This window comes from Caenimonas soli, assembly GCF_013155545.1.
GTDB lineage: Bacteria > Pseudomonadota > Gammaproteobacteria > Burkholderiales > Burkholderiaceae_C > Ramlibacter > Ramlibacter soli.
Window position 1 is genome coordinate 108668 of the sequence record NZ_JABJVV010000009.1, and the last position, 55890, is coordinate 164557.

Annotated in this window: 55 protein-coding genes, 1 tRNA gene and 2 riboswitches (2 of these 58 only partly in view); of the genes, 19 read left to right on the plus strand and 37 right to left on the minus strand. The window is 66.0% G+C overall.

Going from position 1 to position 55890, the window contains the following annotated elements:
* Positions 1-27 carry the 3' end of a hypothetical protein gene (locus HNE04_RS15485; RefSeq protein ID WP_172220757.1) on the plus strand. Its footprint begins 471 nt before the window's first position, so the window shows 27 of its 498 coding nt (coding positions 472-498); its start codon lies off the left edge, out of view; the stop codon is at positions 25-27.
* Between the two features lie 10 nt (positions 28-37).
* Here the strand turns inward: HNE04_RS15485 and HNE04_RS15490 are convergent, their stop codons facing one another.
* Positions 38-1156, minus strand: a complete 1119-nt coding sequence (locus HNE04_RS15490) for a helix-turn-helix transcriptional regulator (RefSeq protein WP_172220760.1) — start codon at positions 1154-1156, stop codon at positions 38-40.
* Between the two features lie 154 nt (positions 1157-1310).
* On the opposite strand from HNE04_RS15490, the gene HNE04_RS15495 reads away from it, so the two are divergent.
* Entirely contained in the window at positions 1311-2984 is a 1674-nt protein-coding gene (locus tag HNE04_RS15495) for a hypothetical protein (protein ID WP_172220763.1), read from the plus strand.
* 63 nt (positions 2985-3047) lie between these two features.
* Here HNE04_RS15495 and HNE04_RS15500 read toward each other — a convergent pair whose 3' ends face one another.
* From HNE04_RS15500 to HNE04_RS15540, 9 genes are all read right to left on the minus strand, one after another.
* Positions 3048-3254, minus strand: coding sequence for a dodecin (locus HNE04_RS15500; protein ID WP_172220766.1), 207 nt, complete (start codon positions 3252-3254; stop codon positions 3048-3050).
* Positions 3247-4545, minus strand: coding sequence for a D-amino acid dehydrogenase (locus tag HNE04_RS15505; protein ID WP_172220769.1), 1299 nt, complete (start codon positions 4543-4545; stop codon positions 3247-3249). Before HNE04_RS15505 ends, HNE04_RS15500 begins: the two co-directional genes overlap by 8 nt.
* A 57-nt stretch (positions 4546-4602) precedes the next feature.
* Positions 4603-4706: riboswitch (glycine riboswitch) on the minus strand.
* A riboswitch (glycine riboswitch) is annotated at positions 4707-4807 on the minus strand.
* A 67-nt stretch (positions 4808-4874) separates the two neighbouring features.
* Positions 4875-5867 carry a Bug family tripartite tricarboxylate transporter substrate binding protein gene (locus HNE04_RS15510; protein ID WP_172220772.1) on the minus strand — a complete coding sequence of 331 codons (993 nt, stop codon included), beginning with the start codon at positions 5865-5867 and terminating at the stop codon, positions 4875-4877.
* Positions 5864-7078, minus strand: coding sequence for a M20 aminoacylase family protein (locus HNE04_RS15515; protein WP_172220775.1), 1215 nt, complete (start codon positions 7076-7078; stop codon positions 5864-5866). Before HNE04_RS15515 ends, HNE04_RS15510 begins: the two co-directional genes overlap by 4 nt.
* A gap of 66 nt (positions 7079-7144) precedes the next feature.
* Positions 7145-7450, minus strand: coding sequence for a hypothetical protein (locus HNE04_RS15520; protein WP_172220778.1), 306 nt, complete (start codon positions 7448-7450; stop codon positions 7145-7147).
* 34 nt (positions 7451-7484) lie between these two features.
* Positions 7485-7910, minus strand: coding sequence for a hypothetical protein (locus HNE04_RS15525; protein ID WP_172220781.1), 426 nt, complete (start codon positions 7908-7910; stop codon positions 7485-7487).
* Positions 7911-7919: 9 nt separating this feature from the next.
* Entirely contained in the window at positions 7920-8189 is a 270-nt protein-coding gene (locus HNE04_RS15530) for a DUF3606 domain-containing protein (protein WP_328700344.1), read from the minus strand.
* A gap of 31 nt (positions 8190-8220) precedes the next feature.
* A complete protein-coding gene (locus HNE04_RS28550; RefSeq protein WP_407926605.1) occupies positions 8221-8481 on the minus strand; it encodes a DUF3606 domain-containing protein in 261 nt (86 codons plus the stop codon).
* Between the two features lie 354 nt (positions 8482-8835).
* Positions 8836-11496: an AMP-binding protein gene (locus HNE04_RS15540; RefSeq protein ID WP_172220790.1), complete on the minus strand. Its 2661-nt coding sequence runs from the start codon at positions 11494-11496 to the stop codon at positions 8836-8838.
* Positions 11497-11639: 143 nt separating this feature from the next.
* On the opposite strand from HNE04_RS15540, the gene HNE04_RS15545 reads away from it, so the two are divergent.
* The 5 genes from HNE04_RS15545 to HNE04_RS15565 are packed head-to-tail and all read left to right on the plus strand — an operon-like array spanning position 11640 to position 15810.
* Positions 11640-12632, plus strand: coding sequence for an ABC transporter ATP-binding protein (locus HNE04_RS15545; RefSeq protein ID WP_328700345.1), 993 nt, complete (start codon positions 11640-11642; stop codon positions 12630-12632).
* On the plus strand, positions 12629-13417 hold the full coding sequence (locus HNE04_RS15550) for an ABC transporter permease (protein WP_172220793.1): 789 nt from the start codon (positions 12629-12631) through the stop codon (positions 13415-13417). Before HNE04_RS15545 ends, HNE04_RS15550 begins: the two co-directional genes overlap by 4 nt.
* 32 nt (positions 13418-13449) lie before the next feature.
* On the plus strand, positions 13450-14421 hold the full coding sequence (locus HNE04_RS15555; RefSeq protein ID WP_172220796.1) for an ABC transporter substrate-binding protein: 972 nt from the start codon (positions 13450-13452) through the stop codon (positions 14419-14421).
* Positions 14422-14457: 36 nt separating this feature from the next.
* The gene (locus HNE04_RS15560) at positions 14458-15222 is read left to right on the plus strand and encodes an ABC transporter permease (RefSeq protein ID WP_172220799.1); all 765 of its coding nucleotides are present in this window, start codon (positions 14458-14460) and stop codon (positions 15220-15222) included.
* A 9-nt stretch (positions 15223-15231) separates the two neighbouring features.
* Positions 15232-15810, plus strand: coding sequence for an alkaline phosphatase family protein (locus HNE04_RS15565; protein WP_172220803.1), 579 nt, complete (start codon positions 15232-15234; stop codon positions 15808-15810).
* A gap of 393 nt (positions 15811-16203) precedes the next feature.
* Here the strand turns inward: HNE04_RS15565 and HNE04_RS15570 are convergent.
* The 5 genes from HNE04_RS15570 to HNE04_RS15590 form a co-directional block, all read right to left on the minus strand.
* Positions 16204-16294, minus strand: a tRNA-Ser gene (locus tag HNE04_RS15570).
* 41 nt (positions 16295-16335) lie between these two features.
* Complete coding sequence (gene serS, locus HNE04_RS15575) at positions 16336-17649, minus strand: serine--tRNA ligase (protein ID WP_172220806.1); 1314 nt, start codon at positions 17647-17649, stop codon at positions 16336-16338.
* Positions 17650-17728: 79 nt separating this feature from the next.
* Entirely contained in the window at positions 17729-18667 is a 939-nt protein-coding gene (locus tag HNE04_RS15580) for a threonine/serine dehydratase (RefSeq protein ID WP_328700346.1), read from the minus strand.
* A gap of 8 nt (positions 18668-18675) precedes the next feature.
* Entirely contained in the window at positions 18676-19611 is a 936-nt protein-coding gene (gene ispH / locus HNE04_RS15585) for a 4-hydroxy-3-methylbut-2-enyl diphosphate reductase (protein WP_172220812.1), read from the minus strand.
* Complete coding sequence (locus HNE04_RS15590; protein ID WP_172220815.1) at positions 19608-20084, minus strand: FKBP-type peptidyl-prolyl cis-trans isomerase; 477 nt, start codon at positions 20082-20084, stop codon at positions 19608-19610. The genes ispH and HNE04_RS15590 overlap by 4 nt, the downstream gene beginning before the upstream one ends.
* Before the next feature lie 327 nt (positions 20085-20411).
* On the opposite strand from HNE04_RS15590, the gene radC reads away from it, so the two are divergent.
* Together radC and HNE04_RS15600 are read left to right on the plus strand one after the other, a co-directional pair.
* Positions 20412-21098 carry a RadC family protein gene (radC, locus tag HNE04_RS15595; protein ID WP_172220817.1) on the plus strand — a complete coding sequence of 229 codons (687 nt, stop codon included), beginning with the start codon at positions 20412-20414 and terminating at the stop codon, positions 21096-21098.
* 8 nt (positions 21099-21106) lie between these two features.
* Positions 21107-21754, plus strand: coding sequence for a Smr/MutS family protein (locus HNE04_RS15600; RefSeq protein ID WP_172220820.1), 648 nt, complete (start codon positions 21107-21109; stop codon positions 21752-21754).
* Here HNE04_RS15600 and HNE04_RS15605 read toward each other — a convergent pair.
* The 21 genes from HNE04_RS15605 to apbC form a co-directional block, all read right to left on the minus strand.
* Positions 21729-22490, minus strand: coding sequence for an SDR family oxidoreductase (locus HNE04_RS15605; RefSeq protein WP_172220823.1), 762 nt, complete (start codon positions 22488-22490; stop codon positions 21729-21731). The two genes, HNE04_RS15600 and HNE04_RS15605, sit on opposite strands and share 26 nt — an antisense overlap.
* Positions 22487-22945 (minus strand): carboxymuconolactone decarboxylase family protein, encoded by a 459-nt coding sequence (locus HNE04_RS15610; RefSeq protein WP_172220826.1) that lies wholly within the window; start codon positions 22943-22945, stop codon positions 22487-22489. Before HNE04_RS15610 ends, HNE04_RS15605 begins: the two co-directional genes overlap by 4 nt.
* Before the next feature lie 33 nt (positions 22946-22978).
* The gene (locus HNE04_RS15615) at positions 22979-23893 is read right to left on the minus strand and encodes an RNA polymerase sigma-70 factor (protein WP_172220829.1); all 915 of its coding nucleotides are present in this window, start codon (positions 23891-23893) and stop codon (positions 22979-22981) included.
* A 42-nt stretch (positions 23894-23935) separates the two neighbouring features.
* Complete coding sequence (locus tag HNE04_RS15620; protein WP_172220832.1) at positions 23936-24340, minus strand: group II truncated hemoglobin; 405 nt, start codon at positions 24338-24340, stop codon at positions 23936-23938.
* Between the two features lie 21 nt (positions 24341-24361).
* The gene (locus tag HNE04_RS15625) at positions 24362-26884 is read right to left on the minus strand and encodes an ABC transporter permease (RefSeq protein WP_172220835.1); all 2523 of its coding nucleotides are present in this window, start codon (positions 26882-26884) and stop codon (positions 24362-24364) included.
* A gap of 35 nt (positions 26885-26919) precedes the next feature.
* A complete protein-coding gene (locus HNE04_RS15630) occupies positions 26920-27834 on the minus strand; it encodes a C13 family peptidase (RefSeq protein ID WP_172220838.1) in 915 nt (304 codons plus the stop codon).
* A gap of 30 nt (positions 27835-27864) precedes the next feature.
* A complete protein-coding gene (locus HNE04_RS15635; protein ID WP_172220841.1) occupies positions 27865-28707 on the minus strand; it encodes a formate dehydrogenase accessory sulfurtransferase FdhD in 843 nt (280 codons plus the stop codon).
* 5 nt (positions 28708-28712) lie between these two features.
* On the minus strand, positions 28713-29177 hold the full coding sequence (locus HNE04_RS15640) for a hypothetical protein (protein ID WP_172220844.1): 465 nt from the start codon (positions 29175-29177) through the stop codon (positions 28713-28715).
* Positions 29178-29194: 17 nt separating this feature from the next.
* A complete protein-coding gene (locus HNE04_RS15645) occupies positions 29195-30364 on the minus strand; it encodes a formate dehydrogenase subunit gamma (protein WP_235965048.1) in 1170 nt (389 codons plus the stop codon).
* Positions 30365-30449: 85 nt separating this feature from the next.
* A complete protein-coding gene (locus tag HNE04_RS15650) occupies positions 30450-30683 on the minus strand; it encodes a hypothetical protein (RefSeq protein ID WP_172220847.1) in 234 nt (77 codons plus the stop codon).
* On the minus strand, positions 30680-31297 hold the full coding sequence (gene fdh3B, locus HNE04_RS15655) for a formate dehydrogenase FDH3 subunit beta (RefSeq protein ID WP_172220850.1): 618 nt from the start codon (positions 31295-31297) through the stop codon (positions 30680-30682). Before fdh3B ends, HNE04_RS15650 begins: the two co-directional genes overlap by 4 nt.
* Positions 31298-31312: 15 nt before the next feature.
* Positions 31313-34279 carry a formate dehydrogenase subunit alpha gene (locus HNE04_RS15660; protein ID WP_172220853.1) on the minus strand — a complete coding sequence of 989 codons (2967 nt, stop codon included), beginning with the start codon at positions 34277-34279 and terminating at the stop codon, positions 31313-31315.
* A 25-nt stretch (positions 34280-34304) separates the two neighbouring features.
* Positions 34305-34511: a formate dehydrogenase gene (locus tag HNE04_RS15665; RefSeq protein ID WP_172220855.1), complete on the minus strand. Its 207-nt coding sequence runs from the start codon at positions 34509-34511 to the stop codon at positions 34305-34307.
* 162 nt (positions 34512-34673) lie between these two features.
* Positions 34674-35291: a TorD/DmsD family molecular chaperone gene (locus HNE04_RS15670; RefSeq protein WP_172220858.1), complete on the minus strand. Its 618-nt coding sequence runs from the start codon at positions 35289-35291 to the stop codon at positions 34674-34676.
* Entirely contained in the window at positions 35288-37357 is a 2070-nt protein-coding gene (locus HNE04_RS15675; protein WP_172220861.1) for a 4Fe-4S binding protein, read from the minus strand. The genes HNE04_RS15670 and HNE04_RS15675 overlap by 4 nt, the downstream gene beginning before the upstream one ends.
* Positions 37284-37892, minus strand: a complete 609-nt coding sequence (locus tag HNE04_RS15680) for a DUF3306 domain-containing protein (RefSeq protein ID WP_172220864.1) — start codon at positions 37890-37892, stop codon at positions 37284-37286. Before HNE04_RS15680 ends, HNE04_RS15675 begins: the two co-directional genes overlap by 74 nt.
* Positions 37885-38433 carry a DUF3305 domain-containing protein gene (locus tag HNE04_RS15685; protein ID WP_172220866.1) on the minus strand — a complete coding sequence of 183 codons (549 nt, stop codon included), beginning with the start codon at positions 38431-38433 and terminating at the stop codon, positions 37885-37887. The genes HNE04_RS15680 and HNE04_RS15685 overlap by 8 nt, the downstream gene beginning before the upstream one ends.
* 18 nt (positions 38434-38451) lie before the next feature.
* Positions 38452-41274: a formate dehydrogenase subunit alpha gene (gene fdhF / locus HNE04_RS15690; protein ID WP_172220869.1), complete on the minus strand. Its 2823-nt coding sequence runs from the start codon at positions 41272-41274 to the stop codon at positions 38452-38454.
* Positions 41261-42988, minus strand: a complete 1728-nt coding sequence (locus tag HNE04_RS15695) for an NADH-ubiquinone oxidoreductase-F iron-sulfur binding region domain-containing protein (protein WP_172220872.1) — start codon at positions 42986-42988, stop codon at positions 41261-41263. The genes fdhF and HNE04_RS15695 overlap by 14 nt, the downstream gene beginning before the upstream one ends.
* Before the next feature lie 58 nt (positions 42989-43046).
* Positions 43047-43997, minus strand: a complete 951-nt coding sequence (locus HNE04_RS15700) for a LysR substrate-binding domain-containing protein (RefSeq protein ID WP_172220875.1) — start codon at positions 43995-43997, stop codon at positions 43047-43049.
* A gap of 19 nt (positions 43998-44016) precedes the next feature.
* Positions 44017-45108, minus strand: coding sequence for an iron-sulfur cluster carrier protein ApbC (gene apbC, locus HNE04_RS15705; RefSeq protein ID WP_172220878.1), 1092 nt, complete (start codon positions 45106-45108; stop codon positions 44017-44019).
* A gap of 71 nt (positions 45109-45179) precedes the next feature.
* On the opposite strand from apbC, the gene metG reads away from it, so the two are divergent.
* From metG to HNE04_RS15720, 3 genes are all read left to right on the plus strand, one after another.
* A complete protein-coding gene (gene metG, locus HNE04_RS15710; RefSeq protein WP_172220881.1) occupies positions 45180-47213 on the plus strand; it encodes a methionine--tRNA ligase in 2034 nt (677 codons plus the stop codon).
* Between the two features lie 70 nt (positions 47214-47283).
* Entirely contained in the window at positions 47284-47511 is a 228-nt protein-coding gene (locus HNE04_RS15715; protein WP_172220884.1) for a hypothetical protein, read from the plus strand.
* A 28-nt stretch (positions 47512-47539) separates the two neighbouring features.
* Entirely contained in the window at positions 47540-49192 is a 1653-nt protein-coding gene (locus HNE04_RS15720) for a SulP family inorganic anion transporter (protein WP_235965050.1), read from the plus strand.
* Between the two features lie 4 nt (positions 49193-49196).
* Here HNE04_RS15720 and bamE read toward each other — a convergent pair whose 3' ends face one another.
* Positions 49197-49700, minus strand: a complete 504-nt coding sequence (gene bamE / locus HNE04_RS15725) for an outer membrane protein assembly factor BamE domain-containing protein (protein WP_172220889.1) — start codon at positions 49698-49700, stop codon at positions 49197-49199.
* 37 nt (positions 49701-49737) lie between these two features.
* On the opposite strand from bamE, the gene HNE04_RS15730 reads away from it, so the two are divergent.
* The 7 genes from HNE04_RS15730 to HNE04_RS15760 form a co-directional block, all read left to right on the plus strand.
* Complete coding sequence (locus HNE04_RS15730; protein ID WP_172220892.1) at positions 49738-49956, plus strand: DUF3460 family protein; 219 nt, start codon at positions 49738-49740, stop codon at positions 49954-49956.
* Positions 49957-50015: 59 nt separating this feature from the next.
* The gene (locus HNE04_RS15735; protein ID WP_172221231.1) at positions 50016-50813 is read left to right on the plus strand and encodes a segregation and condensation protein A; all 798 of its coding nucleotides are present in this window, start codon (positions 50016-50018) and stop codon (positions 50811-50813) included.
* Positions 50810-52384, plus strand: a complete 1575-nt coding sequence (gene nadB, locus HNE04_RS15740; protein WP_172220895.1) for an L-aspartate oxidase — start codon at positions 50810-50812, stop codon at positions 52382-52384. Before HNE04_RS15735 ends, nadB begins: the two co-directional genes overlap by 4 nt.
* A gap of 6 nt (positions 52385-52390) precedes the next feature.
* On the plus strand, positions 52391-53029 hold the full coding sequence (gene queE / locus HNE04_RS15745; RefSeq protein ID WP_172220898.1) for a 7-carboxy-7-deazaguanine synthase: 639 nt from the start codon (positions 52391-52393) through the stop codon (positions 53027-53029).
* A 5-nt stretch (positions 53030-53034) separates the two neighbouring features.
* Positions 53035-53403, plus strand: a complete 369-nt coding sequence (locus HNE04_RS15750; protein WP_172220901.1) for a 6-pyruvoyl trahydropterin synthase family protein — start codon at positions 53035-53037, stop codon at positions 53401-53403.
* Between the two features lie 289 nt (positions 53404-53692).
* The gene (locus HNE04_RS28420) at positions 53693-55312 is read left to right on the plus strand and encodes a LuxR C-terminal-related transcriptional regulator (protein ID WP_172220904.1); all 1620 of its coding nucleotides are present in this window, start codon (positions 53693-53695) and stop codon (positions 55310-55312) included.
* Positions 55313-55483: 171 nt separating this feature from the next.
* On the plus strand, positions 55484-55890 hold the 5' portion of the coding sequence (locus HNE04_RS15760) for a nuclear transport factor 2 family protein (RefSeq protein ID WP_172220907.1). 4 nt of this gene lie beyond the right edge of the window; the window shows 407 of its 411 coding nt (coding positions 1-407); the start codon lies at positions 55484-55486; the stop codon falls past the right edge of the window.

Here is a 55890-nt window from a genome sequence, read left to right on the forward strand (position 1 = left end):
GAGCCTGGCAAGACTTTCGCGGCCTGAGCCGCATCGCCTAAGGCTCGAAGCGGTGCACGAAACCGTTGATGATCTGCACGATCTCCACCTGGCGCTTCACGTCCAGTTTCTGCAGCACTGACTTGAGCTGGCTGCGGACGGTGTGGATGCTCACCGCGCGCGCCTGGGCCACCTCGTTGACCGAGCGACCCTGCGCCAGCAAGCTGGCCAGCTGGGCCTCCGTCGGCGACAGTCCGTACAACTTGCGCAGCGCCACTTCAGCCGCGTTGTCGCTGCGCTGCTGCTTGATGAACAAGACCAGGTGGCGAGGCCCGGCGACGTCGTCCGCCAGGCGCATCAATGTGGCCTGCAGCATCTGGCCGCCGGCGGCCCGCACGCGCAGGTATACGGTCTCCGAGCGTGCCAGCTGGCGGTCGGGACGGGCCAGTGCGCGGAACTGTTCGTTCCATTCGGCCGACGCGAAGTCGAGCCGAGCGCCCTTCACCTCCAGGGCGCTCTGGCCGCGCAGCAAGGCGCGGGCGCTGTCGTTCATGTGAACGACAGTGCGGTCGCTCCTGAGCAGCACGATGCCCTGATCGAGCTCATTGAGCGTGTTCAGCAGCGGAGTCAGTAGCGACCGTGACTGCGCCAGCCGCTTCTGTGCGGAAAGCGACGCGCGCAAATGAGGAACGAAACCCTCCAACAGCCGCCGGTGATGGGCATCGAACCGCGCGCCGCGCTCCGGACGCACGAAGCTCACCTTGGTCCGTGACGCGGAGTCGTCATGGACGATGCCGCCCACGACATAGAAGACATCGACATGGCGAAGCCAACCCGACCAGTATTCGGTTCGCTTGAGCCGCTCGTCGGGGTAGAGCATGGAGGACGTGAAAACAGCGCCGGGGACCATCGCGTCACTGGCGGCCCAGACGTTGCAACCTGCGTAGTGCTCGAAGTAGCGGCCCAGCACTTCAGGAGCGAACCCCTTGTTGGAGATGACGCTCGACTTGCCATGGGCCGGGTTTTTCACCTCTTCGTAGGTGAGATGGCCGCCCGCACCCAGCCGCTGCGCGAGGTTTGACATCACGTCGTCCCAGCTCGACTGGCCACTACCCGCTTCGTAGATTTGTGGGATGAGATCTGTCACGGCATCGATCGTTACAACAAGTAACTGCATGATGCGCGCCTGCCGGGTTTTTCACAAGGTGCATCCGATACCCCGTTCGGGGGATGCCGAGCTCAACCGCATTTCCGATACTGAACAAGTCGACGCAGGTGCGCCTGATGATCTGCGACGAGCAACAAAGTTCCAACACCTTAGGAGTGATGTAATGAAGAAGTACGGAGTCATAACATTGGCAGCCGGCGCGGTCGCGTTGATGCTGGTGGGTTGTGGAGGCGGGGGCGGCGGTACAGCCGAGCAGCCCAGCGTGCCGGTGCAGGCGGCGAGCTTGCAATTGTCGGGCACGGCTGCGACCGGCTTGGCGCTGGCGAGCAGCACCGTCGACGTGCGCTGTGCCAGCGGCACGGGTGCGGCAACCACCAACGAGGCCGGAGCCTACACAGTCACCATCACCGATGGCGCGCTGCCTTGCATGATCAAAGTGACCGGCCAGGTCGACGGTGTCACCGTCACGCTGCACTCGGTCACCGAGACGGGCACGACCAGTGGATCGACCACGACGGCAGTGGCCAACGTGACGCCGCTGACCGAATTGATCGTGGCACAGCTGGCGGCTGCGGCTCCCGCTGCCTACTTCGACAGCTTCGGCGCGGGCTCGACCATCACGACCGAGCAGCTCGCAGCGGCCACCACCACCCTGCTGTCCACCCTGAAAACCGCCACGGGCATCGACCTGGGCACCATCGATCCGTTCAAGTCGACACTGGTCCCCGCGACCGCCACGACCGAGGGCAATGCCTATGACGACGCACTCGAGTCGCTGAAGGCCAAGGTCTCGCTGGAGTCCTTGCCCCTCGTCGTGAACCAGGTCGCGAGCGCCTCCGCGGCGAGCACCGGTGGGGGGTCGGCTCCGATCACCCTGACTGAGGTGCTGACCGCGGCCAATGCCGGAAGCCTGGCGAACTGCCCGGCAGCAATCAGCGGCAAATACCGGGTGATCGACTACCGCGGCGCGACGCAAGTCGTGCAGTTCGACTTCAGCAACAACACGCTGACCGATGGAACGGACACGTTCGCTGTCACGCCCAACGCCAGCCAGCCCTGCGAAGTTTCCGTTGCCGGCACCGTCACGACCACGGTCGTCTTCGGTCCGAACGGCGTCGGCGCGCTGCGCGACGCCGAGTCCACCGGCTATATCTTCCCGGTCCAGAGCCTTTCCTACGAGGCCATCGTGGGAGACTGGAGCTTCGTCGAGAGCGGCGTCGACGAGACCGGCACCCGGACCCACTTCGTCGGCAAGATCACCCTCAATGCCGACCGAACGGGCGCCGTGTGCGACTACGACGTGATGGGCGGCATCACCAGCGCCTGCACGGCCGACGATGAGACGCCTACGGTGTCGGATCGCACCGACGGTGGGCTCCAGCTCAACTACGGCGATACCCCCGGCCGGATCTACGGCTACCGCACGCCCGCCGGCACGCTGACCCTGTTCGGCACCAGCAACGCGGAAGGTTCGAGCAGCCTCGGTGTCATGCAGTCCCACTTCATCGCCTACAAGGCCCAGCCGGCGGTGCTGCCCGCACTCAATACCGTCCGCAAGTCCTGGGACGCATCGATGGTCAATGGTAATTCGGGGCTCACCCGGGAGACCCAGACGATCACCGCCGTGGACACGGTCAATCAGACCTACACCCGTGTTCGCGAGAGCGCGCCGACCGTGAGCGATGTGTTTGCAGTTAACCAGCCGGTATCCGGCATGATCGCCCGCGCCCAGCGCCCCGTCTATGGTTTCGCCCTTCCCGGACTGGGCGTGACGGTTGCCGTCAACGCACCGGGCAATACCAACTTCATCTATTCGACGACGGTGATCCGACCCTGAGCCAGCTGAGCTCCTGAAAACCCCGGCGCGGTGCGCCGGGGTTTTTTTATGCGCGCCGGCCGTTCACTCGAGAGTGAATCCGACCTTCACCGTCACCTGCCAATGGGCGACCTTGCCGTCCTGGATATGGCCGCGTGTCTCCACTATCTCGAACCACTGCATGTTGCGGACGGACCCGTGCGCCTTGGCAATGGCAGTACTGACGGCATCTTCGATGCCCGAGCTGGACGACCCGGTGAGCTCGACGGTCTTGTACACGTGGTTAGGCATTGCGGCTCCTTGACGTTGGAGCCACAGTATGTCCGTATTCGACCCGGCCGAGTACCCTGGGGCCCGAAGCCGGCAGCAGGTTCTGCACAATCTCCTCTGCCACCAGCTCGGAGGTGGCCGCAGACAAAGTCCAGCCAAGATGTCCGTGCCCGGTGTTGTAGAACACATTGGCGGCCTTGCCGCGGCCGACGCGGGGCATCATGTCCGGCATCATGGGACGCAGGCCCGCCCACGGCACAACGCTGCGGGTATCCACGCCCGGGAAGCATTGGTGCACCCAGTCGATCAACGGCTTCACACGGTCGGCGCGGATGTCGCGGTTGAAGCCGTTGAACTCGGCGGTGCCGGCAACCCGGAACCGGTCGACGCCGAGCCGGCTGGTCACCAGCTTGGTCTCGTCATCCAGCAGGCTCACCTCGGGCGCCGCGGCCTGGCTCGCGGCGTCCCGCAGGTTGACCGTGATGGAATAGCCCTTGACCGGGTAGACGTTGATCCGGTCTCCCAGGCCTGCCGCGAGTGCGCGGCTAGCGGTTCCAGCACAGACCACGACGGCATCGAAGCTCTGCCTGGTCACGCACCCTTGCGAGGCAGACGTCACATGCACCTGGCGGCCGTCAGTCTCGACTTTCGCCACGTCGAGCTCGTACAGGCAGGTCGCGCCGCGGCGGGCCGCAGCCGCTGCGATGCCTTGAGTGAACTTGTGAATATCGCCCGTGGAATCGCTTTCCGTGAAGAAGCCGCCGTAGTAGCCGCCCGCCAGCGTCGGTTCGATCTGTTTCATCTCCTGCGGCGTGACCGCGCGGCGAGCCAACCCACCTTGGGCCAGCAATTGGCTGACGCGCGCCGCGTGTTCGAAACCGGCTTTGTCGCGGTAGATGTGCAGGATGCCCTGGCGCTTCAGGTCGAACTCGATGTTCTCCGCCGCAGCCCAGGAAAACATATGCTCGCGGGCGGCAATGGCCAGCCGCGCCGTCCGGACCGTGTTGCTTTCGTATCGCGGAAGGCTGGCGATGAACTCCGCGAACCAGGACAGCTTGTGCCAGCCGAGTTTCGGGTTCACCAGCAAGGGGGCATCTTTCCTGAACATCCACTTCAGGCCCTTGAGGAGGGTGGAGGGGTGGTTCCAGACTTCGGCGTTGGACGCCGAGAGCTGTCCGCCGTTGGCGAACGAGGTCTCCATGGCCGCATACCGATGCCGCTCGAACAGGGTGACGCTGAAGCCGCGTCGCACGAGTGAATAGGCCGTCGTGGCGCCGGTAATCCCGCCGCCAACCACTGCAATCGTTTTCATTTGGGAACTCCGCACCGTCGAGAGGGTTGGACCGCGCACACGACCGTGTGACGGACACCCCCTCTGTGCTGGACCTGAGAGATTCGCAAGTGCCGCTGCCGGACTTGCTTGCTCCTACGGTGCGCTGGGCCGACGATGCCGCCCAGCTCTCTTCAGAGTTGCTCGCGGGACCGGTCCTTTGGCCTGAGAGATTCCGGGGCGGTTGCTCCTTCGGCGCCGGCCCTCGGCGCTACGCCGGTCCGGACTCTCCCGATCCCGCGCCGGCGTGATGCCGGACGCAGTGACACTCGCGTGTCAACTTCGCCCATTATGCATCGGCCAGGCACGCGTCACTCCGCCTTGATATTGGCCTCTTTCACAATCCGCGCATTCGCGGCGTGCTCCCGCTCGATCACCGCCGCGAACTGCTGCGGCGTGCCGGGGCTCACCACGTTGTCCAGCTTGCGCAACTGCTTCTGCACTTCTTCATCGGCCAGCACCTTGTTGATGTCGGCGTTCAGGCGCCGCACCGCCTCGGGCGGCATGGCCGCGGGCGCGTAGAAGCCGAACAGCGAGGTGAGGTTGGCCTCGGGATAGCCCAGCTCCGCCAGGGTAGCCACCTGCGGCATGTTCGGCAGGCGGCGCGGGCCGGTCACCGCCAGCACCCGCAGCTTGCCCTCGTCGATCAGGCTGTTGACGGCCGCGAACGGGTTGGCGACGAACAGGTCGAACTGGCCGCCCGCTGCGTCGGTGACGAGCTGGGGGCCGCCCTTGTAGGGGACGTGCGTGAGGTCGGCGCCCGACTTGCGGCGGATCTGCTCGATCATGATGTGGCCGAGCGTGCCGAAGCCCGAACTCGCGATGCTCACTTTGCCCGGCTCGGCCTTCGCCATCGTGATCGCGTCGTTGAAGCTCCTGCCCTTGAAGCGAGTCGTCGCCAGCACGTAGACCGGCGAATACATCACCGACGCCACCGGCACGAAATCCTTCAGCGGGTCGTACTGCACCTTCATGATGTGCGGATTCAGCGTCAGCGGGCTGATCGCGGCGAAGGCCAGCGTGTGGCCGTCATCCGCCTTGGCGACGGCGTCCATGCCGATCGTGCCGCCGGCGCCGGCGCGGTTGTCCACCACTACCGGCTGCCCCAGCAACGGCCGCAGGTGCTCGGCGAGCATGCGCGTGACCACGTCGTTCACGCCGCCCGCCGGGTAGGGCACGATGATCTTCACCGGACGGGTCGGCCATTGGCCCTGTGCGCGCGTGGCGAGCGGCAGCACGGCGGCTGCGAGTGAACCCAGACCCAGCCCAAGGGCCTGTCGGCGAGATGTCCGGCGAGTTGTCATGACCGCATTTCCTTTCCGGTTTTCTTTTCCTGTTCGAACCACTGACGCGCCAGCCGGTCCCAGAAGCTCGCGCCCAGGCCGAGGATGTCGTCGTTGAAATCGTAGGCGGCGTTGTGCAGGTTGACGCCCGGCTTGCCGCCCGCGCCGTTGCCGATGAAGCCGTAGGCGCCTGGCACCTTCTCCAGGAAGAAGCCGAAGTCTTCCGCGGTCATCGCCGGCAGCACGTCGACATGGGCGTTGTCGTCGCCGACCATCTTGCCCATCACCTGCGCCATGAAGCGCGCTTCGTGCGGATGGTTGACCGTGGTCGGGTAGCCCGGCTTGATGATCACTTCGGCGCTCGCGCGGTGCGCCTGGGCGACGTGGGTACTGATGCGCTCGATGCCCTCCATCAGCTGGTTCAGCACTGCGCTGCCCAGGGTGCGGCAGGTGCCGTAAATGAAGGCCTCGTTGGGGATGATGTTTTCCACGGTGCCCGATTCGATCTTGCCGACGGTGAGCACCGCGCTGTCCAGCGGATCGACACCGCGCGACACCAGCGTCTGCAACTGCCCGACGATGGCGCAGGCGACGGGGATCGGGTCCACGGTGCTGTGGGGCTGGGCCGCGTGGCCGCCCTTGCCGCGTACGCGGATCTCGAAGCGATTGGCCGAGGCCATGATCGGCCCGACCCGCACGCCCATCTGCCCGGCCGGCAGCGCGGGCCAGTTGTGCAGCGCGAACACGGCCTTCATGGGAAATTTGTCGAACAGGCCGTCTTCCATCATCCGGCGGGCGCCGGCGCCGCCCTCCTCCCCCGGCTGGAAGATGAAGTGCACCGTGCCGTTGAAATCCGGTTGCTTCGCGAGCAGCGTTGCCCCGCCCAGCAGCATCGTCGTGTGGCCATCGTGCCCGCAGGCGTGCATGCGGCCGGGATTGGCGCTGATGTAGTCGAAGGCGTTGACTTCCTGTACCGGCAGCGCGTCCATGTCGGCGCGCAGCCCGATGGCGCGCGCCGGGTCGTCCGCATCCGGGCCGCTGCCGCGCAGCGTGGCGACGACACCGGTGCCGCCCATACCGCGGTGCAGCGGCAGGCCGAGCGCCTGCAGCCAGGCGGCAATCTGGTCGGACGTGCGCGTCTCCTCGAACTTCAGTTCGGGATGGGCGTGCAGGTCGCGACGGAACTTGATGAGCTTGCCGATGTACGGCGCGATGTCCGGAGTTGATTGCATTCCGCGCCCGGCGGCGCGAAAGGTGCTGCGGGGGCGGAATGATCTTAGCCGCTCAGCACGACTCGATCAGTCGGCCACGGCGAATTCCTGCCGGAACGCTTCGCAGAATGCCGGCGAGCCGCTGAGCGTCAAAGTCAGCGTAGTCAGCGCCGGGTGGTCGGGCTCGGCCATGCTCTGCAATTCGTAATCCCACTCGCTTTCGTCCTGCAGCGCCCCCGCCGGTCCGAACGTCCGGCCGGCCCAATCCAGCACGGCGGCGACCTCGGCGCGCAGTGCAGGCAGGCGGGCGGGATCGACCGAAGCCATGGCATCGAAGCTGCCGCGGCCGGACTCTTCGTCGCTGAAATCGAAATCGAGGTAGTGCAGTTGCATGGCGCAAGCATGCCCCAAGCCGCCACGGCGCAATTCAGCGCTTGCGGTTCCCCGGCTCAGCCTTTCCATCTCGCGCCGTGCCCATCCGAGCCTGCAGGTAGAGGCCTAGTTCGCGGATTGGCACGAACATAGCCGGCAGCGGCGGCTCCGCCTTTGGTGCCTGTCGGGCACCGCTGCGCTTCGCGACGGCGTTCTTGACTCCACTCGAAACTGTCACGGACGTCTTTGCAGAACGGGTAACTGCGGCCTGTCGGGGCGCTGCCTTGGCATGTTGCACAACGGTTGGGGCGTTAACCAGTTCGCCGGCAGCCTTGGCTTCAATGCGGGCTGGCTTGTCGAACACTGAAACCAGCTCAAGTACCTCCCGCGTGGGCGTCGGGTCCGGGCCGCCCCACGCGGCGATCGCGCACGCCACGAGCACAAGCATGCGGAATGCGTAGCGGGCGAGCGCGGAATCCATGGCGCCGAGTTAATGGTGTGCCGCCAAATGTTCGCGCACGGAAGTGACATGATCGCCCACCTTCTTCACCGCGTCCGTCAACTCGGCCACAGTGCAGTGGAGCTCCCTGCTCCAGTACTGCAACTCGACCCGGTTCTGGGTATCGATACGACCAGGGTCAAGGGGCTTGTAAGGGGTTGAAGGGTCGACCATATTGCCTCCTGTGCTAATGCGAAACAAGGAGCCCGTCCAAGCGGGGGAGCCGTCAAGCATACGCCCAAGAGCCCGTGCCGGCACCATTCTCTGATGAGATGTCCCCAGTATGAAGCCGTTAAAGCAATTCGAGCTGCCGGTCTGGTTCAGCCTTGAAACGCTTCCTCGAGGGCGGTGGTGGGGCGGTGGTCGGATGGGTTCGGAGGTATGCGCGAATCTTGCGTGGAGTTATGCCTACAACACGTACCGCCTCCAGCAGCTGATCCGACGAAGTGCCCAACGTCTTCGCCCACTCGTCAAACTCTCGAGCGCTCCGATCAGGCTGCTGCGTGCCGATTGCTTGTAACGTCATCTCGCTACCCTCCAAGTGCGACGACATTAACTCCCTGGCCACAGCTTGGCATAACCTGGACAGCTCGGCAACCCCGGCGCAACCCGAAAGCGGCCCAATATCGAGGTGTGGGCGCGCCGCCGCCGAAAAAGAGGAGTCCAGCCTGCCGGTGGCGGGTGCCGACGTGAGAAAGCCCCGGCTGGCGGGGCTTTCGGGACGGTACTGACGGCCTCTGAGGCTCTGTGAAAACTATTTGTGGCGGAGCAGCGCCCCCCCAATGCAAGATCGAGGTCACGATGCGCCAGCCTCCGATTGCGCCAGTCGTGCGCGAATGTGGTCGCCTGTACCGCCTCCTCCACCAAAGCCTGAATGTGCGCACGAGGCGCTGATTCAGTCAAGAGCTCAGCGAGCCGCCGAAGCAGCACGTTGCAGCATTTCCGCGATGCCGTTGGCGAGCGCCTGCCGGCCGGTGACGAGCACGCCCTGGTGCGTGCCCGGCGCGCTCATCGTGCTGACGCTCGGGGCAAGGCGGCGCCAGAAACGGGGGTCGGTCTCGAAGTGCTTGCCCTGCTGGGCGATGATGCAAGTGACGCCGACGTCGATCGGCGGCGGCACATAGCGCGACATGAGCGCGCCATAGGTTCTATCCGCGTTCGCGAACATATCGCGCCGTGGCGCCCGCTGCTCTCGCCACGCGGTGATCTTTTTGCGCAAGGCACCAAAGCTGAAAGCCCCGAAGCGCCCGATCCAGCGCCAGCAATGGCGCATGGCATGCTCTCGCACGAATCTTCCCGCCCGGCCTGGGATCAAGGCCCCCGCGGCATTGAAGATGGCAGGCAGCGCGCGAATAGCCGGCCGCGCATTCAGCGATGTCATTTCGATGAGAAGAAGCTCCAGGACTTCCACGCCTGCGCACCGCAGCGTGTATGCGAGTTGCCATGCCACCATGCCGCTGTTGCAAAATCCGGCAATTAACACCGGTGACCGGGGCGCGGCCCTGAGGATATGTTGCATGTACACGCGTGCGATTTCATCCACGCTGGAACCGAACGGTTCTGGGTAGCAATGCAGCAAGAAGATGGGGTGGTCGCCGGGGATCATTGCGGCAAGCTTCTGCGCATAGAAGCCCCTTTCGACATAATCCCCATGACAGAAAAACAGGGGTATGCCGGTGCCTTCCTTCACCTGCGTCATCACCTGCGGCTCGGCTGGCATGTCCGACGCGAACACTTCGGCCATGCGGCGGATCGTCAGCGTCGACAGCTCCGATTGCGGATAAGGCTTGCCGACGAGTGCTTCAACCTCGACCAGCATGTCGGTGGCCAAGAGCGAGTCTCCGCCTATGTCGAAGAAGTCGTCGTCCAGGCCGATCTCCTGCGTGCCGAGCAGTCGCTGCCACAGGTCCCGCAGCTCGAGGTGCAGCAGGTAATCGTGATCGGGCGGCACGACCTCGCGGGGCCAACTCGGGTACGCCTGGCTCAGCGAGCGGCGCAAAATCTTGCCCGAGCCGCCGCGCGGCAGGGCCGGCAGGAAGCCGATGCGGCGCGGCAGCTTGAACGCGGCCAGGCGAGCCGCGAGGAATTCCTTGAGCTCGCGCTCCAAGGCCGTATTCCCGGGTTTCAGGACGACTGCGGCCGCGACGTTTTCTCCCAGGCGCGGATGCGGCACGCCGAACGCCGCGGCTTCCAGCACGGCCGGGTGCTGCAGCATCACTTTCTCGATTTCGTACGGGGAGACTTTCTCGCCGCCGCGGTTGATGAGCTCCTTGTTGCGCCCGAGGATGGTGAGATAACCGTCCTCGTCGAGGCGGCCGAGATCGCCGGTCAGGAGCCATCCGCCTTGCAAGCCATAGGGCGCGGAATCGTCATTGGTGACGTAGCCCGGCATCACCGTGGGACCGCAGATCATGATTTCCCCGACGGTACCGCTCGCAACAGGCTGCCGGTTCGCGTCCACTACCAGGAGTTCACCTGGCGGTGGCAATCCGACGGTGCCCGGCTTTGCCTTCCCGGGAGGCGCCGGATTGGACGCCATCGTGCCGGATTCACTGAGCCCGTAGAACTCCAGGACCGGCACATGCAACAGCGCCTCCGCCGTGGCACGCGTCTGGTCCGGCAGATAGGAACCGGCGCACATGACGAAGCGCAGCGAGCTCACGTGGACCTGGCGTGGCGAGGCCATCATGCGTTCGATCATCCGTTGCAGAGCGGCCGGCGCGACGAACGACAGGTAAGTCGGCGCGAGTTCGTCAATCCATTCCGCCAGCTCGAACACCTGTTCCGGCGGCGGGAAAACGACCGTCGCGCCCAGCAATAGCGGGACGAACAGGGATGACTTGAGTCCCGCGGCGTAATAAAGCGGTGCCGTGCACGCAGGGCGGTCCACGGCCGTCATCCTGAACCACAGGTCGGAGCCGTGCGTGTCGGCCATGGCGGACAGGTTGCCGTGGGTCACCGGGATCAACTTCGGGGTCCCGGTCGTACCCGAGGACCGCAGCAGCACTGCGACATCGGCCTCGACTGCCGGGCGAAGCGGCGCCGGTGAACCCGCGGGGGCGGTAAGCAGTTCCAGCCCGAGCGTGCCGTCCGGCGCCCGGACGGCATCGAAGACGGTCATGCGCCGTTGAAGGATCGCGGAACGCGCTTCGGTTTTCAGCCAGCGTGGAATCACGATGGCGTGCAACCCGGTGACGACCGCCAGGTCGATCACCTCTTCCGGCTTTAGGGCGGGATTGATCGGTACCAGCGTCGTGATGCTGGCCAGCGCGACCGCCAACTGCCCACCAGGCATGCCAGGCGGCACGAGCAGGCCGACGCGGTGCTCGGTTCGCACGCCCCCTTCGGCCAGCTGACGGGCAACCCGGGAGGTCAACTCGGCCAGCTCGGAAAACGTGACTTGCTGCGAGCCCACGCTGACGAGTGCCGGCGTTGTGCCGTCTCGAGCCGCCCAACCGGCGATCGCACTCGCGATCGTGCGCGAGCTCGCGCGCGTGCGGGCGAGCAGTTCGAGCGGGGCGCTCCCATCCACCCCGGGCAGCGGGTCGGTTCCCAACGATGTCTTCACGATCGAGCCTCAGCAGAAAGGTCGAGGTCGATATTGCCGCAAAAAGCCCTACTGCCGCGCAGGTGATGCCAGCCGTTGCGCTTGTAACACACGGCCCAGCAGGGGGCAATTAATATCCCCGGCATCGGCACACGATGTGACGTGTGACTGAAGGGAGTGACACCATTAACAAAAACGCGCTAATTGACAGGACCGGTGACCGGTTCCGGCGCTCGCGCGAGCTGAAGGCGCGGCTCCAGCAGCTGGTCCCCGGAGGCGGACACACTTACGCCAAGGGCGACGACCAGTATCCTCAGCTCGCGCCCGGGTTGATGGCGCGGGGCCATGGCGCGCAGGCAGTCGTCCCCGAATCGGGCGGCTACCTGTCGCTGCACGGGATTCGCAAGGAATACCCCGGCAGCGGCGGGCAGTCCACGCCGGTGCTGTCGTCGATTGACTTCGAGATGCAGACGGGCGAGTTCGTCGCCTTCGTCGGCGCCTCGGGCGCCGGCAAGACGACGCTGCTGAAGATCATCGCCGGGCTGCTCGAACCGACCGCCGGACGCGTGCAACTGCAGGGCCGCACCATCGCGGGCCCGCCGCGGGAGATGGTCTACCTGAGCCAGCAGTACAGCAAGTCGCTGCTGCCGTGGCGCACGGTGCTGAAGAACGTCGAGTTCCCGCTCGAACACCGCGCCGGGATTTCGCGTGCCGAGCGCCGCGAGCGCGCCCAGGAGGCGCTGCGCGGCGTCGGGCTCGCCGAGGCGGCGAACCGCTACCCGTGGCAGCTCTCCGGCGGCATGCAGCAGCGCGTGACGATCGCGCGCGCGCTGGCGGCGCGGCCGTCGATGCTGCTGTTCGACGAGGCCTTCAGCTCGGTCGACGCGCTGACGCGCATGGAGCTGCAGGACCTGGTCCTCGACACCTGGCAGCGGTACGCGCTGACGATCCTGCTAGTCACGCACGACATCGACGAGGCGATCTACCTCTCGGACCGCGTCGCGGTGCTGTCGCGCTCACCGTCACGCATCGTGGAGACAGTGACCACGGGTCTTTCGCGCCCGCGCGCGCAGATTGCGACCCGGGCCAACCCGCGCTTCCTCGAACTGCGCAACCACCTCTACGAATTGGTGTGCCGGCCGGCGGAGACCCCGTGAGGCGCCTGCTACACGCTGCGCCGGGCATCGGTTTCCTGCTGCTTGCGGTACTCGCGTGGGAACTGGTGGCCCGCAACCTAGGCGATCGAGCGGGGATATTCCCGCCTCCCTCGGCGATCTTCCCGTCGCTGGCCGAGATGGCCGTCGACGGCAGATTGCTGCCGGCCCTCGGGCACACGCTGTACCGGCTGGCCGCGGGCTACCTGCTCGGCCTGGTACCGGCGGTCGCGCTCGGGCTGCTGATGGGCTCCTCGGCATCGGTCTACCGGCTGTTCGAACCCCTGGTCGAACTGCTGCGGCCGATCCCGAAGCCGGCGCTGGTGCCCCCGCTGATGTTCTTCCTGGGTCTGGGCGACGCGATGAAGCTTACGATCGTCGCGCTCGCGGTGTTCTTCCCGATCCTGATCAACCTGGTACAGGCAGTCCGCCGCATGGAGCCCGAACTGTTGGATGCCGCGCGCACCTTTGGCCTGGGGCGCGGCGCGACGCTGCTCAAAGTGGTGCTGCCGGCCAGCCTGCCGCCGCTCATGGCCGGAATGCAGATCAGCCTCGGCCTCGCGCTCGTGGTGGTGATCCTGGCCGAGATGATCGGCGCGGGCGTCGGCATCGGCTTCGGCGTCATCGACGCCGAGCGCTCGTTCCGCGTCAAGGAAATGTACGCCTGGGTGGTGGCCACGGCCGTCACGGGCTACCTGCTGAATTTCCTGTTCGAAAAATGGCGCCAGCGCCTGCTGCACTGGCACCGCGACATCGAGGACCTGCAGCGATCGGCGCTGCAGAACTGAAGCTTGTTTCACCCCTACCAAGGAGAAGCCCGATGAAGAACCTGTACCACCATCTCACCCGCGCGCTGCTGGCCGCTGCGCTCGCGTTGTTCGGGCTGAGCGCACAGGCGCAGACCGCCAAGCTCAGGGTCGGCGTCGTGCCGATCATCGACATAGCGCCTTTCTACGCGGCGATCGACCAGGGCTACTTCAAGGAAGAGGGGGTCGAGTTCGACATCACCTCCGCGGTGATCAGCAACCCGTTGGTGGCGCAGCTGGCTGCCGGTCAGCTCGACATCGCGTTCTCGAACATCGTCACCGTGACGCAGGCGATCGAAAACGGCCTGGACTTGAAGGTCGTGCTGCCCGGCACGCTGATGAAGAAGGGCAACGACGTCAATCCCTGCATTGTCATGAAGGACAGCCCGATCAAGACGGCCAAGGACCTCGAGGGCAAGCGCCTCGCCACGTCGGCACTGAACAACATCATCTGGCTCTACGCTCGTGAATGGCTGGAGCGCAATGGCGCCGACCCGTCCAAGGTGCGCATCACCGAAGTGCCGTTCCCGCAGATGCAGGATGCGTTGTTCACCGGCCAGGCCGATGCGGTGTGCCCGACCGAGCCGTTCTTCACGCGAGCGATGGAAACCGGGAAGGTGCGCGTGCTGGCCTTCATCTACCACGAGGTGACCGACAACCTCGAATCGGTGATGGGGCTGGCGCGCGGCGCCTGGCTGAAGGATCCGGCCAACGTCGCGGCGCTCGAGCGTTTTGCGCGCGCCTACCGCAGGGGCGTGGCCTTCATGGAGAAAAACAAGAAGGGGCCCGACGGTGTGCGCATCATCTCCGCCTACACGAAAATGGACCCGTCGGTGGTGGCGAAGATCCAGACTCCGGTATACCCGATGACGGTAAACCAGAAGACCGTCGAGGAGATGTCGCGCCTGATGCTGAAGCACGGACTGCTCAAGAAGCCGGCCAACGTCGGCGGCTTTCTGTTCCAGACCGCGACCCAGGCCAACTGATCGCGATCACGCAGACAGATACCGGGAGACGACCGCATGCAGAGCACCGCCGCCCGCCGCGCGCCGACCGGGGTCATGCTGGTTCTGCTGCTCGGCGCTTGCTGGGAGGTCTCGGTGCGCTCCGGCGCGCTGAAGGCCGATGCCTGGCCCGCGCTGTCGACCGTGGGAGCGGTCTTCCTGGACCGGACGGGAGCCGGCGGGCTGTGGGGCGAAATGGCCGATTCGCTGTGGAACATGGCCAAGGGGTTCGCGCTCGGCAGCCTGCTGGGCCTTTTCGCCGGCGTGCTGCTGGGCGCGTCGCGGCGCCTGTTCAGGATGCTCGAGCCCACGCTCGAGCTGCTGCGCGTGATTCCGTTGCCGGCGCTGATCCCGCCGGCGCTGCTGGCCCTCGGCGGCGGGCCGAGCATGAAGGTCGCGATCGTCGCGCTCGCGACCTTCTGGCCCGTGTTCATCAACACACGGTACGGCGTGCGCAGCGTCGAGGAGACCCTGGTCGAGATGGCGCAGACTTTCGGCACGCCGCGCGCACGTTTCGCGTTCTTTGTGATGCTGCCGGCGGCGTTGCCGCTGGCAGCCGCCGGGCTGCGAATTGCGCTCGCGGCCGCTCTGATCACCACGGTCGTCACCGAGATGATTGCCGGCAGCGCGGGCATCGGCCTGTACATCATGACGATGCAGAACGCCGCGCGCATGCCCGAGGTCTACGCGGCGATCGCTCTGCTCTCGTTTGTCGGCTACTCGCTCAACTGGGGCCTGCTGGCGCTGGAGCACCGCCTGCTGCCGTGGTGCCATAAACGATAGGAGACAAACTTGTATACAGACGCATTCGGGAAAGCTCAGCGTCTGGTCCTCCTCGCCCTGGACGCGTGCGATCCCCGGTTGCTGCGCAAGTACATCGCCCAAGGGGAGCTTCCGAACATCGCCGCGCTCGTGTCGCGAGGCACCTTCGCCAACATGTTGAGCGTGCCATTGCCCCCGGTGACGCAGCCGGCCTGGGCGGCGATTGCGACCGGGGCGGCGCCAGGCACCACTGGTATCCATATGTCCGTCCATGTTCCCGGGGAGCGCAGTGGCAAGCGCGTGGTGTTGCACAACTTCCCGTGTTCGTGGCCGCCGCAACTTAAAAATGCAGTGCAAATCCTGCCGCCGTCGGTGCCGCCGCCTTTGGAGGCTGAGCTATTGGTCGCGAGTTCCTATATATCGGGGAACCCGTACGTGCTGTTGTTCTACGGAAGGCGGGAGGGCTACGACTCGGTGCTGGCGGTCGATGGGCAGAGAGGGCGAGCTGCGGCGCAAGCGTGTGCGAACCTACGGGTGGGCGAGATGAGCGATTGGATCAGGGCCGCCTTCGAGAGCCGGGCCGAAGGTGCTCCCCTGCTAAGGGAGTAAACAGGAGTCAGTGCGGATTGGAGCAGCAAGCGGGTCGGACGGGTTCGTCTGCAATATCGAGCGAGCATTCTTCAGCTGCAACCCATGAGAGGCCCTGTGCTAATCGACTTGGCACATCCTTTTGGCAGAACGGTTCCGGATCTGCATCAAGCGCGCGCGAATTCGTGTTCGACCGTGCTGCGGGTCCCATCCAGCCAATTTGGGGGTGGGGTACGGTGGGGTGCGCTCGGGCGAGATTTCACCATGGCCGCTTGGCGCGCCAGCGCGGGGCCGCTCTTTTCACATACCTCGTCGGTTATGACACCGCGAACTGACCAGCAAGCCCTAACTGGTGGGTGGATTGGGGGGTAGAAAAGCAGAAACGCGCCCGAAGGCGCGTCTTTTCTGGGTGTCTGGCGGAGCAGGTGGGATTCGAACCCACGGTACGGCATAACCGTACACCGGATTTCGAGTCCGGCGCATTCGACCACTCTGCCACCGCTCCTGATTCGGTTCGCGTGGTGCGAAGGCGGCAATTCTAACCGATCACGGCCGCAGGATTTCCACGCCGCCCATATAGGGCCGCAATGCCTCGGGCACCACCACCGAGCCGTCCTCTTGCTGGTAGTTCTCCAGCACCGCCACCAGCGTCCGGCCCACGGCCAGGCCGGAACCGTTGAGCGTGTGGACCAGTTCGTTCTTGCCCTGGGCGGTCTTGAAGCGCGCCTGCAGGCGGCGGGCCTGGAAGGCCTCGCAGTTGGACACCGAACTGATCTCGCGATAGGTGTCCTGCGCCGGCAGCCACACTTCCAGGTCGTAGGTCTTGGCCGCGCCAAAACCCATATCGCCGGTGCACAGCAGCACCACGCGGTAAGGCAGGCCCAGCTTCTGCAGGATGGCCTCGGCATGGCCGGTCATCTCCTCCAACGCCTGGTAGCTCTTGTCGGGGTGGGTGATCTGCACCATCTCGACCTTGTCGAACTGGTGCTGGCGGATCATGCCGCGGGTGTCGCGGCCCGCGCTGCCCGCTTCGGAACGGAAGCAGGGCGAGTGGGCGGTGAGCTTGATCGGCAGCTGCTCGGGCGCCACGATCTCGTCGCGCACGAAGTTGGTGAGCGTCACTTCGCTGGTAGGAATGAGGTACAGCGTCGCGTGATGGTCGCCCGCCGCTTCGCCTTCCTGGCCGCCCTTCTTGGCGGCAAAGAGGTCGGCCTCGAACTTGGGCAGCTGGCCCGTGCCGCGCATGGTTTCAGCATTGACGATATAGGGCGTGTAGCACTCGGTGTAGCCGTGCTCCTGCGTCTGCACGTCCAGCATGAATTGGGCGAGCGCGCGGTGCAGCCGGGCGATCGGGCCCTTCATCACCGTGAAGCGCGAACCGCTGAGCTTGACGCCGGTCTCGAAGTCCAGGCCCAGCTTCTCGCCGATGTCCACATGGTCACGGACCTTGAAGCCGAAGGCGCGCGGCGTGCCCCACTTGCGCACCTCGCTGTTGGCCTGCTCGTCGTCGCCCACGGGCACGCTCTCGTGCGGCAGGTTGGGTACGGCCAGCAGCAAGGCCTGCATCTCGGGCTGAATCTGCTCCAGGCGGGCGGCCGAACTGTCCAGCTCGGCCTTGAGCGCGGCCACCTGGGCCATCACGGCGTCGACCGGTTCGCCCTTGGACTTGAGTTGCCCGATCTGCTTGGACAGCTGGTTGCGCTGTGCCTGCAGCTCTTCCGTGCGGGTCTGGATGGATTTGCGCTCGGCTTCCAATGCCGTGAACGCCGCCACGTCCAGGAAGGCCTGCGGCTTCTTGCGCGTTTCCAGGCGGGCGACCACCGAGGGCAGGTCTTTTCGTAACAGAGTGATATCGAGCATCCGGCGATTTTAGTGGGCGCAGTGGTATCGGCCTCGCCGACAGGAGGCATGGATCCCGGATCAAGTCCGGGATGACAAACTAAGCCAATGTCGCCGGATCGAGGTTGGCGCCGCAGATGACCAGGCAGACTTTCTCGTCGGCCCGTGGCTGGTAGGCGCCGGTCTGCAGTGCCGCCAGACCCAGCGCCGCCGCCGGCTCGACCGCCAGCTTCATCTGCTTCCACAGCCGCAGCTGTGCTTCGCGGATGGCAGCGTCGGGCAGCAGTAGCGAATCCTTGACGTGGCGCTGCGTCACGTCCCAGGCGATGGCGCCGATGCGCTTGGCGCCCAGCGAGTCCGCGGCGATGCCGCTTACCGCCACATCCACCGGCTCGCCGGCCTGGCGGGCCTTGTACAGGGTGGGCGCGAGCTCCGGCTCCAGCGCGACCACGCGCACATCGTCGCGGAACCAGGCGGCGATGCCGGCGATCAGCCCGCCGCCGCCCACGCTGACCAGCACGCTGTCCGGCCGGCCGCCCTGCTCCTCGATCTCCTGCGCCAGCGTGCCCGCGCCGGCCACCACCTCGGGCTGGTCGTAGGCATGGGTCATCAGCGCGCCGGTCGCCTTCTGGCGTGCCAGGCAGGCCTCCAGGGCCTCCGCATAGACGGCGCCCGTCACCACCACCTGCGCGCCGAGCTCGCGCAGCTTGGCCTGCTTCATGGGGCTGGAGACCGTCGGCACGAAGACTTCGCACGGGACCCTGAGGGCCTGGGCCGCCGCAGCGGTGGCGATGCCTGCGTTGCCGCCCGATGCGACGATGACGCCGCTGGCGGGAATGGTGTTGGCGAGCAGGCGGTTGAGCATGCCGCGCGCCTTGAAGCTTCCGCCCACTTGCAAATGCTCGAGCTTGAGCCAGACCTCGGCGCATCGCAGGCCGAGCGCTGCGCCGGGCAGCTTCCACAAGGGCGTGCGGTGCAGGAAGTTGGCGTGGTTCTGCGCGAAGCGCCGGCCGGCGGCGGCCACGTCGTCGCGGGTCACCTGCCCGCTCACAGCTTCAGGCCCTTGGGCAGCGGGAACTTGACCGTTTCCTCGATGCCGTCCATCTTGCGCACCGAGACGGCGCCCAGCGCCTTGATACGGTCTATGACTTCGTTGACCAGGATTTCCGGGGCTGAGGCGCCCGCCGTGAGCCCGACTCGCATCTTGCCTTCCAGCCACTCGGGCCGCAGTTCGGCGGCGTTGTCCACCATGAAGCTCTCCACGCCGAGCTTGCGCGCGAGCTCGGCCAGGCGGTTGCTGTTGGAGCTGGTGGGGCTGCCCACCACGATGACCACGTCCACCTGGCCCGACATGATCTTCACCGCGTCCTGCCGGTTCTGGGTGGCGTAGCAGATGTCCTGCTGCTTGGGCTCGCGGATGTCGGGAAAGCGCTGGCGCACGGCCTCCTTGATCTGCGCCGCATCGTCCACCGACAAGGTGGTCTGGGTGACGATGGCGAGCTTCTTGGTTTGCGTCGGCTGGATCTGCGCGACGTCAGGCACTTCCTCGACCAGGTGGATGCCGTGATCGAGCTGGCCCATGGTGCCTTCGACTTCCGGATGGCCCTTGTGGCCGATCATGATGAACTCGTAGCCTTCCTTGGCGAGCTTGGCCACTTCGACGTGGACCTTGGTCACCAGCGGGCAGGTGGCATCGAAAATTTCGAAGCCGCGCATCCGGGCCTCTTCCTGCACCGCCTTGCTCACGCCATGGGCCGAGAAAACCAGCGTGGAGCCGGGCGGCACTTCGGCCAGGTCCTCGATGAAGATCGCGCCCTTGGCCTTGAGGTCGTTCACCACGAAGGTGTTGTGCACGATCTCGTGGCGCACGTAGATGGGCGCGCCGAACTTCTGCAGCGCGCGCTCCACGATCTCGATCGCCCGGTCGACACCGGCACAAAAGCCGCGCGGCTCGGCAAGCAGGATTTCAACGCCTTCGTTCATAGCACGCCGATCAATTGCACTTCGAATGTGACGGGCTGGCCCGCCAGTGGGTGGTTGAAGTCGAACAGCACGGCGTCGACCTTGCCGTCGCCGTCGCCGTCCTTGCCCACCTGCCGCACCGAGCCGGCGTAGCTGGACATGCCGTCGGGCGTCGGGAACTGCACCACGTCACCGACCTGGTATTTCTCGTCGGGGTCGCCCATTTCGTTAAGCAGGCGGCGCGCCACCCACTGCACCATCTCGGGATTGCGGTCGCCGAAGGCCTCGCCGGCGGGAATATCGAAGGTGGCATGCGTGCCCTCCTCCAGCCCCAGCAGGCGCTTTTCCACGGCCGGCGACAGCTCGCCCGTGCCCAGCGTGAGCGTGGCCGGCTTGTCCTTGAAGGTATTGATGATGTCGCCCCCGGGCCCCGCCAGCCGATAGTGCAGCGTGAGGAAGGAGCCCGGATGGACCCGGTGCGCGGTGGAAGCCATGGAAGTCCCGATAAACTGCCCTATTGTAGAAACCCTGCCCGGCCCGCCGGCTTTAGGGCCTATTGACACTATTTTTGCAAGATGCGTTGCGGATCAAAAAGGTCATGCGCAAGGCGCGAAACGCGGCCGGACTCAATGTCCGGCAAGGCTTCGCAACGCGGCGCATGGCCTTTTTGGCCGCAACCCGGAGGGAACGTGGTTAAAACAGCGCCACTCGTTGTTGCACTCCTAGCCAAGGCGGCCAGCCTTGGCGTCGTCGCGCGCCTAGATTGGCGCTGTTTTAACCGCGTTCGCACTTGCAAAAATAGTGTCAATAGGCCCTAGCCCATGAAAGACCTTCCCGCCGACGCCCGGCCGCGCGAGAAACTGCTGGCCCGCGGGGCGGCGGCATTGAGCGATACCGAACTGCTGGCCTTGCTGCTGCGAACCGGCACGGCCGGCCGCGGCGTGCTGCAGATGGCCCACGAATTGCTGGCGGCGCCGGTCGATGGCGGCTTTGGCGGCATTTCGGGGCTGCTCCATGCCGGCGCCGAGGATTTAAAGCGCATCAAGGGCATGGGCGGCAGTTCCAAACGCGCCCAGCTGGTGGCCGTGATGGAACTTGCACGGCGCGCCATCGGCCAGCAGCTCAAGGAGCGCGAGGTGTTCAGCTCCCCCGGCGCCGTCAAGCAATACCTGCAGCTGCACCTGGCCGCGAAACCCCACGAAGTGTTCGCCGTGCTGTTCCTGGACGCCCAGAACCGGCTCATCGCGATGGAGGAGCTGTTTCGCGGCACCCTCACCCAAACCAGCGTCTATCCACGCGAGGTTGTCCAGCGGGCCCTGCAACGCGAGGCGGCTTCGGTGGTGCTGGCGCACAACCATCCGAGCGGAACGGTGCAGCCTTCGCGCGCCGACGAGGCCCTCACGCAGACCCTGAAGGCCGCCCTCGCCCTGGTGGACGTGCGGGTGCTGGATCACGTGATCGTGGCGCAGGGCAATGCGCTGTCCATGGCCGAAAAGGGCCTGATCTGAGGGGCGCCGTGAAATCGAAGTCCCTCAAGGATCTGCAGCACATCCAGCAGAAACTGGCCGAACAGCAGAAGCTGGCGGCGGCGCAGGAGGCCGCTCGCCAGGAGGCCGAACGCCGTGCCCACGCCGAGAGAGACCTCTTCGTGCGGGCGGCCGGCGCGGTGAAACCGATTCGCGATCCCCGGCGCGTGGACCTGGCGCCCGACCAGCCGCCACCGATCGCCGTGCAGCAGCAGCTGGACGAGCAGCGCGTGCTGCAGGAAGCCATCAGCGACGAGTTCGACGCGGCCACCTTGCTGGACATCGACGATGCACTGAGCTTTCGCCGCCCCGGCATAGGCACCGACGTCACACGCAAGCTGCGCAAAGGCGGCTGGAGCATCCAGGGCGAGATCGACCTGCACGGCCTGCGCCGCGAAGAAGCGCGCGAAGCGCTGGCGGGCTTCGTGCGCGATGCGCATCGCCGCGGCTGGCGCTGCGTGCGTGTGGTGCACGGCAAGGGCCTGGGCTCGCCGGGCAAGATGCCCGTGCTCAAGGGCAAGGTGCAAAGCTGGTTGATCCAGAAGAACGAAGTGCTGGCCTTCGTTCAGGCCCGCGGCGACGAGGGCGGCGCCGGGGCCCTGGTGGTGCTGCTCAAGCCTTCGCCGGGGATGAACTAAACGCCAGCCAATTCTCCAGGGAGGTTTTGCCGGTCCTGGCAGCTCCATCGGGTATCAAGGACTTGTCGTCCAGGCGCGTGCCGAAATAAAGTGCATCGGCATCGGTCACGACCTCACGCGGGTCCTTATTGGCCTTTAGCACGCGCCGAATCAGATCATCGAGTGGGACGGCCTCGGGCCCGGCCACGTCGCAGGTGCCGTTCAGGGGCTCCTGGCCCACGACTTCGGCGAGGGCCGCGGCAACGTCGGCCGCTGCAATGGGCTGGATCAAGGCGGAAGACAGGCGCACCGTCTCGCCCACAGTGCTCCCATGCGCAATGGACATCAGGAACTCGAAGAACTGCGTGGCCCGCACGATGGTGTACGGCACCTTCGCGTTCTTGATGAGCGACTCCTGCGCGATCTTGGCGCGGAAGTAGCCGCTGGCAGGAACACGCTCGGCACCCACGACCGATAACGCGACATAGTGCTGCACGCCAGCCTTGGCTGCGGCCGTCAGCAGGTTCTGGGTGGACGCCTGGAAGAAGCGCATCACGGCCTCGTCTTCGAACGACGGCGAGTTCGAGACGTCCACGACCACCCGCGCTCCCGCCAGTGCCTGGTCCAGCCCTTCTCCCGTGACGGAGTTGACTCCGGACGAGGGCGAGGCCGACGTTACGGTGTGACCGGCCTGCTGGAGCAAGGTCGACAGTTTCTTTCCGATGAGGCCGCTGCCTCCGATGATGACTACTTTCATGCGATCTCCTTTTCGGCCACGGGCGATTGCATGCCGATGGCCATGCGGTTCCAGGCATTGATCTGTGCGATCACCCAGGAAAGTTCGACGATCTCCTGGTCGCTGAACTGGCTCTTCAGTGCGTCGAAATCGGCATCGCGATTGACGTGGTTGCCGACCAACTCGGTCATGGTCTCGGCCCAGTTGAGGGCCGCGCGCTCGCGCTGGCTGTACAGACGAGTCTCGCGCCAGGTGGACAGGCTATTGATGCGCTGCCAGGTCTCGCCATGCCTGCGCAGATCGCGCACATGCATGTCAACGCAGAATGCGCAGCCGTTGAGCTGGGAGACGCGGGTCTGTATGAGCTCCGTGAGGGTCGGGCCCAGCGACGACTTGGCGATGGCGGCGCCGACGCCGGCCAGCGCCTGGTAGGCCTTGGGGGAGATTTCAGTCCAGGGGAGCCGGGGTTCGTTCATGATTTCTTCCTTGAAAGTGGTTGGGATACACCATCAAGACGGCTGAGGGGGCTGGTTTGTGACAGCCACCTCCCGGCCCAGGGCCGCGGCAATGCGCGCAAGCTTGTCGGGATTGCGCTGGGCATGGATGCGCACGATGCGCTCGCCATCGGTTTCGAGCGTCTGCGCCGACTCCAGCCCACCGTTCACGAAGCGCAACAGGCCCCACTGGCCATTGAGCACGACGACTTCGTAACGCACTGCATTGGGGTACCGCAGGCCGGTCGCAAGGTAGAGCTGGGCTATGCGCTGGCCACCCACCAGCGGAACACCGAAGCTGGGCACCTTGCCGCCGCCATCACCTATGAGCTGCGCGTCATCAGCGAGCATCGCCTTGAGCGCGGCGAACTCACCCCGTGTGGCGGCGTCGGCGAACCCGCGCAACAGCCGCAGCTGGGTTTCGCGCGGGACGATGTAGCGGGGCCGCTCGTCTTGCAGCTGGGCCTTCGCACGGTGAACCAGCTGCCTGCAGGCGCTCTCGGTCTTGCCCAGGGCCTCGGCCACTTCGTCATAGTCCGCATCGAACACTTCCCGCAGCAGGAAGGCTGCGCGCGCCTCGGGGGTGAGCCGCTCCAGCAGCGCCAGAAAGGCAACCGACACATTGTCGACTCGCTCCAGCGCCTGCTCCGGCGTGACCGGCGAGTCGGAAAGCATGGGTTCCGGCAGCCATGTGCCGATGTAATGTTCACGCTGAACCTTGGCGCTGCGCAGCCGGTCGATCGCCAGGCGTGTGGTGATGGTGACCAGCCAAGCCTCGGTGCTGTCCAGCTGTTCTTGCTCAGCTTCGTGCCAGCGCAGCCAAGCGTCCTGCACCACTTCTTCCGCCTCGGCTGTGGAGCCCAGCATTCGATAGGCAATGCCCTGCAAGCGGGGCCGAAGGCGGGTGAAGGTGCTGGTGGGGTCGTTCATACCTGCCAAGACGTTTCACAGGCCGTCTTTGTGACGGATTTTCTACCCGTGCGCGTTGCGCATCCAGTCAGCAGTCTGGAAAAAGCTGCCTTTCAGCCGAGTCCGCAATTCGTCCGGAACCCCGGTTTCGCCCATCGCCTGATCCATGCAGGCCAGCCACTGGTCTCGCTCCTTGATGCCAATGGTGAACGGCATATGGCGCATGCGCAGCCTGGGATGGCCAAAACGGTCGGTGTAGTGCTGCGGCCCCCCGAGCCAGCCGCAGAGGAACCAGAACAGGTGCTGGCGCGCCTTGGCCAGCTCGCTGCCGTGGGCGGCGCGCAAGTCCGCATACTGCGGCTCCAGGTCCATGAGGTCATAGAAGCGCTCGACCAGCGCCTTCACTTTGTGTTCGCCGCCAATCCACTCGAAAGGGGTGCCGGCCGGGGGCTTTTCCTGAATCTGCATGGCCCGATTGTCGGGGTTGGCCTATTCAGGGGCGCGGCGCAGGGTTTCCACGACGGGACGATTAAGCACTTCGCGCAAGCCCCACCAGCCCGCCGCCAAGGCCAGCGCCGCGCCGGCCAGGGACCCAAACAGCGGCACCCAAGGCGAGGCGGTCCAGTCGAAATCGAAGGCATAGCGGGCCATGCCCCAGCCCACCACGCTGGCGACCACACTGGCCAGGAAGCCGGCCAGCAGGCCGATGCCGATCAGCTCGGCGCGCTGGACCTGGCGCAGCAGCACGCCGCTGGCACCCACGGCGCGCATGATCGCGAACTCGCGGGCCCGCTCCTCCCGTGTGGCTGTGACGGCCGCGAACAACACCACCACGCCGGCGGCCAGCGTGAATCCGAACAGGAATTCCACCGCGCGGATCACCTTGTCCAGCACGCCCTGCACCTGGTTGATGGTGGTGGTCATGTCGACGTTGGTGATGTTGGGGAAGGCCCGCACCAGCTGGTTGTCAAAGCCGCGGCGCTCGGGCGCGCGGAAGGCGCTCATGTAGGTGACGGCCACGTCATCGAGCTGGCTCACCGGGTAGATCACGAAGAAGTTAGCCCGCATCGAGCCCCAGTCGACCTTGCGCAGCGAGGTGATCCTGGCGTCGGTCTGCTGGCCGCCGATGTCGAAACGCAGTTCGTCGCCCAGTTTCAAGCCCAGCGTAGCGGCAATGCCCTCTTCCACGCTCACGGCGCCGCGCTCCTCGGGCTCCCAGCGGCCCGCCACCACCTGGTTGTGCGGTGGCTGCACGGGGGTGCTGGACAGGTTGAATTCGCGGTCCACCAGCCGCTTGGCGCGGTCCTCGATGAAGTCGTCGGGCGTCACGGTCTTGCCGTTCACGGCGATCAGGCGGCCGCGGATCATCGGGTACCAGTCGAAGCGTTTCACGCCCGCGTCGCGCAGCGTCTTCTGGAACGCAGCGCCTTGCTCGGGCATCACGTTGATGACGAAGCGGTTGGGCGCATCCGGCGGCGTGGCCTTGCGCCAGCTCGCCACCAGGTCGGTTCGCAGCAACACCAGCAGCACCAGCGCGAGCAGGCCGACTGCCAGGGCGCTGACCTGCACCACGGCGTAGGCCGGTCGCGCCGAGATCTGGCGCGTGGCCAGCACCAGCCATCGGGGCGCGGTGGCCTCGTTCACCGACATGCGCAGCAGCTTCACCGCCACCCAGCTCAATCCGGCGAACAGCAGCACGGCCACGGCAAAGCCGCCCACGGCGATGCCGCCCAGTTTCAGGTCGCTGCTGGCCGCCAGCAGCAAGGCGGCGAAGCCGATCACGCCGACGGTCAGCACTGCGGCCGAGGCCGGCTTGAGGCCGCCGACGTCACGGCGGATCACGCGCAACGGCGGAACCTGCGCGAGTTGCAGCACCGGCGGCAGGCCGAAGGCGAACAGCAAGGTCAGGCCCATGCCGATGCCGAACGCTGCCGGCCAGAGTGTGGCGAGCGGCAGCGCCGTGTCCACCAGGCCCGCCAGCAGCACGATGAAGACGAAGTGCACGGCGTAGCCGATCAACACGCCCAGCAGGCTGGCGGCCAAGCCGATCATCGCGAACTCGAAGGCGTAACTCCAGGCGATGGTGCGCTGGCTTTGCCCCAGCACGCGCAGCATGGCGCAGTCGTCCAGGTGCGCCGCCGCGAAGCCGCGCGCGGCCAGGGCTACCGCCACGGCACTCAGCAGAGCGGCCAGCAAGGCAACGAGATTGAGGAATTTCTCGGCGCGGTCCAGGGTCTGACGCATCTCGGGCCGCCCGCCTTCCAGCGACTCGACCCGCACGCCGCGCACGGCGGGCTTCTTCACTTCCTCCACCGCCCATTTGACGAAGGCACTGACCTGCCGGTCCGGCCCCGCCACGGCGAAGCGATAGCTCACCCGGCTGGCCGGCTGGATCAGGCGGCTGGCCGGGAGGTCGGCGTTATTGACCATGACGCGCGGCGCGAAGCTCATGAAGCCTGCGCCCCGATCCGGCTCGACCACGATGACCCGCGCCACCCGCAACTGCGAGTCTCCCAGCAGCAAGGGATCGCCCATCTTCAAGCCCAGCGACTCGAGCAGCGCGGCATCGACCCAGGCTTCGCCCCGGGCGGGGATGTCGCGCGTACGTTCGCCCGGTGCTTCGGGCTGTGCGGCGACCTGGAGGTTGCCGCGCACCGGATAGCCCGGCGGCACGGCCTTGAGCGCGACCAGCCGGCTCGCGCCGCCTTGCGCCTCGGGCGCCCGTGCCATGGTGGGAAAGCCCAGCGTGGTCACGGCCTGCAGGCCCAGCGATCTGGCCTTGTCGATGAAAGCCTGGGGCGTGGGGTTGTCGCTGGAGACGACGGCGTCGCCGCCAAGCAGCTGGCGTGCGTCGCGCGCGAGGCCGCCCTTGAGCCGGTCGGCGAAAAATCCCACGGCCGTGAGCGCTGCCACCGCCAGCGTCACGGCCACGATCAGCAGGCGCAGCTCGCCGGCACGCAAGTCGCGCCAGAGGGTGCGCCATCCCAGCTGCCAGGGAGAATTCAGGGTCATGCCCGCCACCTTAGCGCAAAAGTCTCAGCCGGGAATTAGCCGGGCGGTCGGGGCATCGCAAGGCGCAGCTCCAGGTCGCGCAGCACCGGACGGATCCCCGCGCCGACGCGAATCTGCGGATTGGAGAAACCGTCCTCCTTGCGGGCCTCGATCTCGCGCTGGCGAATCACCGGCACGGCCGCGGCAAACGCCCGTTCGAAGGAATGCGTCTTGCGCAGCTGCTCGTGGAACAAGGCCCGGCCAAAGAAGGTGAGTTCGGACAGGCGCCCGCAACCGTACGAGGTGTGGTGGGCATCGGCGGCGGTCATGATCAGCGTCGTGTCGCTGGCCAGCGGGCCCACCCAGCCGCCGGAGTAGCAGGCCGACACGGCGATAACGCGGTTGCGGATGCCGGCCTGGTCGAGGACGCGCCGGAGTTCGCTCGGGCTCAGCGGTTCCACTTGCAGCGCCCCGTTGGCGGCGGCCAGCATGAAGTCCTTCGCGCCATGGGAGGTGAGGTACACCACCAGCACGTCGTTCTCGCGGTCCATCCGCTCGGCCAGGGCGTCGACGGCTCGCTCCAGGTTGGCGGGCGTTGCCCAAAGATGCGTCCGCGCTGTCAGCGGGTGATTGGCCAAGTGCACCACGCGGCCCCTGGCGTCGAAGCGATCGGCAAGCAGCTTGGCCACCATATTGCTCTCGCGCAGGAACACGTCGCCATCGTCGAAAGGCGAGAACACCAGGCCGTACACATCCACCACGCCCGGGCGTTGGAAGACCAGGGACGCAAGCGTTCTCTGCCACAGCGCCTGCTGGTCCTCGTAGATGCGCTCGCTCATTTGCAGGCGTGGACGCTGCTCTTGCTGCGCCGGGGCCAGCTCGACCAATCCGAAGAACGCGGCCAGGCCCAGCGCCAGCACGCCCATGCGCAAGCGGCACAGGCGTTTGGCAAAGGATTGCGCTTCGTCCATGAGTGGCAATCATGCCACCGGCGGCGCGATTCAGGCGATGGCGCGCAGCTGCTTGGGGCCGGCCAATTCGGGCTGCAGTTGCAGCCGTTGGGCAGCGGTGTAGCAGAGGAAATGCTTGTTGGTGGCTCGACCGATCGCGCACAGATCCAGGCGCTGCGCGATCTCGTGGCCCATCTGTGTGATGCCGCTGCGCGAGACCACGATCGGCACGCCCATTTGGGCCGACTTGATGACCATCTCGCTGGTGAGGCGGCCGGTCGTGTAAAAAATCTTGTCGCCGCTGTCCATCGCCGGCTGCTGGAGCCACATCCAGCCGGCAATGGTGTCGATGGCGTTGTGCCGCCCCACGTCTTCCACGAACAGCAGCATCTCCTCGCCCTTGAACAGCGCGCAGCCGTGCACGGATCCCGCCGACTTGTATGTGCTCTCCTGCAGGCGGATCGCATTGAGGATGCCGTAGAGCTGGGCCTGGGTGATGGACGCTTCTGGCAGGTGGATCGACTCGATCTCGTCCATGAGCCCGCCGAACACGCTGCCCTGGCCGCAGCCGGTGGTGACGACGCGCCGCGCCGTGCGTTCCTTGATCCCCTTGATGCCGGAGCGGGTCTTCACGGCGGCGGCGCCGACTTCCCAATCCACGGTGATGGACTCGACCTCATCGAGCGACCTGACCAGGCGCTGGTTGCGCAGGTACCCCAGGACCAGCCATTCAGGCCGTGCACCCAGGGTCATCAGCGTCACCAGCTCGCGCCTGTCCACGTACACCGTGAGCGGGCGCTCGGCCGGGATCGAGGTGGTGCCGCGCTCGCCAAATTCATTGACGGTTTCAATCTCGCGCGTCAGTGGCGCGCGCGCTTCAGTGAGGAAAGGCAAGGACTCTACTTCTTGGCGGGAGCCATCTCCGCCGAGTTCGGCTTGACGCTGGGCGGGCTGGCGGCCGTTCCGCTGGGCGAGTGCGCGCCGGCGGTTTCCAGCGGCTTCTGCTCGGGCGGATTGTAGGCGAATGGCCCCGGTTCGGCGCACGGCGGCAACGGCGCGGCGGCCGTGACGACCGGTGTGCCGGAAGCGGCTGCAGCGGCGGGTTGGGCCGCAGCAGGCGCGGCCGCCGTAGCCACCGGCTTGGCGTCCTTGGATGCGACGGTTTTGCCGCCGTTCTTTGTGTAGAGCGCAGCCACCTTGTCCTGGGCCTTGCACAGCAGGAAGGCATCGACCTTGGCCTGCCAGGCCGCCTTGGCGGCGGTCTCGGCGGCTTTGGCCTTGGCCGCGTCATCGGGCGGAGGCAGCTTGGCGAACGCCAGACCGCAGGCCGCGATCAGCGCAGTGGGCACCAGAAATCTGTTCATCTGTTTTTCTCCTGCGGTCAAGCGGGGCGCACCGTTTCCACGTCCTCGGGTTTCACCAGCGGCTCGCTGCGATGCGCGGGGATCCTGCCGGCCTGGATGTCGTCGTACCAGTATTCGTGGTGTTCCCGGGCCCAGTGCTCGTCCACGTAGCCGGTGCGCATCGCCGTATAGGCCCCGCGCATGCCGATGGTACCCAGGTAGATGTGCAGGGCGAACAAGCACATCATCAGCACCGTGGACACGGCGTGGACCATGTGGGCGACCTGCATGGTGCCACGGTCGTAGACCAGGTTGGGGATCAGCTTGTCCATCACCAGACCGGACGCCACGACGATCACCCCGAGGAAGAGCACGCCAAGCCAGAACAGGACCTTCTCGCCGGCATTGAAGCGGTGCGACGGCGGCTCGTGCCCCGACTTGCTGAACACGCCGCCCGCCTTGAGCAGCCACCGGAGGTCGCCGCGCTGCGGGAACTCGTCGCGCACGAAGGTGAAGAACACGATCACCAGCGACACGGCGAACACCGGCCCGGCGAAGTTGTGCAGCGTCTTCAGGGCGTAGCTGAGCCAGCCGAACAGGGTGAGGCCCAGGACCGGCAGCAGAAAGAACTTGCCGAAGGCCATCACGATGCCCGACACCGCCAGGATGACGAAAGCGATTGCGTTGGCCCAATGGGCCGAGCGCTCGAACGGCGTGAAGCGCTCGATGCGCCGGCCGCCGCCCTGCGCATCGGCGTGGCCAATCCGCCCGCGGGCGAGGTAGAAGATGGCGAGCGCGCCCAGCGAGATCAGGAACAGCGCGCCGCCGTACGGAATGATCCAGTTGTTGCGCACCTGGCGCCAGGCCTCACCGGCGGTGGTGAGGCGCGAACCCGGATACTGCACCGGCGCCTGGATCAGGATGCCCGCCTCGGGGGCCTGGCTCTTGGGCAGGCTGGAGAAGCCTTCCATGCCCCCCGCCACGCCGCGCCACATCGGCGCGTTGTTGCCGGGCTGCACCTTGTTGCGCTCGGCATTGTTCTGCTGCATGTACTTGGGATCGGAGCTCGCGTCGGGCTTGACCTCGGGCTTGACGTCCAGGATGTTCTGGCCCTGGATGCCGCCGGGCGCGGCCGGCACGGGGTCGTCCTGCGGCTTGGTCTGCGCGGACACCGAGACACTGAACGCCAGTGAAAGAGCCAGCAGCAAGGAGCGACTCCTGCCGAGCCGCCTCAAAGGAGGCTGCGCCCCCTCGGGGGGCAGCGAACGAATGTGAGCGTGGGGGCCCATATTTTCAGTTGACCTTGGTGTATTCGTTCTGGGTTTGCTGGGCGCGGTTTTTCACCTGCTGCTCCCAACTCGCCTTGTCGCCCTGCTTCCAGCCCTGCACGGCATAAGGCATGCCCGTGCCCTGGAAGGCCTGCGAGTCCACCTTCACGCCGCTTTGCAGCGTTTGCGTCTTGTCGCCGCATGCGGACAGTGCCGCTGCCGCGGCGAGCGTTGCCATGAATGTCAGACCGCGCTTCATGATTTGCCTCCAGCGGGCTGCCCGGCCTGCTTCGAACCGTAGGCCGTGCCCCAGCCCCAGGCCTCGGCACCCTTGCCGCGTCTGAGCACGCGGTTGCGGAAAATGTCGGCGATGACGTCGCCGTCGCCGGCCAGCAGCGCCTTGGTCGAGCACATCTCGGCGCAGGCCGGAAGCTTGCCTTCGGCCAGCCGGTTGCGTCCGTACTTCTCGAACTCGGCCTGCGAACCATTGGCCTCGGGACCGCCGGCGCAGAAGGTGCACTTATCCATCTTGCCGCGCACACCGAAGGTGCCGGCAGAGGGGAATTGCGGCGCGCCGAAGGGGCAGGCATAGCTGCAGTAGCCGCAGCCGATGCACACGTCCTTGTCGTGCAGCACCACGCCCTCGTCGGTGCGGTAGAAGCAGTTGACCGGACACACGGCCATGCAGGGCGCGTCGGAGCAGTGCATGCAGGCCACCGAGATCGAGCGTTCGCCCGGCACCCCGTCATTGAGCGTGACCACCCGGCGGCGGTTGACGCCCCAGGGCACCTCGTTCTCGTTCTTGCAGGCCGTGACGCAGCCGTTGCACTCGATGCAACGCTCGGAGTCGCAGACGAATTTCATTCTTGCCATGCTGGTCTCCTGTCTTTATGCCGCGCGTTCGATGTTGCAGACCGTGGTCTTGGTCTCCTGCATCATCGTCACACTGTCGTAGCCATAAGTCGTGGCGGTGTTCACCGCTTCGCCGCGCACCACCGGCGCCGCGCCGTTGGGGTAGTAGGGCAACAGGTCCGCGCCCTGCCAGCGCCCCGAGAAGTGGAACGGCATCCACACCGTGTCCGGCCCGACCCGCTCGGTCACCATGGCCTGCACGTTCAGGCGCGCCCCGGTCGGGCTTGCCAGCCAGACCCGGTCGCCGTTGCGGATGCCGCGTTCGGCGGCCGCCTTCGGGTTGATCTCGACATAGGCTTCCTGCTGCAGTTCGGCCAGCCAGGGGTTGGCACGCGTTTCCTCGCCGCCGCCCTCGTATTCGACCAGCCGGCCGGACGTGAGGATGAGCGGGAATTTCTCGTGCACCTTGTTCTGCAGGTTCTGCTGCTGCACCGTCTTGTACAGCGTGGGCAGGCGCCAGAAGGCCTTCTTGTCGTCGTGCGACGGGTACTTGGCGACCAGGTCGGGCCGCGTGCTGTACAGCGCCTCGCGATGCTGCGGGATCGCATCGGGGAAGTTCCAGACCACGGCCCGGGCCTTGGCGTTGCCGAAGACATGGCAGCCGTGGTTCTTCATGGTCACGCGGATGATGCCGCCGGAAGGGTCGGTCTTCCAGTTCTTGCCCTCGGCCGCGGCCTTCTCCACGTCGGTGAGCTCGTTCCACCAGCCCAGCTTCTTGAGCAGCACATGGTCGAACTCGGGGTAGCCGGTCTGGATGTCGGCGCCCTTGGAGGCGGAGCCGTCCTCGGCCAGCAGGTTCTTGCCCTCGCGCTCCACGCCGAAGTTGGCGCGGAAGTTACCGCCGCCGTCCATCACGTGCTTGGAGGTGTCGTACAGGTTGGGCGAGCCCGGGTGCTTGAGTTCGGGGGTGCCGAAGCTGGGCCATGGCAAGCCGAAGTAATCGCCCGTGAGGTCGTAGCCGGTCAGTGCGTCCTTGCCACCCTTGGACTTGAGCGTCTTGACGTCGAAGTTGGCCATGTTGCGCATGTGCGCCTGCAGCCGCTCGGGGCTCTGGCCGGTGTAGCCGATGGTCCAGCAAGACTTGTTGATCTCGCGCAGGATGTCATCGGGAATAGGCTCTTCCAGGCCCTTCACCTTCTGCATCTTGTAGTTCTTGACCAGCTCCTTGCCGAAGCCGAGTTTCTCGGCCAGCTGGTACATGATCATGTGGTCGCTGCGGCTTTCCCACAGCGGCTCGATGACCTTTTCGCGCCACTGCAGGGACCGGTTGGAAGCCGTGACCGATCCGCTGGTCTCGAACTGGGTGGCCGCCGGCAGCAGGTAGACCGCGCGGTTAGGGTTGAGGTCGCCTTCCTTGCCCGGCATGGCCGCCATCGCCGCCGTCGCCGACGGGTACGGGTCGATCACCACCAGCAGGTCCAGCTTGTCCATGGCCCGCTTCATTTCCAGGCCGCGGGTTTGCGAATTGGGTGCATGGCCCCAGAACACGACGCCGCGCAGGTTGGGCGTCTGGTCGATCACCTCGTTCTGTTCCATCACGCCGTCGATCCAGCGCGACACGGTGATGCCGGGCTTGCTCATCATCCCGGCGTTTTCGAAGCGGCCCTTGATCCAGTCGAAATCGACGCCCCAGGCCTTGGCGAAATGGCGCCAGGATCCTTCGACGATGCCGTAGTAACCGGGCAGCGAATCGGGGTTGGGACCGACGTCGGTGGCGCCCTGCACGTTGTCGTGGCCGCGGAAGATGTTGGCACCGCCGCCGGACACGCCGATGTTGCCCAGGGCCAGCTGCACGATGCAGGAGGCGCGCACCATGGCGTTGCCGATGGTGTGCTGGGTCTGGCCCATGCACCACACCAGCGTGGAGGGCCGGTTCTTGGCCATCATCTCGGCGGCCTTGAAGACGGTGGCTTCAGGCACGCCGCAGGCCTCTTCGACCTTGTCGGGTGTCCACTTGGCCATCACATCGGCCTTGACCTGGTCCATGCCATAGACGCGGTCGTTGATGTACTTCTGGTCTTCCCAGCCGTTCTTGAAGATGTGATACAGCATGCCGAACAGGAACGGGATGTCCGAGCCCGAGCGGATGCGGATGTATTCGTCGGCCTTGGCCGCCGTGCGGGTGAAGCGCGGATCGACCACGATCATCTTGGTGCCGGTCTCCTTGGCGTGCAGCATGTGCAGCATGCTGACCGGGTGCGCCTCGGCGGCGTTGGAGCCGATGTACAACGCGCACTTGCTGTTCTGCATGTCGTTGTACGAATTGGTCATGGCGCCGTAGCCCCATGTGTTGGCCACGCCGGCCACGGTGGTGGAGTGGCAGATGCGGGCCTGGTGGTCGCAGTTGTTGCTGCCCCAGAAGCTCACGAACTTGCGCATCAGGTACGCCTGCTCGTTGTTGTGCTTGGAGGACCCCACCCAGTACATGGCGTCGGGGCCGCTGGCCTTGCGCAGCTCCAGCATCTTGGCGCTGATCTCGTTGAGCGCCGTGTCCCAGCTGATGCGCTCGTACTTGCCGTTGACCAGCTTCATCGGATAGCGCAGGCGGAACTCGCCGTGACCATGCTCACGGATCGCGGCGCCCTTGGCGCAATGCGCGCCCAGGTTCAGGGGCGAATCGAACACCGGCTCCTGCCGGACCCACACCCCGTTTTCGACGACCGCATCGATCGCGCAGCCCACCGAGCAGTGGCTGCACACCGTGCGCTTGACCTCGATCTTGCCCTGGCCGACGGCCGGGGCGCTGCCTTGCGCCGCCTTCGCCTTCTTCACCAGGGTCAATGACGACGCTGCGATACCCACACCCACTCCCAGGCCCGAGCGGCGAAGGAACGCGCGCCGGTCCATAGTGGGCAGCGCGTGCGACAGGCCGCGCTGCAGGCTGTGCGTGAACGGCGAGCGGGCGCCAGCCTGCGCGGCACCCGATTTCTTGGTGAGCAACATAGGGTGACTCTCCGAAATGTGAGAGTTAGATGAGGGTGGACTTGTAGTACTGCTTGACGTGTTCCGTCAGCTGATAGCCGCCACCCTTGGCGGGCGGCTCCTTGGCCTGCGGTGCTTCGTCGGTTTCGCGCAGGACACCGGGCAGCAGGGTGGCCGCTGCGGCCAACGCACCGGCAGTGCCGGCACCTGCAAACAGGGTTCTTCGCGATAGCTTGCTCTTCGGCTGGCTCATGGAATGTCTCCTGTTCGCTCCCCGTTGGGAGCTCAACGACTTATGCCATTCGAATGTAGCGCCGTGCAGAGCCTTGTGCAAGCATGCCAACACAGGGCAAGTACTTGAGCCGAAAGGATGCGATTGATGCTGCGGCGCAGCATGCCAGCTCATCCGTAGCGCTCAGGGCAGCATGTCGAAGCCCTGCGCCTCGATGTTCATGAAGGCGCGGGTGAAGGCCGCGAGGCCGGCATAAAAACGGGACTTCGGGTGAGCCCCCACTGCGTCGCAAAGGCTGCTGGCCCAAGGCTGGATGTGCGTGGCGAAGAACTCGCTCTGGCGCGAAAGATTGGCAACCTCGACCTCGTCGCCGGCGATCAGGTAGCGCATCACTTCGCACAAATAGGCGATGTGGTCCTCGGTTTCCGGCATGGCCTCGTCGCGGGCCAGGCCCAGCGCGGCCAGGTCGGTGCGCAGGCGGGCAAGCGGCTTCTCGTTCAGGAAGCCACTGAGGTAGTGCGAGCCAAACAGGTAGACCTCGGGCTTGCCGACGCCCCCGAACAGCGCCTCGTACTCACGCGCCACGGCCTCGTCGGACATCTCGCGGGCCGCGCCAACCAGGTCGCGCCAGGGCTCCTCGAGAAATGCCCCAGCCGCCGGGGCTTCGGTCACCGCCACCCGCAGCGCGGAGAGGATCTCGGGCGACGGCGGCGCGTAGTACAGCTGCGCGAGCAGGCCATAGACCTCGGCCCGCGCGGTTTCCTCGTCCAGCGCCGACGAGACAGGAATCGGTTCACTCATAGGTCGGTGATCTTTGCTTCATCGGTAGCCGAGTAGATGTCGATCACCCGGCAGTCGGCGCACATCTTGAGGCGCTCGAGCGCCGCGCCCTGGAACATGGAATGGCCGGCCAGCTTGCCCAGCATCGACTCGATGGCCTTGAGCGTGCCGAACGGCTTGCCACAGCGAATACAGGCGTACGGCGGCGTTTCGTTGAGCACGCGCGCTTCCTTGCGCTCGGGCGTGAGCAGCAGGCGGGGCTGCAGCGTGATGGCGTCCTCCGGGCAGGTGGTGGCGCACAGGCCGCACTGAACGCAGTTCTTCTCGATGAAGCGAAGCTGCGGCAGTTGCGGGTTGTCCTGCAAGGCACTGGCCGGGCAGGCGCTGACACAGCTCAGGCACAGCGTGCACTTGTCCTTATTGACCTGGATCGAGCCGAACGGCGAGGCGGCAGGCAGGTCGATGGCTTGGGGCCGCGCCGGGGCCTGTTCGATCAGATGGTCCAGCGCCAGCTCCAGCGTGCCGCGCTTTTCAGCCGCGACAGCGAAGCGGGCGGCGACCTTGGGCGCCTGCTGGCGCGTCTGGGCCAGCGCCTGCAACCCCAGGTCGAGCTGCTGCGCCGAATCGGCCCGCAGCAGCTGGAAATGCACGCCGGTATAGCCCAGGCCGTTGAGGATGGCTTGCGCCACCTCCATCTGGGCCTTCAAGCTGTCGATGTATTGCGGCGCCTCTTCGCTCGTCACCACGACACAGACCTGGGAGGCGCCGAACGCCACGGCCGACAGCCACAGGTCGGCGCCGACGCTGGCCGTGTGCCACAGCGCCAGCGGGATCACATGGGCCGGCACGCCCTGGGCTTTTTTCAGCTGGGCCGCGCGGCCCAGTTCCTCCACCAGCTGCTGCCCGCGTTCCTGGCTATGCAGCAACAGCACCGGCGTCTTGCCGCCCGCGTTGGCATAGGTGGTCAACACGGTCTTGAATTTCAGGCCCTGCTCGCTGGCGCGGGGATAGGCGTAGGTCAGGGCACCGGTGGGGCACACCGTCGTGCAGGCGCCGCAGCCGACGCAGAGGTTGGGATTGACCTTGATCTGTTGCCGGGATTTTTCGCTGCTGATGGCCTCCGCCGAACAGACCTCGATGCAGGCGTTGCAGCCCACGGTTTCGTTGCGGCTGTGGGCGCAGAGCTTCTGTTTGTAGACGAAGAATTTCGGCTTTTCGAACTCGCCCACCATCTCGCGCAGCTTGAGCAATGTGCCCAGGTCCTGGCCGTCCCAGCGGAAGTAGCCCTGTGGCGGAGCGTGCTGCGCAAAGGCCGGCTCGGCCCGCAGGTCCAGCACCAGGTCGAACTGCTCGGTGAAAGCCTCGCTCTCGCGGCTGAAGTCGATGGCGCCGGCCGCTTCGCAGACCTTCACGCAGGCCCGGTGCGAAGTGCACTTGTCCAGGTCGATCTGGTAGTCCAGGCCGATGGCGCCTTCCGGGCACACCGCCACACAGGCATTGCAGCGCGTGCACAGGTCCAGGTCGATCGGATTGCCGGCGGTCCATTTGAGCTCGAAAGCGCCCAGCCAGCCCTTGAGGCTGTCGATGCGCCCGCCGAGGACCGGGTAGCGCCGCTCCTGCGCGCCGCTGCCGCCTTGGGTGAACAAGGTCACGTCCATCACGTCGCCGACAAAGCCAGCCGCGCGCTCGGCCTGCTCCAGCGAACCGATGATCAGCAGGCGGCCGGAACTCTTGTAGGTGACGGTGGGCACCGGCTCGGGGTCGGGCAGATGCGCGGCCGCCAGCAGGGCGGCCAGCTTGGGCATGGCCTGCGAGGCATCCCGGCTCCAGCCACCGGTTTCGCGGATGTTGACGAACTTGACCGGTGAAACAGCACCCTCGGTACGTTCGCCTATCTCACCGAACAGACGCTTTTCCTGGGTGCAGGCCACCACGACTTCAGCGCCACCTTTGATCGCTTGCTGGAAGTCGCCGGCCTCGCGCCGGCACAGGGTCGAATGAAGCTGAAGGTCTTCACCCAATGCCGCGCCCAGGGTCTTCTCCTGGAGGGGCATCGTCTTGTTGCAATCGCAAATCAGTGTCGGCATGTGGAGGCGCCTCGGGTACTGCTGGGGGGACCGTTTCGGACTGTGCCACGGTTTCTTCAGTGGTGTTATCCGCAACATCCCTTGCCCGACGGGCCGCTTCCGCTGCTTCGGCTTCCTCCTTTTCCTCCTGGTCGAACAGGCCGAGGAACTTGGCGCTGGCCAGCTTGCGCAGCATGGCATAGGGGATCGGGTCGGGCTTGGAATAGTCGTCGATGTAGACGTCCATGCCGTCCATCACGTTGTAGCGCGGATCGGCAAAGAGCTTCTTCATGGCGGCATTCTTCACATCGGGCGCGACGTCGGGTGCCGCGAAGCGCGTGAAATCCGACTCCGAGGTGAGGGCTTTCACGTCCTCCAGCGTGAGGGGCGGCGGCGCCTCGACCGCTTCCGGCAGAGGGTCCTGAACGGCGACGACAGGCGGCGTGGGCGGCGCGAGTTCCGACAGCGGTTCCGGCAGAGGTTCAGCCTCCACCGGCTTGCCTTCCTTGACGTCGAGTTTTCGTTTGGACCAGCGGCCCAGGAAGCCTTCACTCATTGCCGCCTCCGCCAAATTTCTTTTCCGTGGACACGGACGCCGGGTTGCCGAAGCGGTCCTGCAGGGGCTTGAAGCTTTCCGGGCGCTTGCGCCGCTTGGGCTCGATCACGTAGTGCTCGTCGGCGAAGGCCCGCATCCATTCGACGACGTCGGCGGGTGCGGGCACCTGCTCGACCGTCTCCTGCGCATCCAGCCAGCGGCCCGCATCGTGATAACTCAGCGACACCATCGTCGGGCGCGGCATCGGCTCGTCGCTCACCGTGGCTTCATCTTCCATGCGCCACAGCACGAACCAGCACGGGGCCGGCGTCGTCACGTTCAGGTAGTAGCCCTCGGCATCGTCGCGGAACAACTCGACCTTGAAGCCCGGGTGCAGCCAGCGTTCCTCGTCGTCGCTCTTGAACAGGAGGCGCGGTTCGCTGCCGAAGGCCGGCTCCTGGGGAACCACGTCGGCCAGCACCCAGCGCCAGGGCTGCCAACGGTTGTCGATGCGCTCGCGGCGCATGATCACGGCAACCTCGATGCTGGGACGCGGAGTCATCCGGCCACTGTAGCGGATTCAAATACCTATGGCGACGGCGCAGTACTTGAACTCGGGAATCTTGCCGAAGGGATCCAGCGCCGAATTGGTCAGCAGATTGGCGGCGGCCTCGGCATACGCGAAGGGAATGAAGACGGTACCCGAGGGCGTGCCGTCGTCGCGGCGCAGGTAGAGCGCCACCTCGCCGCGCCGCGAGCGCACGCGAATGCGCTGGCCGGGCACCAGTCCCAGCGCCGTGATGTCGAGCCCGCACATGGAGGCACTGGCCTCGGGTTCGATCGCATCCAGCACCATGGAGCGGCGCGTCATGCTGCCGGTATGCCAATGCTCAAGCTGGCGCCCCGTGATCAGCACGAACGGGTATTCCTCGTCGGGCTTTTCGTCGGCAGCGACCAGGGTGGCGGGCACCAGGCGCACCCGGCCATCGGCCGTGGGAAAGCGCTCGGTGAACACGATGGGCTGGCCGGGATCGTCCTCGCTCAGGCAGGGATAAGTCACGCTGCCCTCGCGCTCCAGCCGCTGCCAGCTGATGCCGGCGATGGCGGTGTGCATGGCCTGGCGCATTTCCTCGTACACCGCCGCGACGCCGTCTTCTTCACCGGCGTAGTTCCATTGCAGGCCCATGCCCAGCGCCATCTGCTGGATCAGCCACAAGTCGGGTTTTGCTTCGCCCGGCGGCTCGATCGCCTTGCGGCCCAGCTGCACCATGCGGTCGGTGTTGGTGACGGTGCCGGTCTTCTCCGGCCAGGCGGTGGCGGGCAGCACGACATCGGCCATCCACGCCGTCTCGGTCATGAAGATGTCCTGCACCACCAGGTGTTCCAGCGCTACCAGGGCATCGCGCGCGTGGTTCAGGTCGGGGTCGCTCATGGCGGGGTTCTCGCCCATGATGTACATGCCGCGCACCTTGTGCGGATCGTCGTCCGCGGCCAGCGCCTTGTCCATGATCTCGACCACGGTGTAGCCGGGCGATTCGTCCAGGGACATGCCCCAGAACTTCTCGAACCAGGCATGCGCCTCGCCGTTGTCCACGCGCTGGTAGTTGGGGAACATCATGGGAATGAGGCCCGCGTCGCTGGCGCCCTGCACATTGTTCTGGCCGCGCAAGGGGTGCAGGCCGCTGCCCGGTTTGCCGATCTGGCCCGCCACCGTGCACAAGGCGATCAGGCAACGCGCGTTGTCGGTGCCGTGCACGTGCTGGCTGATGCCCATGCCCCAGAGGATCATGGCCGACCTGGCGGTGGCGAACGCGCGTGCCACCTCGCGGATGGCCGGCGCGGCAATGCCGCAAACGGCCTGCATGGCCTCGGGGCTGAAGCCCTTGATGCTGTCGCGCAGGGCTTCGAAGTTGTCGGCCCGCCGCGCGATGAAATCCTGGTCCACCAGGCCCTCTTCGACGATCGTGTAGATCATCGCGTTGAGCAGCGCGACGTCGCTGTCGGGTTTGAATTGCAGCGTTCGCCAGGCGTGCCGGCCCAGGTCGGTGATGCGCGGATCGGCCAACACGATCTTCGCGCCCTGCTTCGCGGCGTTTTTCATCCACGTGGCGGCGACCGGATGGTTGCTGGTGGGGTTGGAGCCGATCACCAGGATGAGTTCGGCCTGCGCCACGTCATTGACCTGGTTGCTGACCGCGCCCGAACCCACGCCTTCGAGCAAAGCCGCCACGCTGGAGGCATGGCAGAGCCGCGTGCAGTGGTCCACGTTATTGCTGCCGAAACCGGTTCGCACCAGCTTCTGGAACAGGTAGGCCTCTTCGTTGGTGCCCTTGGCGGAGCCGAAGCCCGCCAGGGCCCTGGGGCCGTAGGTGTCGCGCAGGTGTTTGAGCTTGCCGGACGCGAACCGCAGCGCCTCGTCCCATTCCACTTCGCGAAAGACCTCGGACCAGCGCGCGGGGTCGCGCAACACGTCCACGTCCTTGGGAACGTCGGCCCTGCGGATCAGGGGCTTGGTGAGGCGATGCGGATGGTGCGCATAGTCGAAGCCGAAGCGGCCCTTGACGCAAAGCCGGCTGTGATTGGCCGGGCCGTCGCGGCCGTCCACACCAACGATTTTTTCGTCGCGCACCTTGTAGGTGACCAGGCAGCCGACGCCGCAGAACGGGCACACCGAATCGACTTCGCGATCCACCGCCTGCGAGCCGATGAGCGTCTTGGGCATCAGCGCGCCGGTCGGGCAGGCCTGCACGCACTCGCCGCAGGCCACGCAGGTGCTGTCGCCCATGCCATCGGCCAGATCGAACACGATCTCGCTGGCGGCCCCGCGCCGGGCATAGCCGATCACGTCGTTGACCTGTTCTTCACGGCAGGCGCGCACGCAGCGGGTACATTGGATGCAGGCATCCAGATTCACGGCCATCGCGGGATGAGAGAGGTCGGGTGCGGGTTGTTCGCGGCGCAGGGCTTTGAGTGCCGGGCGCGCGGAGACAGCCATGCGCGAACACCATTCACTGAGTTCGCCGTGTTGGCCCACCGCCGTGGATCCCGAATCGATTCCGGGATGACGGCCCTGGTCGGTCCACTTGTGGCCTTGATCGGGCATGTCGGCCAGCAACATCTCCAGAACCATCTTCTGGCTCTTCAGGGCGCGCTCGCTCGTGGCCTGCACCTCCATGCCGGGGGTGGCCGCGCGGCAGCAACTGGGCGCGAGCACGCGCTCGCCGGCGATCTCGACCACGCAGGCGCGGCAATTGCCGTCGGCGCGATAGCCCTCCTTGTAACAAAGGCGCGGGATCTCGACGCCGGCGCGTTCCGCGGCCTGCAGGATCGACTCGCCCTGCACCGCCTGGACGGTCTGGCCGTCCAACTTGAATTCGATGAGGGGCAGGTCAGGCGATTTCATGCGGGAAATACTTCTGCACGCAGCGTACGGGGTTGGGCGCAGCCTGGCCCAGGCCGCAAATGGAGGCGTCGGCCATCACCTGGTTCAAGTCTTCCAGCGTGGTGTTGTCCCACTGGGTCGCTTCCATCAGCTTGGCCGCCTTGGCCGTGCCGACCCGGCAAGGCGTGCACTGGCCACAGCTCTCATCGGCGAAAAACCGCATCATGTTCAGCGCGGCATCGCGCGCCTTGTCGTGCCGGCTGAGCACGATCACGGCCGCCGAGCCGATGAAGCAGCCGTGCGGCTGCAAGGTGTCGAAGTCCAGCGGCACGTCGGCCAGGCTGGCCGGCAGGATCCCGCCCGATGCGCCGCCGGGAAGATAGGCATAGAGCTCGTGGCCTTCGGCCATGCCGCCGCAGTATTCGTCTATCAATTCCCGCAGCGTGATGCCCGCGGGTGCCAGCTTGACCCCCGGCTGCGCCACCCGCCCGCTGACGCTGAACGAGCGCAGGCCTTTGCGGCCGTGGCGCCCGAAACCGGCGAACCACTGCGCGCCCTTCTCCACGATGTCGCGCACCCAGTACAGGGTTTCGAGGTTGTGCTCCAGCGTGGGCCGCCCGAACAGGCCGACCTGCGCGATGTACGGCGGCCGCATCCGAGGCTCGCCGCGCTTGCCTTCTATGCTCTCGATCATGGCCGACTCTTCGCCGCAGATGTAGGCGCCCGCACCGCGCCGCAGCTCGATGCGCGGCAAGGGACAGGGTGGATCGGCCTTGAGCGCGGCCAGCTCGGCTTCGAGCATGGCGCGGCACTCGTGATACTCATCCCGCAGGTAGATGTAGATCGCCTCGGTGCCGGCGACCTGGGCCGCGATCAGCATGCCTTCCAGGAAGCGGTGCGGGTCGCGTTCCAGGTAATGCCGGTCCTTGAAGGTGCCGGGCTCGCCCTCGTCGATGTTCACGGCCATGAGCCGCGGCGCGGGCTGCTCTCGCACGATGCGCCACTTGCGCCCGGCCGGAAAGCCGGCGCCGCCCAGGCCGCGCAGGCCCGAATCCTCCATGGCCTGCAGAACCTCCAGCGCGTCGTGCTCGCCGTTGACCACGGCGGCGGCCAGCGAGTAGCCGCCTTTGGCCCGGTACGCTTCGTAGCCCACGCGGTCCGGCACGGGCTCGGCCCTGCCCTGTTCCGGCGCCGGCCGAGTCCGCTCAAGGGCGACGGCGCTGACCACTGCTTCAGTGGTCGCTCGCTGCACGGCAACCTGGCCGACCTGTACGGCCGGCGCCTGCTCGCAGCGGCCGATGCACGGCGCCGCAATCACCCGCGTATCGCCGTTCAGCAAACCAGGCAGGCGCGCCAGCAGGTCACGCGCCCCGGCCATCTCGCAAGACAGGCCGTCGCAGACGCGAATGGTGAGCGACGACTGCGCATCGCCGTCTTTCAATATCTCGAAGTGATGGTAGAAGCTCGCCACTTCGAACACCTCGGCCATCGGGATGTTCGTTTCGCGCGCCAGCGCCACCAGATGCCGCTCGTGCAGGCCGTGGAAAGTGTCGTTGAGGCGGTGCAGGTATTCGATCAGCAGCTCGCGAGGGTGACCGCCAGGTGGCCGTGCGCCGATCAGCGCGCACACTTCGGCCAGGGCCGGCTCCTCGGGCTGGCGGCCCTTGAGCTTGCCGACCCGGCGCAGGCTGCGCCGAAGGTCGTCGGCTGTCGCCAGGTGCACGATTGAACTCATGCCGTCACTGTGGCGGCAACACCGGATCGCGTCAAATTGAATCGGCACATGCCGTCATTCAACTCTTGAATGAAGCCAGCGGGCCTGAATGCTCCGCCAACTGCTTCAGCCAGCGCTTGTCGGCGGCGAAGGCGAGCGCCGCCTGCAGGACGCGCGATGGGGCCGCCTTCGCGAGTGTGATGAACCCGACCGGCGTCACCAGCGCGGGGCGGATCAGCGGCTGCGCCTGCAGTCCCGGCTGACCGCGCGTCGCCGCGACCAGGGATCCGGGCAAGACGCTGCACACCTCGCCGGCCACGACGCTCAAGGCCAACGTCAGGATGGAGTTGGTTTCCATGGCCGGGTGAACCGCCACGCCCGCCTGGGCAAAAGCACTATCGACGATGCTGCGGTTGTGCATGTCGCGCGTCAGCAGGCACAGCGGCAGGGCCGCGGCGCCTTTCCAGCTCAGGGGCCGTCCCAGCCTCAGCGGCGCATCGGCGTTCTCGGCACGCCGGACCAGAAAATAATGCTCCCCATACTGAGGCAGCGCGGCGAAGTGGCCGCCCCGGCGGCCCAGCCGTTCGACGAAGCCCAGGCCCAGGTCGAGCGAGAAATCGTCCAGGCCCGACTCGATGTCTTGCGAAGTCATGGAGCGCACCACGGGGGCGATGCCCGGGCATTGCGCCTGCAGCATGGCCGCGAAACGCGCCGCGATGGGAACGGCCGTCGGCACCACGCCGAGCCGCAACGGCCCCTTGGGGTTCTCCGCATCGCCATGCAGTTCCTGCCGCAGCAGCTCGTGCTCGCGCAGCATGCGCTGGGCGGTGGCCAAGACCCGCTCGCCCTCGGCCGTGAGGCCCGCATAGCTGCGGGCGCGCTTGACGATCGGCGTGCCGAACTCCCGTTCGAGCGCGCGCAGGGCATTCGACAGAGCCGGTTGCGTGATATGGCAGGCCTGTGCGGCCCGGGCGAAATGGCGGTGCTCGCTCAGGGCGACGAGGTAGCGCAGGGAGGCGAGCAGGTTCATCGATACGCCGCGCCAGCGCTCAGGTGTCCTTGCTGATCTTGATGCTGGGGAACTTGGAAGAGAAATCCTTGGCCTTGGCCGCGATCTTGATCGCGACCTGGCGCGCCACGGCCTTGTAGATGGCGGCGACTTCGCCGTCCGGATCGGCCACCACGGTGGGTTTGCCGCTGTCGGCCTGCAGCCGGATCTGGATATCCAGCGGCAAGGCGCCCAGGTAGTCCATGCCGTACTCGGCGGCCATGCGCTTGCCGCCGCCTTCGCCGAAGATATGTTCGGCGTGGCCGCACTTGCTGCACACGTGAACGGCCATGTTTTCCACGATGCCCAGGATGGGCACGCCCACCTTCTCGAACATCTTGATGCCCTTCTTGGCATCGAGCAGCGCGATGTCCTGCGGCGTGGTGACGATCACCGCGCCGGTCATGGGAACGCGCTGCGACAAGGTCAGCTGGATGTCGCCGGTGCCCGGCGGCAGGTCGACGATCAGGTAATCCAGGTCGCCCCAATTGGTCTGGCGCAAGAGCTGCTCCAGCGCCTGGGTGGCCATGGGGCCGCGCCAGATCATGGCCTCGTCCTGATTGACCAGGAAGCCGATCGACATGACTTCCACGCCGTAGTTCTCCAGAGGGTCCATGGTCTTGCCGTCCGACGATTCTGGGCGGCCCTCGATGCCCATCATCATCGGCTGGCTGGGCCCGTAGATATCGGCATCCAGCAGGCCCACGGCCGCGCCCTCGGCGGCCAGCGCCAGCGCCAGGTTCACGGCGGTGGTGCTCTTGCCCACGCCGCCCTTGCCGGATGCGACAGCGATGATGTTCTTGACCTTGGGCAAGAGCGCGACGCCGCGCTGGGCCGCATGGGCCACGACCCTGATGGCGAGGTTGGCGGAAACGTTCTGAACGCCCGGCACGCCCTTGGCCGCGGCGATCAGCGCGGTGCGCAAGGCCGGGATCTGGCTCTTGGCCGGGTAGCCCAATTCGACGTCGAAAGCGACGTCGCCCCCCGTGACCTGGAGATTCTTCAGGGCCTTGGTGCTGACGAAATCCTTGCCGGTATTGGGATCGACGACGGCCGAGAGGGCCTGTAACAACTGGTCGGTAGTGGCTGCCATGGGGTTTAGGTTCCTGTTCACCAGCAGTGTAACGACTGCACCTAAAATGCCGGGTTCCCCTGGAAAAACCCATGCCCGCACAGCGCAAGCTCTTCGTCACCACCGCCCTGCCGTACGCCAACGGCAATTTCCACATCGGCCACATCATGGAGTACATCCAGGCCGACATCTGGGTGCGGCACCAGCGAATGCAGGGCAGCCAGGTGCACTTCGTCTGCGCCGACGACGCCCATGGCGCGCCGATCATGATCGCGGCCGAGAAGGCCGGCAAGAGCCCCCAGCAGTTCGTGGCCGACATCGCCGCCGGCCGCAAGCCCTACCTGGATGGCTTTCACATCGCCTTCGACAACTGGCACAGCACCGACGCGCCGGAGAACCACGAACTGGCCCAGCAGATCTACCGCGACCTGAAGGCCAACGGCCTCGTCTCCAGCAAGGTGATCGAGCAGTTCTTCGACCCGGCCAAGAACATGTTCCTGCCGGACAGGTTCATCAAGGGCGAGTGTCCCAACTGCCACGCCAAGGACCAGTACGGCGACAACTGCGAGGTGTGCAGCAAGGTGTACAGCCCGACGGACCTGATCAACCCGTATTCGGCGCTGTCCGGGGCCACCCCGGTGCTGAAAAGCTCGGAGCATTTCTTCTTCAAGCTGTCCGATCCACGCTGCATGGCGTTCCTGAAGGAATGGACGCGCGCCGAAGGCCGCCTGCAGACCGAGGTGCTCAACAAGATCAGCGAATGGCTGGAGCCCGATGAGACCGGCAAGTCGGCGCTGGGCGACTGGGACATCAGCCGCGACGCACCCTACTTCGGCATCGAGATCCCCGACGCGCCCGGCAAGTACTTCTACGTCTGGCTGGACGCGCCGGTGGGCTACCTGGCTTCGCTCAAGAACTACCTGGGCAAGATCGGCGTGGACTACGACAAGTTCATCGCCGATCCCGATGTGGAGCAGTACCACTTCATCGGCAAGGACATCATCACCTTCCACACCCTGTTCTGGCCGGCGATGCTGCACTTCAGCGGCCGCAAGGTGCCCAACAAGGTGTTCGTGCACGGCTTCCTCACCGTGAACAACGGCGAGAAGATGAGCAAGAGCCGCGGCACCGGGCTGGACCCGCTCAAGTACCTGTCGCTGGGCATGAACCCGGAATGGCTGCGCTATTACCTGGCGGCCAAGCTGTCGGGGCGCAACGAAGACATCGACTTCAACCCCGAAGACTTCATGGCGCGCGTCAACAGCGACCTGATCGGCAAGTTCGTAAACATCGCCAGCCGCGCCGTGAAGTTCGTGCCCGGCGGCAAGCTGACCGCGGCCACCGCGGAACCCGGTGAATTGGCGCTGGTGGAGAACGTCAAAGCCATGTACGAGGCGCGCGACTACGGGCGGGCCCTTCGCGACATCATGGCTTACGCCGACAAGGTGAACCTGCGCTTCGACAGCGCGGCGCCCTGGAAGCTGGTGAAAGAAGGCCAGGCGGCCGAAGCCGCGGCCGTGTGCTCGCTGTGCCTCGAAAGCTTCAAGATCATGACTGCCTGCCTCAAGCCCGTGCTGCCCGCACTGGCGGCGCAGGCGGAAGCCTTCCTGCAATGCGCGCCGCTGGACTGGAGCAACGCGGCCGTGCCGCTGGGCGAGGGCCACCAGGTCGGCGACTACAAGCACCTGATGCAGCGGGTGGACGTGAAGCAGCTCGACGCACTGTTCGAGCCCGCGGCCGATGCCGAGCCCGTGCCGACCGCGCCCGGCGGCGAGGAGCTCGCGCCCGTGATCTCCATCGACGACTTCGCCAGGATCGACCTGCGCATCGCCAAGATCGTCAATTGCGAAACCGTTGAAGGTTCGACCAAGCTGCTGCGCATGACGCTGGACGTGGGCGAAGGCAAGACGCGCAACGTCTTCTCCGGCATCGCCTCCGCCTACAAGCCCGAAGAGCTGATCGGCAAGCTGACGGTGATGGTCGCCAACCTGGCACCGCGCAAGATGAAATTCGGCATCAGCGAGGGCATGGTGCTGGCCGCGAGCCACGCCGACGAAAAGGCCAACCCCGGCATCTATGTGATGAACCCCTGGCCGGGCGCCGAGCCCGGCATGCGGGTCCGGTAGCTTTACGCCCAGGATACGTCGTCGTTACAACTGATCCGTAGAATCCGCCGGGCTCATCAAGGAACGACGGATGTCTCGCAGTACCTCATCTCCGGTTCGCGGCCTGGCCCTGGCCAGCGCTCTCGCCCTCGCATCGCTCCTGGGCGGTTGCGCCGTCGTGGCGGTCGGCGGCGCCGCCGTGGGCCTGGCGGCTACCGGGGCCGGCCTCGTGGTCGATGCGGCGGTGGGCACCGTCAAGCTCACTGGCAAGGCCGTCGGCGCTGCCGTCGACGCCGTCACACCGGGCGACGGCGAGTAGCTCTGCCGGCGGCGCGTACACTGGAGCCTTGGCCTCTTCGTTCGCTTTCCGTCCCCGCCTGCTGGACGCGTTACGCGGTTATGACCGCGAGCGCTTCCTGCGCGATCTGGGTGCCGGCCTCACGGTCGGCATCGTTGCCCTGCCCCTGGCCATGGCCTTTGCCATCGCCTCGGGACTCAAGCCCGAGGCCGGCCTGTGGACCGCCATCATTGCCGGCTTCCTCGTTGCCGCACTGGGCGGCTCCAACGTTCAGATCGGCGGCCCCGCGGGGGCCTTCATCGTCATCGTCTATGGCATCGTCGAACGCTACGGGCTGGCCAACCTGCTGATCGCCACCGCCTGCGCCGGCGTGCTGTTGTTTGCCATGGGCCTGCTGCGGCTGGGCCGGCTGGTGCGCTACGTGCCGGTGAGCATCGTCATCGGTTTCACCAACGGCATCGCCGTGCTGATCGCCATCTCCCAGCTGCGGGACTGGCTGGGCCTGCGGGTGCTGAACATGCCGGCCGACTTCTTTGCGCAGTTCAAGGTGCTGGGCCAGAACATCGCAAGCTTCAACCCCTATGCGTTCTCGCTGGGCCTGGCCTGCCTGCTCGGCCTGTTCTTGTGGCCCAAGCTGTGGAGCGACCGATCGCCCGTGCAGTATGCGCTGGAGCTGCCGGGCATGCGCCGCGCCGCCCTGGTCAGCGCCCGCATGCCGGGGCCCATCGTGGCCCTGGTGAGCCTCACGCTGGTGGCTTGGTTTTTCAAGTTGCCCGTGGAGACCATAGGCACGCGCTTCGGCGCCATTCCGCAAGGCGTGCCTGGGTTCGCGCTGCCGGCCTTCTCATGGGAGACGGTGAAGCTGCTGGTGACGCCGACGCTCACCATCGCGATGCTCGGAGCCATCGAATCGCTGCTTTGCGCACGAGTGGCCGACCAGCTGAGCAGCCTGCCCCGGCACGATCCCAACCAGGAACTCATGGCGCAGGGCATTGCCAACTTCCTGGTGCCGTTCTTCGGCGGCATGCCCGCCACCGGCACGATCGCCCGCACGGTGACCAACGTGCGCTCCGGCGGCACCACACCGGTCGCCGGCATGATCCATGCCCTGGTGCTGGCGGTGGTCGTGCTGGCGGCGGCGCCGCTGGCGCTCCACGTGCCGCTGGCGGTGCTGGCCGGGATCCTGCTCTTCGTGGCCTGGAACATGGGCGAGTGGCACGAATTCGCCAAAATGAAAAACTACAGCACGCATTACCGCGTTCTGATGCTCGGCACGTTCTTCCTGACGGTGGTGTTCGACCTGACGGTGGCGGTGCAGGTCGGGCTGGTGCTGGCCTGCGCACTGTTCATCCGCAAAATGAGTTCGATTTTCAGCGTGGAACGGGTCGCCAGCGAAGGCGCACTGCTGCAATTCAAGCTGTATGGCGCCCTGTTCTTCGGCGCGGTCGCCAAGATCGACGAAGTCGTACTGGCGGTGGAAAACGGGCCGCAGGAGCCGGTAGTGGTGCTGGACACGCTGCAGCTCGTGCACCTGGATACCTCGGGGCTGGATTCGCTGCGCCAACTGCACAAGGTGGTGCTGCTGCGCGGCGGCACGCTGCACCTGGAGAACCTGCAGCCGCAGCCGGAGGAAGTGATCGACCGCTCGGGCTTCGGCGCCGAGCTGGCGGCCAACCGGGCCTCGGCCGAAGTGTCGGGCTGACTCGCTACCGCCCGCCGCGGTTCTCCGGCGCTTCGGGATCAGGTGCCGTCGTCGTGCGCAGCACCCGGTAGTCCGGGCTGAACCAGACGGTGAAGACCATCGAAGTGTTGGGCGGCTCCATATAGCGCCAATCCCAGGCGATCTCGTTCTTCAGCGCATAGGGCGTCTGCTTCAGCGGCTTGCCGAGCAGCCTGCGCACCTCTTCCTGCTTCATGCCGGGCTGCACCTTGGCGAAGTTGGCCGGGTGCAGCACCTGGCGCAGCGCCGTCATGCGGCCGTCGGGGCCGATGCTGATCATGTAGTTCTTGTGGCCGGACGGCTGGCGGTTGTATTCGAAGATGCGCTCGCCGCCGGGCCCGTTCCAGACGGTCTCGGGCTCGCCGAAGCGCGCCCGGACGTCGGCTTCGGTCGAAACGCCCTCTTCCAGCTCCTTGATGCGCTGGGGGTCGCAGCCCAGAAGGGCCCAGAGGCTGAAAACCATGGCCAGTGACCTAAAAACGCTGTGCATGCCTGCGGGAAGTAAAATTGGGCGAAAGGCACAGTCTATGTCCATGTTGCTCCGCATCTTTCGCCGTCCCGATTACAAATCCGAAGTCACCCAGTTCATCGAGCAACTCAAGACCGAGAAGCCCGACCTGGAAGCTCAGCAGCGCGCCGGCCGCGCCCTGCTTTGGGACAAGCACGTGAACCGCGAGGCCTGGACCGAGTGGCGCGGCGCCGAAGTGCCGCAAAAGCCCTACGTTTACCAGAACGAAGGCAAATGATCGAATCCGGTGAAAGGGTGTTGCCGGACCCGCCGGTGCCCGCGCTCCAAGGCCTGCGCATGCCAGACGTAGTGGACCAGGTGGCACTGGCGCGGCTCTATGGCGAGCCGCTGTTCGCCATGCCGACGGACCTGTACATCCCGCCCGACGCGCTGGAAGTTTTCCTCGAGGCCTTCGAAGGCCCGCTGGACCTGCTGCTGTACCTCATCCGCAAGCAGAACTTCAACATCCTCGACATCCCCATGGCCGGCGTCACGCGCCAGTACCTGGTGTACGTCGAAGAGATCCGCACCCGCAACCTCGAGCTGGCGGCCGAATACCTGCTGATGGCCGCGATGCTGATCGAGATCAAGTCGCGCATGCTGCTGCCGCCCAAGAAGACGGCCGAGGGCCAGGAGCCGGAAGATCCGCGCGCCGAACTGGTTCGCCGCCTGCTCGAGTACGAGCAGATGAAGGCAGCGGCATTCCGCCTGAACGAAGTTCCGCAGGTGGGCCGCGACGTGCTGCGCGCGCAGGTCTACATCGAGCAGTCGCTGCAGCCGCGCTTCCCCGACGTGAACGTGGTCGACCTGCAGGAGGCATGGCGGGACATCGTCAAGCGCGCCAAGCTGATCCAGCACCACAAGATCACCCGCGAAGAGCTCTCGGTGCGCGAGCACATGAGCGTCGTCTTGCGCCACCTGCAGGGCCGCAAGTTCGTCGAGTTCGAGCAGCTGTTCGATATCACCCGCGGCATGCCCGTGCTGATCGTCACCTTCATCGCCATGCTGGAATTGGCCAAGGAAACGCTGATCGAGGTGACCCAGGCCGAGGCCTTCGCACCCATTTACGTCCGCCTGGCCTACCAACCCGCATGAAAGATTTCGACGTCCTGATCGTGGGCAGCGGCCTGGCCGGCCTTTCGGCGGCGTTGCACCTGGCGCCTACGCACCGCGTGGCGGTCCTTACCAAACGTTCCATGAACGATGGCTCCAGCGGCTGGGCCCAGGGCGGCATCGCAGCCGTGCTGGGCGAAGGCGACAGCTTCGAAGCGCACGTGGACGACACGCTGATCGCCGGCGCGGGCCTCTCCGACCTGGAAGCGACGCGCTTCGTGGTGGAACACGCGCCCGAAAGCATTGCCTGGCTGCGCCAGCTCGGCGTGCCGTTTTCGCTGGAAGAGGGCCAGTTGCACCTGACGCGTGAAGGCGGCCACAGCGCCCGCCGTATCGTGCACGTGACCGACGCCACCGGCGCAGCCGTGCAGCGCACGCTGATCGAAACCGTGCGGCGCACGCCCAACATCGAGGTGTTCGAGCAGCACACGCTGGTCGACCTGATCACCAGCCGCAAGCTGGGCCAGCCGTCTGAACCGAACACTTGCCTGGGCTTGTACGCGCTGGATGAAGCCACCGATGAGGTGATCACCTTCCGTGCGCCGCAAACCATCCTGGCCACCGGCGGCGCGGGCAAGGTGTACCTCTACACCACCAATCCGGACACGGCCACCGGCGACGGCATTGCCGCAGCCTGGCGCGCCGGCTGCCGGGTGACGAATATGGAGTTCATCCAGTTCCACCCGACCTGCCTGTACCACCCGCTGGTCAAATCCTTCCTCATCACCGAGGCAGTGCGCGGCGAGGGCGGCAAGCTGCTCCTGCCCGACGGGACGCGCTTCATGCCGGCGCACGACCCACGCGCCGAGCTCGCCCCGCGCGACGTGGTGGCGCGCGCCATCGACTTCGAGATGAAGAAGCACGGCCTGGACTGCGTGTACCTGGACATCTCGCACCAGCCGCCGGAATTCGTGCGCGAGCATTTCCCCAACATCCACGCGCGCTGCCTGGAACTGGGCATAGACATCACCCGCGAGCCGATTCCCGTCGTGCCCGCCGCGCACTACACCTGCGGCGGCATCCACACCGACCTGGAGGGCCGCACGGACCTCACCGGGCTGCACGCCATCGGCGAGACCGCCTATACCGGCCTGCACGGCGCCAACCGGCTGGCCAGCAATTCGCTGGTGGAATGCATGGTGTTCGCCCGCGCCGCGGCCAAGGACATCAAGGCAACACCGCTGCCCGCACCTCCGGAGGTGCCGCCCTGGGACGAAAGCCGCGTCACCGACGCCGACGAGTCCGTGGTGATCTCGCACAACTGGGACGAGCTGCGCCGCTTCATGTGGGACTACGTGGGCATAGTGCGCACCAACAAACGGCTGGAGCGCGCGTCGCACCGCATCCGCTTGCTGCAGGAAGAGATCCAGGAGTTCTACGCCAACTTCCACATCACGCGCGACCTGCTGGAGCTGCGCAACCTGGTGACGGTAGCCGACCTGATCGTCAGGTCGGCACAGTCACGGCACGAGAGCCGCGGCCTGCACTTCAGCCGCGATTACCCGCAAATGGCGGACGTCGCCCACCCCACCATCCTGGCGCCGACGCATTGAGTACCCATGGCCTACAGCGTCAAGGAAATCTTCTACACCCTGCAAGGTGAGGGCGGCCAGGCCGGCATGCCGGCGGTGTTCTGCCGCTTTGCCGGCTGCAACCTGTGGTCGGGCCGCGAGAGCGACCGGGCCAGCGCCGTGTGCCGCTTCTGCGATACCGATTTCGTCGGCACCGACGGCACCTTGGGCGGCAAGTACGCCGAGGCCAACGCCCTGGCCGCGCAGATCGAGGCGCAGTGGCCGGCGGAAGAAACCGGTCACCGGCTGACGGTGATCACCGGCGGCGAGCCGCTTCTGCAGCTGGACACCCCCTTGATCGACGCCTTGCACGCGCGCGGTTTCCGCATCGCCGTGGAATCCAACGGCACGATCGCCGCACCGCCCGGCATCGACTGGCTGTGCATCAGCCCCAAGGCCGGCGCGCCCTGGGTGCAGCAGGAAGGACAGGAACTCAAGGTCGTTTGGCCGCAAGCGGACCTGGATCTGGACGTACTGGCGCGCACCGGCCGCTTTGCCAACCGCTTCCTGCAACCGATGGACGGGCCGGACCAAGCCGCCAACATCGCGCTGTGCATAGAGACCTGCATGCGGCACCCGGGCTGGCGGCTCAGCCTGCAGACCCACAAGCTCACCGGCATCCGCTGAAGCCCATGCTGTACACCGTCAGCCAACGCTTTTTCTTCGACGCGGCTCACACGCTCAAGCGCGACATCGAGGCCGAGGGCAGCCGCCGCGTTCACGGCCACACCTACCACGCCGAGGTGTGGCTGAAGGGCGAACGCAATCCCGCCACGGGCATGGTGATCGACCTGGGCGTGCTGCGCCGGCGCCTCGATGAGGTGCGCGAGAAACTCGATCACCACCTGCTGGACGACGTGCCGGGCCTCAAGCCCCCCACGCTGGAAAACCTGTGCCTGTTCATCGCCGAGGCGCTGGCCGACCTGAAGCCAGGGCTGGCGCGGGTCAGGGTCTGGCGCGAGGCGCTGGGTGATGCCTGCACGCTGGAATTGGATTCCTGAAGCTCAGGTCACAAGTGTGGTGCGCCACACCGCGGTAAGCGCGGTAACGACGACCAGTCGCCGTGCTGTTCTGAATTCCAGGTTCGCTCCGAGAGCAATCGGCAGGAACAATGTCTCGCAGAATTCCGAGCATGTGGACGCGAAAACGGAGAATTGATTGCTCAATGGCTGCCCGGAACGCCGGGATATCTGCATCGGAAGACGTTTCCCCAGGAGCTCAGCGATCGGGCATGCTTCAGGCGGTAGGCTTAAAATCGGTGAACATCACTATGGGAGTACGGATCGCGCCATGCTCGACACGCTCGAACAGGGTCGCGCAGCGTATCGCCGTCGCGCGTGGAATGAGGCCTATGGGGCACTCTCGCTTGCGGATCAAGCCCGGTCGCTCGATCACGACGACCTCGAGCTGCTGGGGACCTGTGCCTACTTGACCGGTCGCGACCAGGATTTCCAGAGAGTCCTGGAGCGGGCACATCACCTCAATCTGTCCGCCGGCAACCAGGCACGAGCGGCACGAGCGGCCTTCTGGCTGGCCCTGACAGCTCTCCTCCGGAGCGACAAGGGGATTGCGACCGGATGGCTTTCGCGCGCGGGACGACTGATAGAATCACGCGACTGCGTGGAGCAGGGGTACTTGCTGCTGCCGCTCGCCGAGCAGCATCTCGCCGAACGCAACGGCGCCGCCGCCCACGCCGCCGCGAGCCGCGCCGCCGCCGTTGGTCAGCGTTTTGGCGATGCTGATCTGGTTGCTTGCGCCCGTCACCTGCAGGGACGTGCTCTGCTCGACAAAGGAACGGTCAATGCTGGCCTCGCGTTGCTCGACGAAGCGATGCTTGCGGCAATGACCGGAGAGCTATCGCCCATCTTCACCGGTTTGATCTATTGCAGCGTGATCGACGCCTGCCAGAAGGTGTGCGCTCTGAGCCGTGCTCGCGAGTGGACCGCCGCGCTCTCCAAATGGTGCGAGCAGCAGCCGGACATGCTGGCGTTCACGGGCACGTGTCTGGTTCACCGAGCCGAAATCCTTGAGTTCGAAGGAGCCTGGCCGGACGCACTGTCGGAAGCCACCCGCGCTTGTGGGCGTCGCGCGCCGACCGACCGACGACCGCCTGCCGCAGCGTTCTACTTGCAAGGTGAGATTCTTCGGTTGCAAGGCAACATTTCCGCGGCCGAAGAGGCGTACCACAACGCAAGTCGGTGGGGATGCGAGCCGCAACCCGGACTGGCGCTGCTCCTCATGGCCCAGGGGCGGTGGGACGCCGCGTGCGCGACAATTCGCCGCGTCGTAAACGCGACGACCGATCCATTCGAGCGGGCGAAGCTGCTGCCCGCTTACATCGAAATCATGCTGTCCGGGTCGGCAGTAAAAGACGCCAGTTCCGCGTGTGCTGAGTTGGAGGAGCTCGCCGAGAACATCGACACGGACGTCCTGCACGCGCTCGCCGCGCATGCCCGCGGTGCCGTCGAGTTGGCCGATGGCGATGCCCGGACAGCGATCGCCCCTCTACGTCGCGCGTTCCAAATGTGGCAGCAGCTCGGGGTGCCGTACGCCGCTGCTCGCGTTCGCGTGCTTCTCGGAGGAGTGTGCCTGTCGCTGGGCGACGCCGAGACAGCTGGACTCGAGTTTGGTGCCGCCAGGGCGGTCTTCCGGCAGCTCGGGGCCGTACCCGATCTCGTCCGGCTCGATGCAATCGACAAACAGACACGCAGCCACCGGCCCTTGCTGACGTCCCGCGAGCTTCAGGTGCTTCGGCTGATCGCCGCCGGGAAAACCAACAAAAGCATCGCGTGTGAACTGTCGCTGAGCGAGCGGACAATCGACCGACACGTGAGCAACATCCTCACCAAGCTCGGCGTTCCCTCGCGCGCGGCCGCCACCGCCTACGCCTACGACCACAAGCTCTTTTGATCGCCGACAGTCCTGGCGCAAATTACCCAGCCGAAGAATCTGGCGGGATTGGGTGATTTCGCCGAAGCGCCACGGCGGGCATGGTGGCACATTTGGTCGGCAGAGTAACGACAGCGCGGACCAATTCCGGCAAGTGTCGTTCGTGCTACCGATTCCGAAAGGAGGATTGGCATGAGTACCAGTGTTGACATCGTCCGTAACGTTTACGACCTCTTCCGTAGTGGTGATATCCAGGGTGTCCTCGCCAATTTTGGAAACGACTGCGAGGTCGAGTTCTTGGGTGCCAACGGCATCCCGTTCGCCGGTAAGTACATGGGAGCCCGAGGTATGGGCGAAGCGCTTCAGAAGTTCGCCGACACCTGCGAGATTATTGAGTTCGGTCCCGACGAATTCCACGCGGACGGCGACTTCGTGACCGTCCTTGCCCACGAACACTGCCGCTGCAAAGCGACCGGACGCGAGTGGCGGACGCGCTTGGTCGAGACGTTCGTCGTACGCGAGGGCAAGATCCGGAACTTCCTCTGTATGTACGACACGGCCCGGGTCGCCGCAGCTTACCCCCAGGGCGCGACCGCAAC

What these genes read in the sequence shown, in the direction of transcription:
- HNE04_RS15490 (WP_172220760.1), bottom strand. Translation starts at nt 1,156, where the DNA reads ATGCAGTTACTTGTTGTAACGATCGATGCCGTGACAGATCTCATCCCA.
- HNE04_RS15495 (WP_172220763.1), top strand. Translation starts at nt 1,311, where the DNA reads ATGAAGAAGTACGGAGTCATAACATTGGCAGCCGGCGCGGTCGCGTTG.
- HNE04_RS15500 (WP_172220766.1), bottom strand. Translation starts at nt 3,254, where the DNA reads ATGCCTAACCACGTGTACAAGACCGTCGAGCTCACCGGGTCGTCCAGC.
- HNE04_RS15505 (WP_172220769.1), bottom strand. Translation starts at nt 4,545, where the DNA reads ATGAAAACGATTGCAGTGGTTGGCGGCGGGATTACCGGCGCCACGACG.
- HNE04_RS15510 (WP_172220772.1), bottom strand. Translation starts at nt 5,867, where the DNA reads ATGACAACTCGCCGGACATCTCGCCGACAGGCCCTTGGGCTGGGTCTG.
- HNE04_RS15515 (WP_172220775.1), bottom strand. Translation starts at nt 7,078, where the DNA reads ATGCAATCAACTCCGGACATCGCGCCGTACATCGGCAAGCTCATCAAG.
- HNE04_RS15520 (WP_172220778.1), bottom strand. Translation starts at nt 7,450, where the DNA reads ATGCAACTGCACTACCTCGATTTCGATTTCAGCGACGAAGAGTCCGGC.
- HNE04_RS15525 (WP_172220781.1), bottom strand. Translation starts at nt 7,910, where the DNA reads ATGGATTCCGCGCTCGCCCGCTACGCATTCCGCATGCTTGTGCTCGTG.
- HNE04_RS15530 (WP_328700344.1), bottom strand. Translation starts at nt 8,189, where the DNA reads ATGGTGCCGGCACGGGCTCTTGGGCGTATGCTTGACGGCTCCCCCGCT.
- HNE04_RS28550 (WP_407926605.1), bottom strand. Translation starts at nt 8,481, where the DNA reads ATGTCGTCGCACTTGGAGGGTAGCGAGATGACGTTACAAGCAATCGGC.
- HNE04_RS15555 (WP_172220796.1), top strand. Translation starts at nt 13,450, where the DNA reads ATGAAGAACCTGTACCACCATCTCACCCGCGCGCTGCTGGCCGCTGCG.
- HNE04_RS15560 (WP_172220799.1), top strand. Translation starts at nt 14,458, where the DNA reads ATGCAGAGCACCGCCGCCCGCCGCGCGCCGACCGGGGTCATGCTGGTT.
- serS (WP_172220806.1), bottom strand. Translation starts at nt 17,649, where the DNA reads ATGCTCGATATCACTCTGTTACGAAAAGACCTGCCCTCGGTGGTCGCC.
- ispH (WP_172220812.1), bottom strand. Translation starts at nt 19,611, where the DNA reads ATGAACGAAGGCGTTGAAATCCTGCTTGCCGAGCCGCGCGGCTTTTGT.
- HNE04_RS15590 (WP_172220815.1), bottom strand. Translation starts at nt 20,084, where the DNA reads ATGGCTTCCACCGCGCACCGGGTCCATCCGGGCTCCTTCCTCACGCTG.
- radC (WP_172220817.1), top strand. Translation starts at nt 20,412, where the DNA reads ATGAAAGACCTTCCCGCCGACGCCCGGCCGCGCGAGAAACTGCTGGCC.
- HNE04_RS15605 (WP_172220823.1), bottom strand. Translation starts at nt 22,490, where the DNA reads ATGAAAGTAGTCATCATCGGAGGCAGCGGCCTCATCGGAAAGAAACTG.
- HNE04_RS15610 (WP_172220826.1), bottom strand. Translation starts at nt 22,945, where the DNA reads ATGAACGAACCCCGGCTCCCCTGGACTGAAATCTCCCCCAAGGCCTAC.
- HNE04_RS15615 (WP_172220829.1), bottom strand. Translation starts at nt 23,893, where the DNA reads ATGAACGACCCCACCAGCACCTTCACCCGCCTTCGGCCCCGCTTGCAG.
- HNE04_RS15620 (WP_172220832.1), bottom strand. Translation starts at nt 24,340, where the DNA reads ATGCAGATTCAGGAAAAGCCCCCGGCCGGCACCCCTTTCGAGTGGATT.
- HNE04_RS15625 (WP_172220835.1), bottom strand. Translation starts at nt 26,884, where the DNA reads ATGACCCTGAATTCTCCCTGGCAGCTGGGATGGCGCACCCTCTGGCGC.
- HNE04_RS15630 (WP_172220838.1), bottom strand. Translation starts at nt 27,834, where the DNA reads ATGGACGAAGCGCAATCCTTTGCCAAACGCCTGTGCCGCTTGCGCATG.
- HNE04_RS15640 (WP_172220844.1), bottom strand. Translation starts at nt 29,177, where the DNA reads ATGAACAGATTTCTGGTGCCCACTGCGCTGATCGCGGCCTGCGGTCTG.
- HNE04_RS15650 (WP_172220847.1), bottom strand. Translation starts at nt 30,683, where the DNA reads ATGAAGCGCGGTCTGACATTCATGGCAACGCTCGCCGCGGCAGCGGCA.
- fdh3B (WP_172220850.1), bottom strand. Translation starts at nt 31,297, where the DNA reads ATGGCAAGAATGAAATTCGTCTGCGACTCCGAGCGTTGCATCGAGTGC.
- HNE04_RS15660 (WP_172220853.1), bottom strand. Translation starts at nt 34,279, where the DNA reads ATGTTGCTCACCAAGAAATCGGGTGCCGCGCAGGCTGGCGCCCGCTCG.
- HNE04_RS15665 (WP_172220855.1), bottom strand. Translation starts at nt 34,511, where the DNA reads ATGAGCCAGCCGAAGAGCAAGCTATCGCGAAGAACCCTGTTTGCAGGT.
- HNE04_RS15670 (WP_172220858.1), bottom strand. Translation starts at nt 35,291, where the DNA reads ATGAGTGAACCGATTCCTGTCTCGTCGGCGCTGGACGAGGAAACCGCG.
- HNE04_RS15675 (WP_172220861.1), bottom strand. Translation starts at nt 37,357, where the DNA reads ATGCCGACACTGATTTGCGATTGCAACAAGACGATGCCCCTCCAGGAG.
- HNE04_RS15680 (WP_172220864.1), bottom strand. Translation starts at nt 37,892, where the DNA reads ATGAGTGAAGGCTTCCTGGGCCGCTGGTCCAAACGAAAACTCGACGTC.
- HNE04_RS15685 (WP_172220866.1), bottom strand. Translation starts at nt 38,433, where the DNA reads ATGACTCCGCGTCCCAGCATCGAGGTTGCCGTGATCATGCGCCGCGAG.
- fdhF (WP_172220869.1), bottom strand. Translation starts at nt 41,274, where the DNA reads ATGAAATCGCCTGACCTGCCCCTCATCGAATTCAAGTTGGACGGCCAG.
- HNE04_RS15695 (WP_172220872.1), bottom strand. Translation starts at nt 42,988, where the DNA reads ATGAGTTCAATCGTGCACCTGGCGACAGCCGACGACCTTCGGCGCAGC.
- HNE04_RS15700 (WP_172220875.1), bottom strand. Translation starts at nt 43,997, where the DNA reads ATGAACCTGCTCGCCTCCCTGCGCTACCTCGTCGCCCTGAGCGAGCAC.
- apbC (WP_172220878.1), bottom strand. Translation starts at nt 45,108, where the DNA reads ATGGCAGCCACTACCGACCAGTTGTTACAGGCCCTCTCGGCCGTCGTC.
- metG (WP_172220881.1), top strand. Translation starts at nt 45,180, where the DNA reads ATGCCCGCACAGCGCAAGCTCTTCGTCACCACCGCCCTGCCGTACGCC.
- HNE04_RS15715 (WP_172220884.1), top strand. Translation starts at nt 47,284, where the DNA reads ATGTCTCGCAGTACCTCATCTCCGGTTCGCGGCCTGGCCCTGGCCAGC.
- bamE (WP_172220889.1), bottom strand. Translation starts at nt 49,700, where the DNA reads ATGCACAGCGTTTTTAGGTCACTGGCCATGGTTTTCAGCCTCTGGGCC.
- HNE04_RS15730 (WP_172220892.1), top strand. Translation starts at nt 49,738, where the DNA reads ATGTCCATGTTGCTCCGCATCTTTCGCCGTCCCGATTACAAATCCGAA.
- HNE04_RS15735 (WP_172221231.1), top strand. Translation starts at nt 50,016, where the DNA reads ATGCCAGACGTAGTGGACCAGGTGGCACTGGCGCGGCTCTATGGCGAG.
- nadB (WP_172220895.1), top strand. Translation starts at nt 50,810, where the DNA reads ATGAAAGATTTCGACGTCCTGATCGTGGGCAGCGGCCTGGCCGGCCTT.
- queE (WP_172220898.1), top strand. Translation starts at nt 52,391, where the DNA reads ATGGCCTACAGCGTCAAGGAAATCTTCTACACCCTGCAAGGTGAGGGC.
- HNE04_RS15750 (WP_172220901.1), top strand. Translation starts at nt 53,035, where the DNA reads ATGCTGTACACCGTCAGCCAACGCTTTTTCTTCGACGCGGCTCACACG.
- HNE04_RS28420 (WP_172220904.1), top strand. Translation starts at nt 53,693, where the DNA reads ATGCTCGACACGCTCGAACAGGGTCGCGCAGCGTATCGCCGTCGCGCG.